Below are 54,485 nucleotides of genomic sequence, written 5' to 3'. Positions count from 1 at the left end.
CGACCGCGGTGACGTGGACGGGGATGGGGTCGGCGCCGCACTGCCCGCTGCCGCGGCCGGCGATCGGGCCGGGCACCTACAACCTCGTCGTCCAGCTGGGCAACCTGCGTTCCCAGCCGGTTCCGTTCATCCTGAACCAGCCGCCACCGCCGCCGGGACCGGTGCCCGGGCCGGGCCAGCCGGCCGCCGCGCCCCCGCCGGAGGCGCCGCCGGCCCCGGTTCCTGCGGGTTAGCTCAGCGGGTCGGCGATAGTCGACTCCGCCAGTTGCGAGAGCCCCTCCCGCACGTGGCGGGCCCACATCGCGCCGATGCCCTCGACCGATTGCAGGTCGCCTGCGCTGGCCGCCAGCAGGCCCTGCAGCGTCCCGAAGGACCGGACCAGTAGGTCGGAGTGCGCGAACTGCAGCCTCGGGATGCTGGCCAGCGCGCGGTAACCGCGCGGGCTGACCGCCGAATCCTGCGCCTCCGCCGTCGTCGGGTAGCCGAAAACCTTTGCCAGCGCGGTCAATTCGAGTAGCTCGGTGTCCGAGAGGGCGTCCAGCTCGTCGAGGGTGGCGGTCATCTGCGCCTTCGACAGCGGCTCCGGGCTGGCGTGATAGTCCCGCACGGTCAGTTCCCGCGCGATGTCGTTGCCGCCCAGCAGCTCGTCGAGCTGCAACCGCAGCTGGCGCCCGTCGGTTCCCAGCTCGACGACGTCGTCGTCGATCACCAGGCCGATCCGCCGGACCAGCTCGAGCCGCTGCACCACCGTCATCACGTCGCGCAGCGTCACGAAGTCCTCGATCTCGGCGAGGGACAGTTGCCTGCTGACCTCGTCGAGCCTGGTCTTGTAGCGCTCCAGGGTCGCGATCGCCTGGTTGGCCCGGGACAGGATGGTCGCGGAATCGGCCACCACGTGGCGGTCCCCGCCGACGTAGACGGTCACGATGTTCATCGAGTGGCTCACCGAGATCACCGGGTAACCCGTCTGGATCGCCGCCCGCTCGGCCGAGCGGTGGCGGGTGCCCGATTCGTCGGTGGGGATCGACGGGTCCGGCACCAGCTGGACGTTGGCCCGCACGATGCGGCTGCCGTCGGTGGACAGCACCACGGCGCCGTCCATCTTCGCCAGCTCGCGCAGCCGGGTCGGCGCGTAGCGGACGTCGAGGGCGAAGCCGCCGTCGCAGATGGCCTCGACGTTCTCGTCGTTGCCCAGGACGATCAGCGCGCCGGTGCGGCCGCGCAGGATGCGCTCCAAACCGTCGCGCAGCCCGGTGCCAGGCGCCAGGCGGGCGATGGTCTCACGCAGTGTCGGACGGGTCACAGCGTGTCATTGTGCGGCCCCACCACGTTTTGCGTCCAGCCGTTGCGGGGACCGGCGATCGCTTTCATGTGTTGCAGCGCCGCGCCAATGGTGGGCGCCCGCAGCGCCCGCATCCCGCTCGGCACGATCTCGCGCCGAGGATCGTCGCCGTCGGGGATGAGGGCGATGGTGAATCCCTGGCGCGCAGCCTCGCCCAGCCGCCGTTCCATGCCGCTGACCCGGCGCAGGTCACCGGCCAGCCCGACCTCGCCGATCATCACCGCCGTCGTCGGCAACGGCAGGTCGGAGTACGCCGACGCCAGCGCCATCGCGACGGCCAGATCCGAGGACGGATCGGTCAACCGCATGCCGCCCACGGTGGACAGGTAGATGTCGTGGACACCGACGGTCAGCTTGCCGTGCTTTTCCAGCACGGCGCTGATCATCGCGGCCCGGGAGTGGTCGATGCCGCTGACCGCGCGGCGCGGCGACCCGCCGCCGGGCATGGCCAGCAGCGCCTGGACCTCGCCGATCAGCGGCCGCTTGCCGTCCAGGGTCACCGTGATCGCGGTGCCCGCGACCGGCGCGGGCCGCTGATCCAGAAAGAGGTTCGACGGGTCGGACACGTCCTCGATTCCGTTGTCGTGCAACAGGAAACAACCGACCTCGTCGGCCGCGCCGAACCGGTTCTTGACCCCGCGAACCATCCGCAGCGACCCGTTGCGGTCGCCCTCGAAATGCAAGACCACGTCCACCAGGTGCTCGAGCGACCTCGGCCCCGCGATGGCGCCGTCCTTGGTGACGTGGCCGACCAGGATCAGCGCGACGCCGCTGGCCTTGGCGGCCGCCGTCAGCGCCGCGGTGACCGCGCGCACCTGCGTCACCCCACCGGCGACGCCGTCGGCCTCCGTCGTGGACATGGTTTGCACCGAATCGACGATCACCAGCGCGGGCCGCACGGTCGCGATGTGGTCCAGCACCGTGTGCACGTCGGATTCGGCGGCCAGGTACACCTCGTCGGAGCCGCAGCCGATGCGGTCCGCGCGCAGCCGGATCTGCCCGGCGGACTCCTCGCCGGAGATGTACAGCGCGCGCCGGCCCGAAAGCGCCCAGCGATGGGCCACCTTGAGCAGCAGCGTCGACTTGCCCACGCCCGGATCGCCCGCCAGCAGCGTGACCGAACCGGGTACCACACCGCCCCCGAGCACCCGGTCGAGCTCCCCGACGCCCGTCGAGCGGTGCTGGCTGGCGTTGGGCTCGACGGACGTGATCGGGACGGGGCGCGAAGCCGTGGCCGACGCCGGCCCCGCACGCCGGCCGCCGACCGCGCTCAGCACCGGCGCCTGGTCGACGGTGCCCCAGGTGCCGCACTCCAGGCAGCGGCCCACCCACTTGGCGGTGACGTGCTGGCATTCGGAGCAGCGGTACTGGGAGCGCGGACTTGCCACGCCATGACGGTATCGAGCCGGTACGACAAAACCCGGCTATGACACAGGCGGTTACGCCCCGCTAGCTTTGCTGCGGCTGGTCCAGCCCGGCCGAAACCGGCACCAGCACGGTCGCCTGACCGGCTTTCTCGAAGTTGAAGGTGAAGTTGTACAGCAGCCCGTTGCTGATCGGCTTTGCCAGGTTGACGGTCGCCCTGGCCGCGTTGCTGGAGCCCATCGGCCCGGGCGCCACCTTCTGGCCTTCCGGTGTCCCGATCAACAACATGCCGCCGGCGGGCAGCCGACCGTCTCCGCTCACGGTCACCGAGCCGACGTCGCTGGTGATGCTCACCAACCTGTCCGGCACGCTCGGCGACTGGTTGACGGCCACCAGCACCAGCTCCACCGCCTGTCCGGGCTGGATGGCGGCACCGGTCTGCTGGGCCTGCATGCGGATGTCGCGCAGCGCCACGTTGTTGAACGTGACCTTGTTGCCGTTGATCGCGGGCTCCTGGACGGCCATCTGCGAGACCTGGCCGGCCCCGCAGCCGCTGAGCACGAGCGCGAGCAACAGGCCGGCGAGCACGGTCAGCGCGGGGCGGACGGGGAGGCTCATCTCGAAGCGGTTCACTCAATGCCTCCTGCTGGGCCGGTTCGACGGATGCAACTATGCACAGTAGTACAGTCGTCGTATGAACGAAAAAACAGTGCGTGACCTGCGGGAATACAGGAAAAATCACGCGCATAATGTTGAAGTTGCGAACTATGGCGGAGAGCCGCGTTTGCTGAAAACCGGCATCGTCGAACCTCTGCTCGACCTGGAAGAGTTACTCACCTCCTGGCTGGTGCAGCTACGCGCTCAGAACAAGTCGCCGTACACGATCAGGATCTACCGCGCCGCGGTGCGTTCGTTCCTCGACTTCTGCGACGAGCACGATCTACCGCGGGTGCTGTCAAAGGCGAACGTAGTCGGCTATCTCGCGTCACGCACCGGCGAGACATCCACGGCGGTGCTGAATCTGCGGTGTCTGAAAATTTTCGCCCGCTGGCTCAACGACGAGGAGGGCTTCGACCCGACCGGTGTGCTGAGCGTGAAAAGCCCGCACTGCGACGAGCCGACCGTGCCGGATTTGAGCGACGACGAGATACAGCGCCTGTTGCGCGCCTGTGACGGCACAAGCCTGCGCGATCGCAGGGATAAGGCGATGCTCGCCATGTTCGTGGAGACCGGCATGCGCGCCGCCGAGATGATGGCGCTCAACGTCGAGGACATCAACATCAGCGAATGCACTGTGCACGTCGTGCGCGGCAAAGGCGGCAGAGGCCGGGTCTGCAAGTACTCAGCCTCGACGGCTGCGCTGCTCGACCGGTATCTGCGGTCGCGTCGTCAGACGGGCCAGCCTGGGCGTGAAGGCCCGCTGTGGCTCTCTTTCTACGGCGCCCGCTTGGGCTACGCCGGAGCGGTGCAAAGCCTCAAAGAACGCGCCCGCGCCGCCGATGTGCCCGGTTTCCATTTGCACCGTCTGCGGCACACGGCTGCGACGCGCTGGCTCGAACACGGCGGCGGCCAGGTCGGCTTGATGGCCCAAGCCGGTTGGAGCTCCCCGACGATGGTCGGCCGCTACGTGCGCGCCGCATCGGAGCGGCTCGCGCACGCCGAGTTCGACCGCCTCGGGTTGGCGGTCTCCGACTAGTCGGAACGTAGTGCCTCACCCGCTGAGCAGGTGTAGCATTCTGCGCAGGACATGCTTCCGTGAATTAAGGGCTATCGCCCTGCCCGACGAGACGCGTTCTAGCGACTCGTACCGGCCTTCTCGCCGGGGGTAGACAGACAAACGGCAGCCAGGGCTTCAGATAAGCGCTGGCTGCTTCGCGCTGTCCGCCACCCCTTGTGCGTTGAAGGAGATCAAGCCGATGGCGCCCCTCACCCCAGCCCAGCGCAAGACGCTAGCGCGTCTCGCCGCGAATGCGCGTTGGGCGAACCTACCGACAGCCGAAGAGCGCAGAGCCGCAACAGAGGCGTTCCGGCAAGGCCACCTCGACAAGCTCGCCGATCAGATCGACCCCAATCATCTGCTGAGCGACGCCGACCGGATGGAGGCCGCGAAACGTAAACGGCGCGAACACATGGCGCGCATCACCGCGAAAAGCCTTGCCAGTAGGCAACGTAAAGCCGCGGCTCGTAAGGCCGGTGTCGCTGATGACGGTGCAGCCTGAGCCTGAAGAGGCCGACACCTCGTGGGTTGAAGTGCCGGCCCCTTCTGCTGAATTTCCGCTCTCTGACATCAGCGCTTCCGATTCTATCGCTGACGCCGACAGTGTGTTGTCTGCTGATGAGGCGCGTCGACTCACCGACCGGATAGCCGCCCACCTAGCACAGTCGTGGGATGAGCTAGTGCAGTTCTGCGAACACCGCGGCTGGCTCGCGCTGCCGTACAGGACGTTCCGTGCGTATTGCGCAGCTGAGTTTCACACCGACGGGCTGCGGATACCCCGTCAGCAGCGCGACGCGATCGTGCTGTCGCTGACCGACGCTGGCGAGAGCATCCGTGATATCGCGGCGGCGTTGACGATCGACAAGAACACCGTGCTGGCGATTCAGAAGCGAGCGCGGCAGGTGTCTGAAATTCAGACACCGAACCCGAAGCCAGCGCCGAGCAGGAAACCTCCGCCGTACATCCGTGACTTCGAGAAAGCCGCGGCGCGGATCCAAGACGGCGCGATGGCGCTGCAACACCTGATCGACGACCCGATACGTTTCGCCGCCCACAAGGAACGCCTGGTGCGTGAGCACCGCGAAACGATCCTTTTCGCGCACCAACTCATCGGCAAGCTGCTGCCGGTGTTCGACACCGAGCAGATGGATCTACTCGTCGAAGGCGGTGCGTGAATGGCGCGTCGTCAATACTCCCGCCGCCCACTCAGCTACGCCGAATGGGAGCCGTTCACCAGCTTGCCCGACACTGCGCAGAACCTTTACGGCTGGCTCGTCACCATGCGAAACATCAGCCAAGCAGGAATACTGCCGATCCAGTTGAGACGCTGGGCGCAGCTAAGCAGCAACGGCACACCCGAGCGGGTCGTCGAAAATCTGAAAATCCTTGAGGCCGGCGGCCTCATCGTCGTCGACTGGGACGCCGAGGAGCTACTCGTCACTACGTTCATCGCCGACGACAAAGTCGGCAACATCAAAGCCGAACGTGGCGCCCTCGACGAATGCATGAACAGCCCGCCGTTCTTCGCCCCTCATCTCGCGCGTGAGATACGCGCGATCCGCCGCCTCCTGCACCCCGACAATGACGCGCACGCCGACGTGGTGCTCGACTACCTCGACCGCCGGACGAGACGCACACAGGAAACGGAAAATCCTGCGGCGCAACAAGAACCAGAACGAGAACGTGAACATCGAACATGAACAAGAACACGAACTTGTCCGATCGATCGACGATGAATCGACGATCGATCGTCGATCCGCAAGGCGCCCGCTTCTGCTTTCACCGGCTTCCGAAAAAGCCTTGACACGAAGGAAAACCACGCAAATGAGCGACGACACGAAGCCACGAAAATGGAGCGTCCCCTACTGGAACACCATCGCTGTATGCCCCCTACCGCCTGGCTGGATCAACGTCTACCGCCTCGGCTGCAACGTCGTCGCTTATGACGCGCCGGCGCTGCTGCTGCAAGAGTGCACACAAACCGCACGCTGTTGGGAAGAGCCGAACGGCGACGGCACGTTCACACCCCGCGACCGAATCGAAAAACACGAGCGTGAAACCCGCGTCGTGTTCGCCGACGTTGACGGCGGTGAACTCTGCGAGGCGAACGGCGCCAACAATTTCGTCGCCAGCATCCCTGAAACGAGACTAGCCGAGCTGCTGGAACGCGAAGCGGCGGAGGGAAACCCGCAACGATGACCCGCCGCCGTTGCGTTCACTGCGGCGATCCACTGAAACCCCGCGAGTCACCCGGCCATTCCTTGTGCGGCCGCTGCTACACAGACCGCCTCAAGGCGATCGCCGAGAAGCTCGACGAGCTCAACAACCCGAAAGAAAGGAAACCGCAATGACAAACCCCCACGACATCGCCAAGCTGGAAGAAGCGGAAAAAATCATCCTCGGTCTGCTGCAGGAGCTAGGCACGCCGACGTGCGACCTTCCCGAGGATGATGACGATTTGTTCGAGCGCAAGCAAGCCGCGCGTAACGAGTATTTGTTAGAGAACGTTCACGGCGGTCTGCTCGAAATCCTCGACTGTGTGCAGAACGCGTTACACCGGCCATACATATGGATGGCGTCAAGGTATCTCCGCCGAGACCCTGCAAAATGAACGGCTCTGCGCGAATCTCGGCGCACTGCAGCCCTTCTCAAGCACTGACACGATCCACGCGGCTTCGCCGCCGAGAAGCCGACACAGCCGCGTTGCGTGTCGTGTAAGCGGTTGCGCCGCACCACATCTACGCTCCTGCGCATGACTGTGGTCGCGTGCGCGGTGTGCTTCGCATATCCGGCTCTGGATTATCCGCACCGCCTCAAGTGCCGCAACTGTGACGCGACAGCACCCAAACAGCCTGCGCGACGACACAACACAGCGCAGGTGAGCAGCGAAGAACCGACGGTGCTCGTCGCATCATGGCAAAGCGAACTCAACACCTACGACCCAAACCTTGTCTAGAACGGGTTTGCTGACCAACCAGCCGCAAACCTCAGCAAACGCCTCCGCAGCGAGCCAACCCCCGACAGCGACGGGAAATTAGCCAGCGACACGCACAACCCCGCAGCTCACCGCTATCTATACAAAGATAGATCCAATCATTGCAATGATGCCGCAGCAACATCACATCAATACACAAACAGGAGCGCGCTGAGCAGCACAAACCTCCTTCGACAACCAGAATTGTCCAAAACCCCTGCATCCCAACGCATCACGACAAAACGACACGCGCGAGATACCGCCGAAACGTTCACTAACCGCCGACGCGTGTTTGCTGACCGCACGGTTTGCGCACGTCAGAGACGTGCAGGGGGGGAGCTAACTTCGCTGAGACACGCCAGGCGGGCGACTGGACGGCACCTAATTTCCATCAAGGCGGGGGTTTGGAATAAATTTCTTCCGGGTTCCTGGCGGACGGGGGTCCAGGCGGTGTTTGCTGAGAGAATCGACTTATGGCTAGGAAGCCGGTGGTGGTCGAGGAGCATGGTTTGCGCGGGTTTCGGCGTGGTTGCCGGTGTGAGGCGTGTCGTGCGGCGAATCGGCTGTATCAGCGTGATTATCAAGCGCGTCGGCGCGGGTTGACGGCGGTCGACCAGCCGGACTTACAGCCGGGTGAGGACGTGGATGCTCGTGCCGCCGCAGGCGCTTTCATGCCTGGTCGGGTGGAGGCGGCGGTGCTGCGCGAGGTGGGCGGCTTGTCGGCCGCCGTTAAGCGTGAGGGTTTGGTGGAGTCGGTGTTGAGCATGGCGCGGGTGCTCGACAATCCGCTGTGCGTCACGACGCATCCTTCTGCCGCACGGCAACTCAGTCTTGGTCTCGACAAGTTGCACGCCGCCTCGTTGCCGGCGAAGGGGCGGTTGGCGTCGGTTGCCGCGATGAGTGCGAGGCGGCCGAAGTGAGTGTGTCGCAGGAGATTCAGGATTTGGTGGTGTTCCTCGCCGGTGTGGATCGACCCGTGTTGATCATGTACGGCGGCGACGAGGAGGAGGACCATGGTGGCTGATCGCCAGAACCTGGCTGCCCTGATGGGTTGGTCGTGCGAACTGGTGAATGGCACGTTCGGTGACTTCGACTTGTCGGCTGCGGAGAAGGTGGCGAGGATTTGCGCCGGTGTGCGGCATGCGACGCGGGATGCGCGTGACGTGGAGGACTTGGTTTTGCATCGGTTGGCGGTCACCACCGAGAATCTTCTGGTCAGCCTCATGTGTCATGGCCGTGATGTCGACGACGCATTGAAGGGTGACGTGCGAGCTGATTTGGAGCAATGGAAGTCGGCGATGCGCGAGTTCCAGGAGCTCCGCGACTCGCTGTGACCAAAGCCAGCAGTTCTGCCTAGCTTTCAGGCCAATTCTGCTTTCGGTTGCGTTATGTATTTGCGGCGCAACACCTTTACACTCCGTGTGTAGCGATCCTGTAAGGGGTTCGCGCAGATCCACAAGTTAATCGGGTGTTGTCGCCGCCGTTAGGTTCCGCCGCCGCCGACTGAGAGGTCCGCCGCCGCCGAACAGGCCGCCGCGCATAGCGCCTGATTTGTTTCGCCGAATAACGCGTGTTCGGCTCATCCGTTTTCTTTGTTGCGCCCTGAAAAGGCTGCGCGCACACGATTTTTTGAAGGGTTGGCTCGCGCATGAGCACGAATCGACAAAATCTGGAAACCCTCGCCAATGCCCTGTATGCAGAGTATGAGAGCCGGCGGATCACGCCGGAGCAGTATCACCGCGAGATGGATCGCCTGGAGGATCAGCAAGCCCGCCTGAAGTCAGTCCGTAGGGCGAAGATGTTGGCGGCTGACACTGCGCCTGAGTCCCGCTTTATGCCGCGTCCGCGCGGCGGTGTGGTGTCGAAAAACCTGTCCCCCATGGACATCCCCGGTGATGAGTTGGCGGGCATGTTCGAGGCGGCGAAACGCCGCCAGCCTTACAGGGTTGAGATCACCACGAAGGCGCTCGACGGCGGCTCGTCAGGCGTCGGTATGAAGACGCCAGGTGCGCCAATCGCGGAAGGTGCGCCGTGGCCGTCAGGCTTGTTTCCGCCTGTGCTGCGACCTGAACTCTCGCAGGAGCTCCGCTACGAGCCGGATCGGATGGCGGACCACATTCCGACGATCGCGCTCGACGCGCCGAGCATCGAGTACCTCGTGCACACCGGGAACACCAACCCGGCAGCCGTGGTCGCTGAACTCGACCCGAAGCCGGACATCGGAATGCAATTGGACACCGCGACTGCGGTGCCGGTCAAGATCGCAGCGCTGGCGTCGGTGTCGATGGAGGCCCTGCAGGATTTCAGCTACTTCTCCAGCTGGGTTCCGCAAGCCCTCACCCGCGCGGTCATCAACACCGAGACGCAGCAGCTGGTGCTGGGGACAGGCTCAGGTGGCCTCTATCCAGGCATGACCGGATTCATCCAAACCGCAGGCGTGCAAACCCGCTCCTACAACGGCGGCGAGGACACCACCGGCCTCGACACGCTGATCCGCGCGTGTAACGACATTCGCGTGGAGTCGACGGTGTACGGCGAAGCGAACCTGATCGCGACGCACCCCACCACGTGGGACAAGCTCAAGCGCAGTAAGACCACCACCGACGCGTTCGTCCTCGCACCAACGGATCCGACATCCATCGGCGCGCTCGACAACCTGTTCGGTGTGCCGGTGATCGTCAACACCATGATCCCTGAAGGCACGGCGGTGGTGCTCGACACCCAGTTAGCGGCACGCTACTTCGTGCGTCAAGCGCTCACATTGGATTTGAATCCATACGGCGATACGCAGTGGACGACGAACCAAATTTCGTTCCGTGCTGAGCAGCGGTCTGTCTTGGCTGTGACGCGTCCGAAGGCGGTCGTCATCGTCACCGGCCTCGACGGAATGGGTAGCTGACAAATGTTACGGACTGGGGTGTTCGAGGCTGCGTCGGATGCGGTGCACGGTGGCTTTCGAGCATCCCAGTTCGTTGGCAATCGCTGTCGGTGTTTTACCGGCGGCGCGCAGCTCCCGCACCTTCTGTTTTATCTGGTCGCTCTTGTAGCGAGAGGGTGGGCGTCGGGCTGGTCGCTGGTTGAGTTTTTGTTGACGAGGGCTGGCCCACTGGCAGTTCTCCGGCGAGTATGGCCCATCGTTGTCGACGCGATCAATCGTGCAACCTGGCGGTTTTGCACCCATGTCGGCGACGAAGTTCCAGAAGCCTTGCGGCCCTCGCCATCTGTCGCAGACGGTGATACCGCGGCCGCCATAATCAGCGCGGGGATTCGGGCCGTGACAGCGTTGCATCATCCCCCGGTACGTGGTGATAAGAGGATGACTTGCTTTGCCTCCCCGCCAGTTCGGATTGTTACTGCCGAGCATTTGCCGTTTGTGGGCTGCTGCTCTCGCTGCACATCTGCCGTCGCAGTAGAACTTTCGTATCGACGGCCACTTCACAGCGAACGGGTTTCCGCACCAGGCGCATGTTCTCGTTATCACGTCTGGGACCGTAGATGTGAACCAAGGAGAGTGAAGAGATATGACCCTACCCAGTCGCCTGCCGCCAGGTACACCGTTGCCTGGCGGCGGCGTCGCCGGACGAATCCTCTACACGTGGACTGATCCGCCGCAGATCGTCTGGCAAGGCTGGCTCACTGATGACGAATCATGGACAGCGACAGAAGGGTTCGCGAATGTGCAGTTTCAGGCTTACCACCCCACACCGCCGTCTGATGCGCCGCCTCAGCCTGACGGCGCACGGTGGACGGTGATGCGGGTGATGCCTCCAGGAGGGTGGTGCAGCCAACTGTGGTGAGACAGCATCTGCCGCACGAAGCCGCGAAAGTCTTGTACTGCTTGGTGTGCAAGACGCGCGGCAGCAAGGTGGCGGCGACGTGGACCGTTGGCGACGGTGATCTGCCGTGCTGCGATATGCACGCCGGATTGCTGGAACGCCACGGCGTCAAAGCGTTAAAACCGAACAGCGGCAAACGATAATGAAAGACGTGGATGCTCGGGTCGGGTTCTTTCGCGATCCGCCTGGCCGGCGTCCGCCGTGGGTGAGCCGAGCGGGGCTTCCTTTCCCCCAACCTTCGTCAGGCTCGGCTCACCCACACCCCTCACAAGAGAGGATGATCATGTCCTTGACGTTTTTCACGGTCACGCAAACCCATCCTGTCGTCGAAGTGGAAACCGACACTTCGTCCTCCGGCGGCGGCGAGCCTGCTGTCGTCCCCCTCACCGGCACGGTCAGTTTCATTCCGTCGCCGAGCTTGATTGAATCCCCCACGCTCGGCACGATCAAGCTCGCCGCGATTCAAGGCTTCATTGACAGCAACGGAGTGTTGCGCGCGCACGACGGCGCGATCGGCGTCGGCCTCGTGGACAACGTTGATCTTGGGCTCGCGTCAGGCGGTCTGACGTATCGGGTGGATTACGGCCTCGGGCATCCTGCGTCGTTCACGTTCGCGGCGCCAGGCGACGGTTCAACCGTCGTCGACTTGAACGCGGTGCCACATCTGGAGGGATGACGGTGTTTCCGCAGCAAGGTTGCCCGCACTGCCACCATCCGCTTTGGCGGCACACATCTGCGACTGACGGCTGGTGCTGCATGATCGTCGGCTGCACCTGTTGCGATAATCCGTTCACAGCCTCGCCAGCCTCGACCGAGCCTTCCAAAAAGCTCTGACCAGCAGGAATACCTTAAGTGTTGTAAGATTATTGATACAACACTTAAGGGCGGAGGTGTCGATGTCCAAAGGGCACGGAAGCCGCCAGCGCGACATCCTCGCGAAGCTGCAGCAGCATCGCGACCACCCACGCGACTACAACGCATGGCTAGCGAAAACGCGGCCGTGGTTTAGGGGTGCCGACGCAGACGAGCGGCACGCCTACTACGTCAAGTGGTACACCGACCACAATCCTGAGTGGGTGACGCTGCGTGAACTCGCCGGCTGCGACCCGCGCTCGCGGTCGTTCAACGACCGCCCGAACTGGAGCGATGTCGAGTCGATACGTCGCGCGGTGCGCAAGCTTGAATCCGAAGGCCTGGTCGAAACGAAAATGATCTGGCGTAACCAGCACGGCCAGAAACAACTAGGCGTCCGACTAGCGCGCTGAGACGGTCATTGAGCGACTTTTGGCCCTACCCGCGTGTACTCGCCCTCACCAAGGATCAGGAGGACGGCCGCTAACCGGATAGGGGGCCCTCATGTTTCGAACGCTAGCTATCGCGGCGACGGTCATCGCCGCGGCGGGCTGCGCAACAGCGCACGCCGATGCGAACGGTTACCTCCGCTGTGTGAATGCCAGCATCGGCGGGTATGTCCCCGCCGACCAGGCGCTGGCCCTGGGTCGCACCATCAGTCAAGGGCTGGCGATCCCGAATGGTTCGCGAACGGGTCTCATCAACCGGATTTACGCCAATGGGACCAACGGGTTCAGCTTGACCGAGGTGGAGAGCATCGTCGAGTGCGTCGAGCACAACCAGCCGCTGTAGGCCGCTTCGTCGGTCATCGGTCGCAGCAAGATTGAACGTCATTACCCCGGCTGCCGCGCGCGCCCGGCGACACGCCGAACACAAGTGGTTGTGTTGCGCGTTTCTGCGGGACCCCGGGGGTAGTGTTGGGCCGCGGACGCGTTTCGTTTATGGGGTCCGGGTGGTGATAAACCTCCCGGACTTCGCACGTGGGCGTAGCAGGTTCGCCAGAGTCTCCTGATAAGTCGCTCTCGGTGGGTTCAACTCCCACTACGTCCACGTGCGAGGTCCGGGAGGTCGGTAGACCTAGGAACCTACAGGAAATGTTGTAGCCAGCGCACTGGCAACTGTAGCGTCCTGTGGCCACAACGTCACGTAGGCGCGAATCACAGTTTTCACACTGACCACATCTGACGGTTTGGGCGGTGCGTAGCTGGGTTCAGAACTATGAGTTGCACATAGTTGAATGGTCCGCGCTGTTCGCGCAGCTCACGCACAATGCTTGCGCGCGAGTAATGCACAGTAGTAGGAAGGTTTCCCGCGCGATAGCGCGGGGCGTAAGACCAGCCCGGAAGCCCTTCGGCGGGGTCCGTCGGGGCCGCCCTCGGGGCCGAATGACGACGTTGGTAATGTGCGTCACTGCACGTTCTGCTCGCCCTGTCAACCCCTAATCTGCGCGTGTTGTGCCCCTGACCTGCATCGTTGCTCCGCACGCGATTGGGCGGCCGTGTTAGGATTGACGTAACGAAAGGGGCTCGAATCAGATGATCTTCAAGGTCGGCGACACCGTTGTTTACCCGCATCACGGTGCTGCGTTAGTCGAGGCGATTGAAACCCGCACCATCAAAGGGGAACAAAAGGAATATCTCGTCTTGAAGGTGGCGCAGGGAGACCTGACCGTTCGAGTGCCCGCTGACAACGCCGAATACGTCGGTGTCCGCGACGTCGTGGGCCAGGAAGGCCTCGACAAGGTGTTCCAGGTGTTGCGGGCCCCGCACACCGAAGAGCCGACGAACTGGTCGCGCCGCTACAAGGCCAACCTGGAAAAGCTGGCCTCCGGCGACGTCAACAAGGTGGCCGAGGTAGTGCGCGACCTGTGGCGTCGCGACCAGGAACGCGGTTTGTCCGCCGGTGAGAAGCGCATGCTGGCCAAGGCCCGCCAGATCCTGGTCGGAGAATTGGCCCTGGCCGAGAGCACCGACGACGCCAAAGCGGAAACCATCCTCGACGAGGTTCTCGCCGCCGCTTCCTGAAGGCCCTGACGCTCCGGTGGTCACGGGCACGGTCGTCGCAGTGGTCCCGGCCGCAGGGTCGGGGGAGCGATTGGGCGCCGGCATTCCCAAGGCATTCTGCGAGGTCGATGGGCGCACCCTGCTGGACCGCGCCGTCGCCGGTTTGCTGGATTCTTCCGTCGTCGACCACGTGGTGGTCGCCGTTCCGGCGGCCCGGGTCGACGAGGCCAAGCGGGCCCTGGGCGGGCGGGCGACCGTCGTCGCCGGCGGGGCCGACCGCACCACATCCGTGAGCCTGGCGCTGGCGGCGCTGCCCGGTGACCCCGAGTTCGTGCTCGTCCACGATGCCGCCCGCGCCCTGACGCCCCCCGCGCTGATCGTGCGGGTGGTGGAGGCGCTGCGGGCCGGGCACGGCGCGGTCGTGCCCGCGCTGCCCCTGCATGACACCATCAAGGCCGTGGACGCCAACGGAGTGGTCCTGGGCACGCCCGAGCGGGCCGGCCTGCGCGCCGTGCAGACCCCGCAAGGGTTCGCCCGCGAGCTGCTGCTGCGGGCCTACCAGCGCGCCGGCACCGCCGAATTCACCGACGACGCATCGCTAGTCGAGCACGTCGGGGGCCAGGTTCAGGTGGTCGACGGCGACCCGCTGGCCTTCAAGATCACCACCCGGCTCGATCTCCTGCTGGCCGAAGCGATCGTGCGCGGGTGAGCGAGCTGCCGCGGGTCGGCCTCGGCGTCGACGTGCATCCGATCGAGCCCGGGCGGCCGTGCTGGCTGGTGGGGTTGCTGTTCGACGGGGCCGACGGCTGCGCCGGCCACTCCGACGGCGACGTGGGGGCGCACGCGCTGTGCGACGCGCTGTTGTCGGCCGCAGGGCTGGGCGATCTCGGCGCCGTCTTCGGGGTCGACGACCCGCGCTGGCGGGGCGTCAGCGGCGCCGACATGCTGCGTCACGTCGCCGACCTGGTGGCGCGCGCGGGCTTTCGACTCGGAAACGCCGCGGTGCAGCTGATCGGCAACCAGCCCAGGGTCGGTCCCCGCCGTGACGAGGCGCAGCGGGTGCTCACCGAGTTGCTGGGCGCGCCGGTGTCGGTTTCGGCGACGACGACCGACGGTTTGGGGCTGACCGGCCGCGGCGAGGGACGTGCCGCCATCGCCACCGCACTGGTGGTTCCCGCCGGCTGAGGCGCGCTCGCCCGAGCGTCACGCCAGCGTGGCGTCGGGCGCCGACAGCCGCGCTGGCGCGACACTCGAGGGGCGCCGCCGGGATCGCGGTCGCCGGTCACGACAATTGGCCCGGTAAGCTGGCACGTCGTGACCGATCGCGCCCGTCTGCGGCTACACGACACGGCGGCCGGTGCCGTGCGTGACTTCGTCCCGCTGCGCGAGGGCCACGTCTCCATCTACCTGTGTGGCGCCACCGTGCAGGGCCTGCCGCACATCGGGCATGTCCGCAGCGGCGTGGCCTTCGACATCCTGCGCCGGTGGCTGATGGCGCGCGGTTGCGACGTCGCGTTCATCCGCAACGTCACCGACATCGAGGACAAGATCCTGGCGAAGGCCGCCGCGGCCGGCCGCCCGTGGTGGGAGTGGGCGGCCACCTACGAGCGCGCCTTCAGCGCCGCCTACGACGCTTTGGACGTCATGCCGCCATCGGCCGAACCGCGAGCCACCGGGCACATCACTCAGATGGTCGAATTGATGGACCGCCTGATCGAAACCGGCCACGCCTACGCGGCCGCCGGCGACGTCTACTTCGACGTGCGCAGCTACCCGGACTACGGCCAGCTGTCCGGGCACAAGATCGACGACGTCCATCAGGGCGAGGGCGTGGCCACCGGCAAGCGCGACCAGCGCGACTTCACGCTGTGGAAGGGCGAAAAGCCCGGGGAACCGTCGTGGCCCTCGCCGTGGGGCCGCGGCCGTCCGGGCTGGCACCTGGAGTGCTCGGCGATGGCCCGCACCTACCTGGGACCAGAATTCGACATCCATTGCGGCGGAATGGATTTGGTGTTCCCGCACCACGAGAACGAGATCGCGCAGAGCCGCGCCGCCGGCGACGGGTTCGCCCGCTACTGGCTGCACAACGGCTGGGTCACCATGGGCGGCGAGAAGATGAGCAAGTCGCTGGGCAACGTGCTGGCCATCCCGGCGCTGTTGGAGAGGGTGCGACCGGCGGAGCTGCGCTACTACCTGGGCAGCGCGCATTACCGGTCGATGCTGGAATTCTCCGACACCGCCCTGCAGGACGCGGTGAAAGCTTATGTGGGCGTTGAGGAATTCCTGCACCGCGTCCGCGTTCGCGTCGGCGCCGTCGAGCCCGGCGAATGGACCCCGCACTTCGCCGAGGCGCTCGACGACGACTTGGCCGTCCCGGCCGCGCTGGCCGAGGTGCACCACGCCCGCGCGGAGGGCAACCGGGCCCTCGACAGCGGCGATCACGAGGGCGCGCTGCGGCATGCCCGCGCGATCCGCGCCATGATGGGCATCCTGGGCTGCGACCCACTCGACGAGCGCTGGGAGACCCGCGACGAGACGTCGGCCGCCCTGGCCGCCGTCGAGGTGCTGGTGCGGGCCGAGTTGGAAAACCGGGAAAAGGCGCGCGAGCAACGCAATTGGGCACTCGCCGACGAGATCCGGGACCGGCTGAAGATCGCCGGCATCGAGGTCACCGACACCGCCGACGGGCCGCAGTGGTCGCTACAGGCCGGCGAAGAAAAGCGCGCCGACTAGATGGCCGGCAATTCGCGGCGCCGCGGGGCGATCCGCAAAGCGGGCAGCAAGAAGGGGCCCACCGTCGGCTCGGGCGGCCAGCGCCGCCGGGGCCTGGAGGGCCGCGGACCCACCCCGCCGGCGCACCTGCGCCCCAACCACCCCGCCGCCAAGCGCGCCCAGTCCCAGTCGCGCCGGCCCGCCAAGCGGCCGACCGACGAGACGGAAACCGTGCTCGGCCGCAACCCGGTGCTGGAATGCCTGCGTGCCGGTGTTCCGGCGACCGCCCTGTACGTGGCCGTGGGCATCGACGCCGACGAACGGGTCACCGAAAGCGTTGCCCGCGCCGCGGATTCGGGCATCTCGATCCTCGAGGTGCCGCGCACCGACCTGGACCGGATGACCAGCAACCACCTGCATCAGGGCATCGCCCTGCAGGTGCCTCCGTACAACTACGCCCACCCCGACGATCTGTTGACGGCCGCGCTCAACACCCCGCCCGCGCTGTTGGTCGCGTTGGACAACATCTCCGATCCCCGCAACCTGGGCGCGATCGTGCGGTCGGTCGCGGCGTTCGGCGGTCACGGCGTGCTGATCCCGCAGCGGCGTTCGGCGTCGGTGACCGCGGTGGCCTGGCGCACCAGCGCCGGCGCCGCGGCCCGCGTCCCGGTGGCCCGGGCCACCAATCTCACCAGGACGCTTAAGGATTGGGCCGACCGCGGCATCCGGGTGATCGGCCTGGACGCCGACGGCGACACCATGGTCGACGACGTGGACGGCGCCGACCCGCTGGTGGTGGTCGTCGGGTCGGAAGGCAAAGGGCTGTCGCGACTGGTGCGGCAGAACTGCGACGAGGTGGTGTCCATCCCGATGGCCGGGCAGGCCGAATCGCTGAACGCCTCGGTGGCCGCCGGGGTGGTGCTCGCCGAAATCGCCCGTCAGCGCAGGCATTAATTGTTAGCACGCCTCGTCGCCGCGCTGCTGGGGCTGGGCCTGCTCTGTGCGTCGAACGCCTCGGCGCAACCAGCCGGCTTCGACCTGCAGGCCCACCGCGGCGGGCGCGGGGAGACCACCGAGGAATCGTTGCGCGCGTTTGCGAAGGCGCTCGAATTGGGCGTCGACACACTCGAACTCGACGTCAACATCACCAGGGATGGGCAACCGCTGGTGTGGCACGACCCGACGATCGACGCCGAGAAATGCGCCGACACCGGACCCGCGTTCACCGGCGACCCGCAGTACCCCTACGTCGGCAAGCTGGTCCACGAGCTGACCGTGGCCCAGATCCGCACGCTCGACTGCGGGCGGCGGCTGGCCGAGTTCCCCGACGCCGAAGTGGTGCGGGGCAACAAAATAGCCGTCCTGCCGGAGGTGTTCGCGCTCGCCGACTCCTACCACGCCGCCGTGCGCTACGACATCGAGACCAAGGTGGCGGCCGACCGGCCCGGCACGTCGGCCGACCCCCAGCAGTTCGTCGACGTGATCCTGGCGGCGGTCAGATCGGCGGGCAAGCTCGACCGGGTGGAGATCGAAAGCTTCGACTGGCGGACGCTGCCGCTGGTTCACCGTGCCGAGCCGTCGATTCCGTTGGTCGCCTTGTACAACGAGCAGACGTGGTCCCCGGGCTCACCGTGGCTGGCCGGCGTCGACGCCGGCGCCGTAGGCGATCCGATGCTCGGCGCGCTGCTGGTGGGCGCCAACGTCGTCTCGCCCCGTTATGCGCTGGTCGCCGGGGCGGCCTATGTCGACCACGCGCACGCGTTGGGGCTCAAGGTCATTGCATGGACCGTCAACGACGCCGGCGCCATGCGCGAGCAGATCGGTTACGGCGTCGACGGCATCATCACCGACTTCCCGACCCTGCTGCGCGGCGTGCTGGGCGAACTCGGGATGCCGCTGCCGCCGGCCTACCACCGGTAGGTCAGGGCACCGCCTTCACCAGAACGTCGGCGGGCGCGTCAGGTTGCTCGACACCGTGCCGGCGCCCGCGGGCGGCGCGCCAGATCATGTTCGGGCGCAACAGTTTCGTCGCGGGGTCGACGAGCGAGGTCACCCTGATGAACTGATTGAACGCGACGGTGTCGCTTTCGGCCGCCGCGAGCACGCGATCGACGTACTTGTTGAACAATCGCGCGACCAGCGGTGCGGTGCCCTCGATTTCGGGCAGGGCAAGGTCGGGGTTGGTCGACAGCTGCCACGCCTGGCGAATCGGCGCCGCCGCGGCGCGGAAGAAGCGCCGCGCCAGGTCGTCGCCGCCGGCGGAGAGGCAGTCGCGCAGCGCCAACGCCTCGAGCGCGGCCACCGTCATGCCCTGGCCATAGATCGGGTTGAAGCTGCAGATCGCGTCGCCGGTGACCAGCAGGCCCTCGGGGAAGCGCCGCATCCTGTCGTAGCGCCGCCACCGGCTGCACGGCACCCGGTGCCGCACCGGCTCCCCGATGGGTTCGGCCGCGCGCACCGCGGCCAGCAGATGGGCCGGCGCGCAGTCCGCCACGAAATCACACAACGTCGCAAGATCGAGCGTCTTCGGCTCCTCGCCGGCCACCCCCATCACCGTGAGCAGCCAGGTGTCGTTCTCGCAGTGCAACAGGCCGCAACCCCTCGGCCGGCCCGGCACGATCCCGACGAGGAAGCCGAGCTCCCGCGGCGCGTCCGACGTGATCCGCAGCGCCTGGCTGGCGTACGTCAGCTGGACTACGACGCGATCCTCGCGCGGGCGGTCGTATCCCAGGCTTTCCAGCCACGTGGGGGTGCGGGCGGCGCGCCCGGTGGCGTCGACGACCAGGTCCGCGTGCAGCGTGACGGGTTCGCCGCTGTGTTGACCGACGACCCGCACCCCGGTGACGCGGTGCCGGTCCGCCGTTGAGATCAGGCCCAAGATGCTGTGGTCGTCGAGCAGCGTGACGTTGGGGATCTCACGCAGCCGGATGCGGACGTGGTCCTCGAGGAAGGGCCGGGTCGCGCTGTAGGCGGTCAACCCGGTGGCGCTGCCGCGCCGCGCCATCAGGTGGCCGCCCACGTCGTAGTACAGCCCGGACAGGTCCTGGCCGTCGAAGTACTGTGCGCCGTCGAGGATCATCTCGTCGAGGACGCCGGGGAACATCCCCTCGATCACCTGGGCGCCCCGGGCCAACAGCGCGTGCAGGTGCCGGCCCTGCGGCACGCCCCGGCGGGCGGTGTCGGCGTCGGGGAGCGGGTCGCGCTCCACGACGGTGACCGTGTCGAAGAAGTCGGCGAGCGACCGCGCGGCCAGCAAACCGGCCATGCTCGCTCCCAACACCACCGCGTGATTACCGATCCTGGCCCTCATGTCGGACATGACCCGCCGCCTTTCTGACCCGCAAGCTGACGAAAGCCATGCTCACAGCGCGCGCTGGGGGCCGATAGCGTAGTCCGCTACGCGACTTGGGTGAGCGGACCGGGCACGGCGCGCCGAAACGCCGACAATCGGCCACGCCGCTGCCGCCGCGCGGTTATAGTCGCCGCGTGATCAGCGGTGATCTGCTGATTGGGCGCGACAACGAGTTAGCAACCATTCGACGCGCCCTGAGCGGGGCTGACCAGCACTCCGGGGTGCTGATCGCGGGCGCCGCCGGGGTGGGCAAGACCCGGCTGGCCCGCGAAGCGCTGCGGCGCGCCGGGGCGTCGGGTGAGCGCATCAAATGGATTGTCGGCACCCAGTCGGCCCGCGCGCTGCCGCTCGGAGCCTTCATCGGCCTCCTCGGCGACGCGATGTCCGATCCGCTGACCAACGTTCGACGCGTGATCGAGTCGTTCGTGGCGCGCCAGCATCGGGGCCGCGTGGTGATCGGGGTCGACGACGCGCACCTGCTGGATGGGTTGTCGGCGCTGGTGATTCACCAGCTGGCACAGTCCGGCGGGGCCCGGCTGGTGGTCACGGTGCGCACCGGCGGCGAAGAGCCCGACGCGGTGACGGCGTTGTGGAAGGACGGCCTGCTGAGTCGCCTCGACCTGGAGCCGCTCTCCGCCGCGGCGACGCGCGAGGTGATCGAGCGGACGCTGGGCGGTCCGGTCGACGCGCGATGCGCGGCCCGGTTCCGGCGGCTCACCGGCGGCAACACCCTGTTTCTTCGGCAGCTGCTGAGCGATCAGATGGCGGCCGGACGGGTCCGGCAGGTGGCCGGGGTGTGGATGTGGGACGGCGACGTCGCGGTTTCGGCCAGCCTGTCCGAAACGGTGGGGCGCCAGCTCGGCCGCCTGACCCCGCCGCTCGCGCTGGTGGTCGACACCCTGTCGCAGTGCGAGCCGCTGCCGGTGGACCTGTTGTGCGACTTGGTTTCTCGCGAGGACTTGGTGGCCGCCGAAGCGATGGGCCTGGTGAACGTCGAACGCACCGCCGGCGGTTTGGTGGCCAGGCTCGCGCACCCGCTGTACGGGGAGCTTCGCCGCGCCGGCGCCGGCGAGATGTATCTGTCGAAGATCCGGGGCAGGCTGGCGACGCGGCTGGCGCAGGACGGCGACGCCGACATGCAGGCCACGGTGCGCCGGGCGCTGCTGAGCCTGGAGTCGGATCTGGACCCGCAACCGGAGCTGTATCTGGAATCGGCCCGGCACGCGATGTCGCTGTTGGACCTGGAGCTGGCCGACCGGCTTGCCAACGCCGCCGCGCAGGCCGGGGCGCCTGGGGCGGCGGGGGTGCGCGCGACGAACCTGGTGCTGCTCGGTCGCGGCGAGCAGGCCGAGGAGGCGTTGCGGGCGATCACCGGCGGCCCCGGCGGCGATGCGCCGGACGCGCACTACTGGGCGACCCTGCGTGCGGCCAACCTGGTGTGGATGCTAGGCAGGCCGGCGGACGCCGCGGTGATCCTCGACGGCCTTGCCGAGGCGGCCGAGACGCCGGCCCAGGTGGCCGCGCGGTTGGCGGTGCAGGCGTGCCTGGATGCGGTGGCCGCGCGCTGTCAGCTCGCGGCCGAAAGGGCCAGGGCCGCGCTGGATTCGGATGGGCTGCCGGATTTCCACGCGATGATGGCGTCGTTGGCCTTGATCATGGCGATGGGGGCGTTGGGACGGGTCGACGGCCTGGCCGCCGAGGCCGAGCAGGCGCTGCGCCGGGCGACCACATCCTTCGAGGCCTCGCACATGCGGTTCTGGTTCGGCGCCGTCTACGGGCGGGCTTGCCGGTTGACGGGCCGCATCGACGAATTCGTCAGTCTGGCAAAGACAATGGCCGACGCGGCGCGCGACGTCCCGGGTCTGGCCTACGCGAACCTGGCCCTGCTGCTCGGCAACGCCGACCTGGCCCGCGGGGCAGTCGCCGAAGCGGCCCGGCTGGTCCACGAAGCCCTCGCCGGTGCGCAAATACACGCCACCACAAGCGGTCTGCGACCGGCGAGCTATTTCGCCCTGGCCGAGGCGCACGGCAAGCTCGGGCACCCGGCCGAAGCGAACGACGCGGTCGCCGGGGCGCGGTCCTGCGTGCCGGCCGACTACTTGTTCATGCACACGGGCCTTTCGCTGGCCAACGGGTGGGCGCTCGCGGCAAGCGGTCGCCTCGGCGAGGCGGTGGCGACCGCGCAGAGCGCCGCGCTGCTCGCGCGCGAGCGCGGGCAGCCGACCCACGAACTGGCCTGCATTCAGGCCTCGGCGCAATGGGGGGACGCGTCGGGGGCGCCGCGGGCCCGGGAGCTGGCCGGGGCGTTGTCGCTGCCGCTGGCCGACGCCATCGCGTCGCACGCGGAGGCCCTGCTGGCCGGGAATGGCGAGGGCCTGCTGGCGGTTTCGGCGGCCTATCGGGCGATCGGTGACCGGGCCGCGGCCGCCGACGCGGCCGCGCAGGCATCCGCGGCGTTCATCGACGGCCAACAGCACAAGCGCGGCCTTTACGCCGCGGCGCTGGCCGGCGAGTTGGCCGAGGAATGTGGCGGCCTGTGCACACCGGCGTTGCGGACGCCCGCGGGCCTCAAGCTGTCGGGTCGCCAGCGCGACGTCATCGAACTCGCCGTGGCCGGTCTGTCCAACCGCCAGATCGCCGAGAAGTTGGTGATGTCGGTGCGCACGGTGGAGGGCCACATCTACCGGGCCTGCCAGCGGGTGGGCGCCCAGTCACGCGAGGAACTGGCGACTATCATCCGGTCGGGGCCGGGCGCCGGGTCCGGTTGACCCCGTTTCGAGTAGGCGGCTACTCGTGCGCCGAACGTAATCCGGCCCTAGCGTTGCGATCCCGACGAGAAAAGGAGATCGCGATGAAATACGTGGTGGCTTGGACATATCGCCTGAACGGAACGGCGGCCGAGAACGACGAAAGCTTGCGCCGCGGCCTGGCCGCGTACTCGAAGTGGTCGCAACCACAGACCACGACGTATCACCAGTTCGTCGGCCGCATCGACGGCGGCGGTGGATTCGCGGTGCTGGAATCCGACAATCCGGCCGATTTGGTCGAGACCACAAGCCAATTCGCCACCGTCCTGGATTACCGGATCTATCCCGTCGTCGACATCGCCGAAGCGGCGCGGGCGCTGCAGCAGGGGGTGGAATTCCGGGAGGCGATCGGCTAGGCGCCGAGCAGCCGCACCGAAGCCCACAGGGCGAGCACCGCGATCACCAGGGAGACGGGCACGGTGCACAATCCGAGGCGGCTGTATTCGCCGACGCCGGCGTCGACGTCGTGCTGGCGAAGCACGCGCCGCCACAACAGGTTCGACAGCGATCCGACGTAGGTCAGGTTGGGGCCGATGTTGACGCCGAGCAGGACGGCCAGGATGGCGACCGGTCCGCTCGGCGCGACCAATGGCAGCAACACCAGGGTGGCGGGCAGGTTGTTCACGACGTTCGCCAGCACGGCGGCCACCGCGGCGATGGCCAGCAGGGCGGGCAGCGTCGAGCCGGAGGGCAGCACCGCCGACATCGCCCTGTCCATGCCGTTGACCATGACCGCCCGCACCACCACGCCGAGGGCGAGCACGAACACCAGGAACGACACGTGCACCGAACGGGCGATGTCGACCACCGAGGTGTGTCCCCTGCTCAGGCTGCGCACGGCCAGCACGACCGCCCCGGCGAGCGCCACCCAGGCCGGCGCCACCCCGATGGACTGTGCCACCGCGAACCCCGCGAGCGTGAGCCCCACCACCACCAACACGAACACCGGCGGCCGCGGCGCCGGTCCCGGCTGCTCCGGCCGCGGCTGCACCCGCAGGTCGCGCGCGAAGAACCAACGGAACACCGCGTACAGCGTGACCACCACGCCCACCCACGGCAACGCCATCAGCAGGGTGAACCGCGTGAACGAAAGGTGGGCGGCGTGGAACGCCAGCAGGTTGGTCAGATTCGACACCGGCAGCAGCAGGGAGGCGCCGTTGGCCAGGTGTGCGGTGGCATAGGCGTACGGCCGCACCGGGGTTCGCAGCCGGCGGACGGCCGCCAGCACCACCGGGGTCAGCAACACCACGGCGGTGTCCAGGCTCAGCACGGCGGTGATCAGGGAGGCGATGACGAACACCCGGCGCAACAGGCCGCCCGATCCGACGCGCCCGCGGGTGATCGCCGCACCCGCCGCCTCGAACAGGCCCTCGTCGTCGCACAGCTTGGCCAGCACCAGCACTGCACCGAGGAACCCGACCACCCCCGCAAGCCCGGCCACCTCCTCGACCGCCTGATGCACCGAAATCGCGCCGACCGCGATCAGGATCAGGGCCGCCGGAACCGCCGCCACCGCCTCGGGCCAGCCCCGCGGACGCACCACGGCGAAGGCCAGCACGGCAGCGAGCAGCACCAGCGCAAGGGTCAGGGTCAATGTAACCGCTTCAGGCCCAAGGATTCTCGCGTCGCCACACCGTAGGCAGGTGCAGCGAGACGCCGTCGGACATGGCCAACTCGTCGAGGACTTCGATCGAGGTGTCCAGGTCGTCACCCGCATACGGCAAGGCCCGCAGCGGTTTTGACAGCGGCCGGAAGAAGTCGTCCCAGTGGATGAGGATCACCCGGCGCGCGCCCACCGCGCGGACGGTCTCGTTCCAGTAGTCGGCCAGGTAGGACCGCGGTTGCAGCCCGAGCTGCCCCACGGACAGGTAGACGGCGTCGGCGCGCCGGCCGGCAAGCGCGCCCTCGACGAACCCGGCGCTGCCCTGGATCAACAGCCGGCGGCCCGAGGGCCGGTGGTGCACCAGCGTCGACCATGACTCGCCGCAACGGTAGGCCGACGCCTTGACCGGCGGCGTCAGCGGCTCGTCGATCGTGCCGGGGAACCGGTCCGGGGGGCAGTGATGGGACTCCACGAGCGTCACGTCGTAGGCCCCCAACGCGATCGGCTCTCCGCTGGCGGCGATCACGATGCGGTCCTCGGGCAGCCCGTATCCGCGCCCGACGTTGGCCGCCGACCGGCCGCCCACCAGCCGCGCGCCGGTGCGGTCGGCCACCAGCGCGGAGTCCAGCGCGTGATCGATGTGGGTGTGCACCGGGATCACGGCCTGCAGCCGGGACACCTTGGCCCGGGCCAGGCAACCGTCCACGCGGGCCGGTGACGGCGCCACTTTGCCGGCGGCCACCCGCGCCAGGCCCGGCCGGGAGAAGTAGCCGTCGGTGAGCAGCGCCGACGAGCCGTCGTCGACGAGCAGCGTCGCCACGCCCATCCACGTCACCGACAGGGATCCGGGTTCGGCGGCGGGCGCGTCGAACCGGTCCGCGTACCGCGCGATGTCGGGTCGACCGGGCTTGAGCCGCATCAGCGAAACGCCCCGATCTCGACGCCGGCCGCCGTGAGCCGGTCCCGCACGGCGGTCGCGATCTGCACCGCACCGGGCGAATCGCCATGCACGCAAACCGATTCCGCCGTAACCGTGACCGATGTGGCGTCGACGGCGGTGACCCGGCCGCTGGTCACCATGCCCAGCACGCGGTCGGCGATCGCGGCCGCGTCGTGCAGCACGGCGCCGGGCTCCCGGCGGGACACCAGCCGGCCGTCCGGCCGGTAGGCGCGATCGGCGAAGGCTTCGGCCACCGTGCGCAAGCCACGGGTCGAGGCCTCGTCGAAGAACACCGAACCCGCCATGCCCAGCACCGGCAGCCCCGGGTCCACCATCCGCACCGCCTCCGCGACCGCGGCCGCCTGATCGCGGTTGGTGATGATCGAGTTATACAGCGCCCCATGGGGTTTGACGTAGGAAACCGCGGAGCCGGATGCGCGCGCGATCGCCTGCAGCGCGCCGATCTGATAGACGACGTCGGCGGCGAGGTCGTCGGCGGAGACGTCGATGAAGCGCCTGCCGAACCCGGCCAGGTCTCGATAGCTCACCTGCGCGCCGATGCGGACGCCGCGCTCGGCGGCCGACCGGCAGACGCGCAGGAGGCCGGCCGGGTCCCCGGCATGGAATCCGCACGCGACGTTGGCGCTGGTGACGATCCGCAGCATGGCGTCGTCATCGCCCAGGCGCCAGACGCCGAAGCCCTCGCCGAGGTCGGCGTTGAGGTCGATGCGGGCCACCCGCCCAGCTTATGGGGCGGCCGTCGCTACCGGGTGACGACCGCCGCCGCGACTTGTTGGGCGATGTCCACCGCGGACCCACCCGGCAGGAACGAGCCGCAGGTGGCCACGTCGATGACGACGTTATTGCGCGCGGTCAGCGCGCGCTGGCACCGCCAGCCGTCTTCGCTGCCTTGCTGCTCTTCGGACGTGCTGAGCGTGCCGCCGACCGCGTGGGAATCGGCCACCGCCCACGCGACCTCGGGCTGCCCCGGCGGATGGTCGACGAACCGGCGGTTGGCGCAGGCGGACCACCTGCGCGCCGATGCCTCGTAGAACGCGTTGGCTTGCCGGGCGGTGGGGTAGGCGATCACGGCCTGGTCGACGGAATAGTTGCGCACCATGGGGTTGTCGTAGCTGTCGTCCAGTCGCTCGCCGCGCACCGCGGTCCAGCCGGTGTCCGCGTACACGGCCTGCTGGGCGGGCCCGGCCATGGCCAGGCAGCTCTTGTCGCTGAACGTGCCGCTGGAGTCCCACATGTCCTGCGTGCGGTACCGGATCCGCAGTGCCGCACCCAGGATGTCGTAGATCTTCCTGTCGTCGAGCAGCAGCCCGTCCAGGGCGGTGACGGCCACTGGAGCCTGAGAGAGCGGACCGTGGTTGTCCGCGGGCGCGGCGCTGCCGCCGACGGTGGTGGTGCAGCCCGCCGTCAGGGCACACACCGCCGCCTGCAGGACGCTCGCGAATTGCCTACGCACCAGAGCCTTTCGGACGCGGGCTTATCGGTGTCGACAAGCTTAGGCCGCGAACTCCTGCCGGCGCCCCAGCAACCAACAGGCCAGGTAGATCAGGAACGAAATGCCCGCCACGAACACCGACACCGGGACGCCCGGCGCCAGCGACAGCACGATGCCCCCGACCGCGGAAACCTCGGCGAAGATCACCGAGGCCACCAGCGCGGCCGCCGGGGAGGCCACCACCCGGGCGGCCGCGGCCGCCGGCGTGATCAGCAGCGACATCACCAGCAGGGCCCCGACCACCTGGACGGCCTGAGCGGCCACCACGCCTACCAGCGCGGCGAACACGATGCCGAGCGCGCGAACGGGCACGCCGCGGGCCGCGGCGACGTCGGGATCGACGGTCGCGAACAGCAGCGGGCGATAGCACGTCGCGATGACGGCGATCACGAGCAGGCACACCAGCGCCAGCATGGCCAGTCCCGTGTAGCCGACGCCGACGATCTGTCCGGTGAGCAACGCGAAGCTGGTCGCGGTCCGGCCCGGGTAGAGGTAGAGGAACAGCACCGCCAGGCCCAGCCCGAAGGCCAGCACCACGCCGATGACCGAATCACGCTCGCGGGCCCGCCGGCCCAGGACGCCGAACAGCGCCGCCGCCAGGGCACTGCCGACCAGGGCGCCCACCCCCACTTCGATGCCCACCAGTAACGCGAAAGCCGCTCCGGTCAAGGACAATTCGCTGGAACCGTGCACGGCGAACGACATCTGGCGCATGACGATGAACGGCCCGATCAGCCCGGCCACCAGCCCCAGCAGCGCGGCCGCGATCAGCGCCTGCTGGACGAAGTCGTGGCCGAGCAGATGGGCGGTGATGTCGAAGTCGAGCAGGTGGGCCAGGACGTCGGTGAGCCGGTGATTCACGGGTGGGCCTCGTCGGTCGTATCGCCCACCACCACGTAGCGGTCCTTGACCTTGACCACCTGGATGTCGGCCCGATACAGCATCGACAGCGTCTGGGTGGTCATCACTTCCTCCACCGTGCCGATCCGGAACCGCCCGTCGACCAGGTAGATCAGCCGGTCGACGTACGGCAGGATCGCGTTGACGTCGTGGGTGACGACGATGACGGTGGTCGCGGCGTCCCGGCGGCGCCGGTCGATCAGGGCGGACACCAGCTTCGCGTTCGCCGGGTCAAGCGCCAGCAGCGGCTCGTCGCACAGCAGCAGCATCGGGTCGCTGACCAGCGCCTGCGCGACGCGCATCCGCTGCAGCTCGCCACCCGACATCACGCCCACCCGGACATCCGCCAGGTGTTCGGCGTTGACCTGCCGCAGCGCCGCGGCCACGGCCGCCCGCCGGCGGGCCCGGTCGGCGGATCGCAGGGGCATGGCGCCCCAGCGATGCCCGTCGACACCCAGCCGCACCAGGTCGCGACCCCGCAGCATCACCTCGTGGTCCATCGGTCGGTGCTGCGGCACGTAGCCGACGCGCCCGCTGCCCGAGGTCATCGGCTTCCCGTCCACCAGCGCGGTTCCCGCGGACAGCGGCAGCTGACCGAGCAGCACCTTGAGCAACGACGTTTTGCCGCTGCCGTTCGGGCCGAGGACGGCGATGAACTCGCCGCGCGACACCGTCAGGTCGAGATGGTCCCACAGCACCCGGTCACCGAAAGCCAGACGGGCGCCGCGCAGCGAGACGGTGTCCGGGTGGCGGTCGACGGCGTGGACCGCGTCGAGCGTCACGGCTGCACTGACCGGCGTGATTGCAGCGCGGCCAGCAACTGGTTGACCGTATTGCGTTGCCACGTCAGGTAATCCGTGCCCTCGGGGAGGGTCTCGCTGACCTCGGTCACCGGCACGCCCGCGCGCCGCGCGGCGTCGCGCACGCCGTTGATCGCGGCGGTGGATGTCTGCGGGTTGACCAGAAGCGCCGCCACCTGACGGTGGTTGATCAGGTCGAGGACGAACGCCATGTCGGACGGCGAGGGATCCGTCTCGTTCTCGTTGGCCGCGGTGAAGGCGGGCGGCGTGCGGTTGATCAAGCCGGACGCCGAAAGCAGGTAGTACCCGACGGGTTCGGTCGCGATGACCGCGGTGCCCGGGTAGGCGCTGGCGATGGCGTGTTCGGAGATGGCGATCGCGTCCGCGCCGCGGCAGAACTCGGCCGCGTTGGCACGGTAGTCGGCGGCGTGCGCCGGGTCGATGGCGGCCACGCGGTCCGCGATGGCGAACGCCACCGATTTGGCGACGTCGAGGTCGTAGAAGACGTGCTCGTTGGCCGGTTGCTCCCCGGTGGCGGTTGCCTTCAGGAACGAGTAGGCGCCGATGGACTTCACGCCGGGGTGACTGGCCAGCACCTGCTCCACCCAGGGGTCGTAGCCGCCGCCGTTGTAGACGATCAGGGTGGCGTCGGTGATGGCGGCCGCGTCCGAAGGGCTGGCTTGGTAGGAGTGCGGGTCGGTGTCGCCCCCGGTCAGGATCGACCTGACCGCGATGTGACGGCCGGTGACGGCGCTGGCCACGCTGCCCCATACGCCGGTGGAGGCGACGACGGTGGCCGCCCGCGGGTGCGCGACGCCGCCACAGCCGACGGCGGCCAGCAAGGCCAGCGCGGCGGGCAGCCAACGCAGCCCGGCCATCGCGATCCGCCCCCGCCTCAGCGCCATGCGCACGTTCGATGTCCTCTCGCCGGCCGGTCGGCCGACCCACAATACTAATGAAAATCGTTTCCATTACAAAGTGACTGGTGTACGCCGCGCACGCGCGCATGCGGATTCGCTGTAGCGTCACCGACTGTGAGTCCCGCATCGCGCCGGCGTGCGACGCTGGCGTCGTTGGCGGACGAACTGAAGGTTTCACGCACCACGATCTCGAATGCCTTCAACCGGCCGGATCAGCTCTCCGCCGATCTCCGTGAACGGGTGCTCGCGACGGCCAAGCGGTTGGGTTACCCGGGTCCCGACCCGGTGGCGCGGTCGTTGCGCACCCGCAAGGCCGGCGCGGTCGGGCTGGTGATGGCCGAGCCGCTGACCTACTTCTTCAGCGACCCGGCGGCGCGGGATTTCGTCGCCGGGGTCGCGCAGTCCTGCGAGGAGCTGGGGCAGGGCCTGCTGTTGGTGGCCGTCGGCCCCGGCCGCAGCATCGAAGACGGGACGGGCGCGGTGCTCGGCGCCGGGGTGGACGGCTTCGTGGTGTATTCGGTCTGCGAAGAGGACCCGTACCTCCAGGTCGTCTTGCAGCGCCGGTTGCCGGTGGTGGTCGTCGACCAACCGAAGGGGCTCGCCGGTGTGTCCCGGGTCGCCATCGACGACCGGGCGGCGATGCGTGGGCTGGCGGAGTACGTGCTGGGGCTGGGGCATCGCGAGATCGGGCTGCTGACCATGCGGCTGGGCCGCGACCGCCGGCAGGGACTGGTGGACGCCGACCGGTTGCGATCGCCGGCCTTCGACGTGCAGCGCGAACGCATCGTCGGCGTGTGGGAGGCGATGACGGCCGCCGGCATCGACCCCGACGCGCTGACCGTGGTGGAGAGCTACGAGCACGAGCCGGACTCCGGCGGCACCGCCGCCAAGGCCGCGCTGGAGGCCAATCCGCGGATCACCGCGCTGATGTGCACGGCGGACATCCTGGCTCTGTCGGCCATGGATTACCTACGCGCACATGGCATTTACGTGCCGGGGCAGATGACCGTGACCGGTTTCGACGGCGTACCGGACGCGATCGGCCGCGGGTTGACCACGGTGGCGCAGCCGAGCCTGCAGAAGGGCCGCCGGGCGGGCGAGTTGTTGTTGCGTCCGCCGCGGTCGGGCCTGCCGGTCGTCGAGGTGTTGGGCACCGAGCTCATCCGGGGCCGCACGGCGGGGCCGCCCGCGTGACAATCGCCGGCTAGCTGCTTTCGGTGTCCCCGATCAACAGCCGTACCGCCAGATCCAGTCGCTTGCTGACGTCGGTCGCCGAGGCGCGCCGGGTGAGCCAGGCGAGCAGGTTGGACAGCCAGACGTCGGAGATGACCCGGGCGATGTGGTACTGGTCCTCGGTCGGTTCGCCGTCGGCCATCGCGCGGGCGAACATCGAATCGATGAGCTTCTCGACCTGGTCGACCTCGCTGGCCGCGGAGGCGTCGGCGAAAACGTAGGCGCGCGTCATGGCCTCGGTGAGCAGGGGGTTGCGCTGCATCGCCCGGTTGAGCTTGCCGACCATGAAGTTCAGCCGCTGGAACGGCGTGCCCCCGGTCATCGAGGAGCGGTCGGTCTTGGCGTCGATGCGGCTGAATTCCCGGCCCAGCGCCGACACCAGCAGGTGCACCTTGGACGGGAAGTACCGGTACAGCGTGCCCACCGCCACGTCGGCGCGATCGGCGACGGCGCGCATCTGCACCGCCTCGTAGCCGCCCTTCGACGCGATGGCCATGGTGGCGTCCAGGATTCGCTTGCGGCGTTCCCGCTGGGCCTCCGAGCCCAGTTCGGACTCTGCCAATACCGCCACGTTCATCACCTCGCGCGGCTGCGAGTCGGAAGCGCGGCTCGAGTTGGCACTGGCTGGCATGTGACGGGTTGCTCCTGTTCCTGGCGGCTCGCTTGCAAACGATACGCATGCTGAGTGTGAATTTCCCACCTCCGTACCGCCGGGACAGCGGCGTGTGCTGCTGTGATGGCGTTCGACTTGACGGTCGATCGCTGGCACTATTAGAACACGTTCTAGTCTGCGAAGAGGAGGGTTGCGCAGCGACCCGATGCACGCAGGAGAATCGAGGAGCTAGGGGTCGTAGGCCCCACGTCACGTCGACGCGAAGGACGCGGAGGTCCCAACGGTGGTAGCGACCGTCACAGACGAGCAGTTCGCCGCGCGCGCCCTGGTGCGCGACTGGGCCCGCAATTCGGCGTCGGGCCCCGGCGGGACCACGGCGATCCGCGAGGTCGAGCAGGGCGATGCCGACGCGTGGCGCCCGGTGTTCGCAGGCCTGGCCGAGCTGGGCATCTTCGGCGTGGCAATCCCCGAGGAGCATGGTGGCGCGGGCGGCAGCGTCGAGGACCTGTGCGCGATGGTCGAGGAGGCGGCCAAGGCGCTGGTTCCCGGGCCGGTCGCCACCACCGCGCTGGCGACGCTCGTCGTCACCGATCCCGATCTGTTGGCGCAGTTGGCGGCGGGCGAGCGCTTCGCCGGGCTGGCGCTCGAGGGTGACGCCCAGTTCGACGGCGAGAACTCGCGGGCGTCGGGAGTCCTGCCGTTGGTCCTGGGCGCCGCCGACGGCGGCGTCCTGTTGCTCCCGGCCGGCGACGAGTGGCTGCTGGTGGACACCGACAGCGACGGCGTGCAGGTCGAGGCGCTGGAGGCCACCGACTTCTCCCGGCCGTTGGCCCGGGTGGTGCTGACGTCCGCGCCGGCCACCGCGATCACGGCGTCGCGCCGGCGCGTCGAGGAATTGACGGCGACCGTGCTCGCGGCCGAGGCGGCCGGGGTGACCCGGTGGTCGCTGGACACCGCCGTCGACTACGCGAAGGTCCGTGAGCAGTTCGGCAAGCCGATCGGCAGCTTCCAGGCCGTCAAGCACCTCTGCGCGGAGATGCTGTGCCGCGCCGAGCAGGCCGAGGTGGCCGCCGCCGACGCCGCGCGCGCCGCCGCGGACAGCGACGCCGACCAGTTTTCGATCGCGGCCGCGTTGGCGGCCAGCGCCGGCATCGCCGCAGTGAAGGCCAACGTAAAGGACTGCATCCAGGTCCTCGGCGGCATCGGCTGCACCTGGGAACACGACGCCCACCTGTACCTGCGCCGGGCGCACGCCATCGGCCGGTTCCTGGGCGGCGCCGAACGCTGGTTGCGCCGGGTCACCGAACTGACCCAGGGCGGGGTGCGGCGGCGCCTGGGGATCGACCTCACCGAGGTCGAGGGCCAGCGCGCGGAGATCGCCGCGGCCGTCGCCGAGATCGCCGCGCTGCCCGCCGAGAAGCGGCAGGCGGCGCTCGCCGAGGCGGGGTTGCAGGCGCCGCACTGGCCGGCGCCGCACGGGCGGGGCGCGTCACCGGCCGAGCAGCTGCTGATCGATCAGGAGCTCGCGGCCGCCGGCGTGGCTCGTCCGGACCTGGTGATCGGCTGGTGGGCGGCGCCGACGATCCTCGAACACGGCACGCCCGAACAGATCGAGCGCTTCGTCCCGGGCACGCTGCGCGGCGAATTCCTCTGGTGCCAGCTGTTTTCCGAGCCGGGAGCCGGGTCGGACCTGGCGTCGCTGCGCACAAAAGCCGTGCGCGGTGAGGGCGGCTGGCTGCTCACCGGGCAAAAGGTGTGGACGTCGGCCGCGCACAAAGCGCGCTGGGGCGTGTGCCTGGCGCGGACCGACCCCGACGCGCCGAAGCACAAGGGCATCACCTACTTCCTGGTGGACATGCGCTCGCCGGGCATCGAGATCCGCCCGCTGCGCGAGATCACCGGTGACTCGCTGTTCAACGAGGTCTTCCTGGACAACGTGTTCGTCCCCGACGAGCTGGTGGTCGGGCACGTCAACGACGGCTGGCGGCTGGCGCGCACCACGCTGGCCAACGAGCGGGTCGCGATGGCCACCGGCACCGCGCTGGGCAACCCGATGGAGGAGCTGCTCAAGGTGCTTCAGAAGCTCGACCTCGACGCCGCGCAGCAGGACCGGCTCGGCCGGTTGATCGTCATCGCGCAAACCGGCGCGCTGCTGGACCAGCGGATCGCCCAGCTCGCCGTGGGCGGGCAGGACCCCGGGGCGCAGTCCAGCGTCCGCAAGCTCATCGGGGTGCGCTACCGGCAGGCGCTGGCCGAATACATGATGGACGTCGCCGACGGCGGCGGGCTGGTTCGCAACCACGCGGTGTACGACTTCCTGAACACCCGCTGCCTCACCATCGCCGGCGGCACCGAGCAGATCCTGCTCACCGTGGCCGCCGAGCGGCTCCTCGGCCTCCCGCGCTGACGGGATCTGCGTCGAGATTGCTGCCACGGTCGTGGATTTCGCGGAATCACAACCCCGGGTGCAATCTCGGCGCGCCACAAGGGCTTACGAGAACGTCGTGACCGCGCAGGTGCTGGGCGAGGTGATGTTGACCCCGGGGTAGACCACCTGGATGTGTGTGCAGACGATGACGTTGTTGTCCGTCTTGGGCTGACCAGTCTGCCAATCGGTGGAGTCGATGCGCCCGGTCGTCTGGTACTTGTCCGGCGGCCCCTCGCCGAAGTAGACCGTGGTGATCTCGTCGGATCCCATCGACTTCATCACCCGCTCGTACTGACCGGTGGCGTGCGCGTCGAGATAGGCCAGCCGGTTCGACGACCGGATCTCGGTGGTCTGCCGGGCCCAAAGCTCGTGCGGGAAGCCGGTCACCCCGTCGGGCGTCAGCATGTCGGCCCCGGCGGTGAAGTCACAGTGCCCGTCGGCCTTGAAGCAATTGAGGACGGTGCGCGTCTCCAGCTGGTTGGGTCCGTCCAGCGGGAACAACGTGGTGGCGGTGTTGCTGGCCGCGCCGGCGGCCGGTCCGGGCAGCAACGCCAAGGCCGTTGTGGCCACCGCAAACCCGGTGATCAGCCGCTTCATGCCGCTCCCCTCTCGGTTCGCCAACCCTAAGGGTGAACCTAACCCCGCGACTACTCGTCGTAGGTGACTTCTACCGAATCAGATTCCGGGTGAGATTGACAGGCCAGGATGAGGCCGTCGTCGAGGTCTTGCTGCTCGAGCACGTCGTTGACCTCCATGCTCACCTTGCCGCCCTTCAGGGTGCAGGCGCACGCGCCGCAGTGGCCCTCGCGGCACGAGAACGGCGCATCCAAACCTTTCGCGAGCAACACGTCGAGCAACTTGGCGTGACGCGGCCACGACACCGTGTGGGTTTCGCCGTCCAGCTCCACCACCGCGGTGGCCGGCGGCTGGTCGCCCGCGGCGGTGTCGTCGATCTTGACCGCCGCGAACGGGTCGGAGTCCAGCGACTTGAACACCTCGATATGCACTTGCGGCGCAGGCACTTTCAGCGAGTCCAGCGCTTCGCGGGCCGCATCCATGAAGGGGCCGGGCCCGCAGATGTACACGGGCCGATCGGTGAAGGGGGCGGCGAGCTTCGCCAGCGCGGGCACGCTCGGCATCCCCTGCAGCGATTCCAACCAGTGCACCACCGTCAGCCGGTCGGGATACTTGGCCGACAGCTCGCGCAGCGCTTCGGCGAAGATCACCGAGCGGTCGTCGCGGTTGGCGTACAGCAGCGTCACCTGGCCGCTGCCCTCGGCGAGCGCCGACTTGGCGATCGACATGATCGGGGTGATCCCGCTGCCCGCGGCCATCAGCAGGAAGTCGTCGTCGAGCGTCTTGGGCACGAAGTTGCCCGACGGCGCCAGCACGTGGATCCGCATGCCCGCCCGCGCGTGCTCACACAGCCAGTTCGACGCGTATCCGTCCGGGGTCCGCTTGACCGTGACCGTCAGCGCGTCGTCCGTGAACGGCGAGCTGCACAGCGAGTAGCAGCGGGCCACCGAGCCGGTGCGTTCGCTGGGAACGCGCAGCGTCAGGAATTGGCCGGGCGCGTAGCGCAGCCGTTCGGGCGGGATCTCTGGGTCGCCCGGCTCTTCGGGCACCGCGAACACCAGGGATCGCGCGTCGTCGGTTTCCGCGACTACCTCGGCGATCTGCAGCTCCAGGACGTGGTCACCGAGCGGCTCGTCGAGATTGGCCTCGGCCACGACCCATCCTCCCTCTCGTCACAACTAGAACATGTTACAGAAAAGCCGATTCCTATCGCTACCAGCCGCAGGAATACCCTGCTCGACACAAATCGGAACGTGTTCTAGTCTCTGGTGTAAGTCCACTGATTAAGTTTGGCCCAGGAGGCAAACCTAGTGACGTCCATTCAACAGCGCGACGCGCAGTCGGTTTTAGCCGGTATCGATGACCTGCTGCCGCGGATTCGCGAGCGCGCACAGGCGACGGAGGATTTGCGCCGGCTGCCCGACGAGACCGTTCAGGACCTGCAGGACATCGGCTTCTTCACCCTGCTGCAGCCCGAACAGTGGGGTGGATTGCAATGCGATCCGACCCTGTTCTACGAGGCGGTGCGGCGGCTGGCCAGCGCGTGCGGTTCCACCGGCTGGGTCAGCTCCATCATCGGGGTGCACAACTGGCACCTGGCGTTGTTCGACCAGCAGGCCCAGGAAGAGGTCTGGGGCGACGACCCGAACGTGCGGGTGTCGTCGTCGTACGCGCCCATGGGCGCGGGCGTGGTGACCGACGGCGGGTATCTGGTCAACGGTTCTTGGAACTGGTCTTCGGGATGTGACCACGCCACGTGGGCCTTCCTCGGCGGTCCGGTGATCAAGGACGGCCGCCCGGTCGACTTCGGCAGCTTCCTGATCCCGCGCAGCGAATACCGCATCGACGACGTGTGGCACGTCGTCGGCCTGCGCGGCACCGGTAGTAACACCGTGGTCGTCAAGGACGTTTTCGTGCCCCGGCACCGCTTCCTGTCCTACAAGGCGATGAACGACGGCACCGCCGGCGGGTACGAGACCAACACCGCGCCGGTCTACAAGATGCCTTGGGGCACAATGCACCCCACCACCATCTCCGCCCCGATCGTCGGCATGGCCTACGGCGCGTACGACGCGCACGTGGAGCACCAGGGCAAGCGGGTGCGCGCGGCGTTCGCCGGGGAGAAGGCCAAGGACGACCCGTTCGCCAAGGTGCGCATCGCCGAGGCGGCCAGCGACATCGACGCGGCGTGGCGCCAGCTGAGCGGCAACGTCGCCGACGAGTACGCGTTGTTGAGTGCCGGCAAGGAGATCCCGTTCGAGCTGCGCGCCCGCGCCCGCCGCGACCAGGTGCGCGCCACCGGCCGCGCGATCGCTTCCATCGACCGGCTGTTCGAGGCCTCCGGCGCCACCGCGTTGGGCAACGACCAACCGGTGCAACGTTTTTGGCGCGATGCGCACGCCGGCCGGGTGCACGCGGCCAACGACCCCGAGCGGGCCTACCAGATCTTCGGTAACAACGAATTTGGGTTGCCGCCCGGCGACACAATGGTATGACCGCGACCGAACAGCTGACTTTCGAGTCCACCTCGCGGTTCGCGGAGGTCGACGTCGACGGACCGCTGAAGCTGCACTACCACGAGGCCGGCGTCGGCAACGACCAGACCGTGGTGCTGCTGCACGGTGGCGGTCCGGGCGCGGCCAGCTGGACGAACTTCTCGCGCAACATTCCTGTGCTGGCGCAGCGGTTTCACGTGTTGGCCGTCGACCAGCCCGGCTACGGGCTTTCCGACAAGCGCGCCGAGCACGGGCAGTTCAACCACTACGCCGCGCGGGCGCTCAACGGTCTGTTCGATCAGCTGGGGCTGGGACGCGTTCCGCTGGTGGGCAATTCGTTGGGCGGGGGCACCGCGGTCCGGTTCGCCCTGGACTACCCGGACCGAGCCGGCCGGCTGGTGTTGATGGGTCCCGGAGGGCTGAGCATCAACCTGTTCGCCCCCGACCCCACCGAGGGCGTCAAGCGGCTGGGCAAGTTCTCCGTCGAACCCACTCGGGAAAACCTCGAGGCGTTCCTGCGGGTCATGGTCTACGACCAGAAGCTGATCACCCCCGAGCTGATCGACGAGCGGTTCGCGCTGGCCAGCACGCCGGAATCCCTGACGGCGACCCGGGCGATGGGAATGTCGTTCGCGGGGGCCGATTTCGAGCTGGGCATGATGTGGCGCGAGGTGCACCGGCTGCGCCAGCCCGTGCTGCTGATCTGGGGACGCGAGGATCGGGTCAACCCGCTGGACGGCGCGCTGGTCGCGCTGAAGACCATCCCGCGTGCGCAGCTTCACGTTTTCGGGCAATGTGGACACTGGGCGCAGGTGGAGAAGTTCGACGAGTTCAACAAGTTGACCGTTGATTTCCTGGGAGGTGCGTGATGAGCATCCGGTCGCTGGGCTACCTGCGCATCGAGGCCACCGACATGGCGGCCTGGCGCGAGTACGGCCTCAAGGTGCTCGGCATGGTCGAGGGTAAGGGCAGCACCGAAGGCGCCCTGTATCTGCGGATGGACGATTTCCCGGCCCGCCTGGTGATCGTTCCGGGCGAGCAGGACCGGCTCATCGAAGCCGGCTGGGAATGCGCGAATGCCGCTGGCCTGCAAGAGATCCGGAACCGTCTCGACGTCGAGGGCACGCCTTACAAGGAAGCCACCGCGGCCGAACTGGCGGATCGACGGGTCGACGAGATGATCCGGTTCTCCGACCCGTCCGGCAACTGCCTGGAGGTCTTCCACGGCGCGGCCCTCGAACACCGTCGGGTGGTGAGCCCGTACGGACACAAGTTCGTCACGGAGGAACAGGGCCTGGGGCATGTGGTGCTGACCACCCGCGACGACGAAGAGACCCTGCACTTCTACCGGGACGTGCTGGGCTTCAAGCTGCGCGACTCGATGCGGCTGCCGCCCCAGGTGGTCGGCCGTCCCGCCGACGGACCGCCGGCCTGGCTGCGGTTCCTGGGCTGCAACCCGCGCCACCACAGCCTGGCCTTCATGCCCGGACAGACCCCCAGCGGGATCGTCCACCTGATGGTCGAGGTCGAGAATTCCGATGATGTCGGGCTGTGCCTGGACCGGGCGCTGCGCAAGAAGGTGCCGATGTCGGCGACCCTGGGGCGCCACGTCAACGACCTGATGCTGTCCTTCTACATGAAGACACCGAGTGGATTCGACGTCGAATTCGGTTGCGAGGGAAGGCAAGTCGAAGACGACGACTGGATCGCTCGGGAGAGCACCGCGATCAGCCTGTGGGGCCACGACTTCAGCGTCGGCTTCAAGGGCTGATGACTGCCGCGCCGATCGATCCGCGCGCCTTTCGACAGGTGCTGGGCCAGTTCTGCACCGGCATCACGATCATCACCACCGTGCACGACGAGGTCCCGATCGGCTTCGCCTGCCAGTCCTTCGCGGCGCTTTCGCTGGACCCGCCGTTGGTGTTGTTCTGCCCGACCAAGGTCTCGCGGTCCTGGCAGGCCATCGAGGCCAGCGGCCGGTTCTGCGTCAACGTGCTGACCGAGAAGCAGAAGCACGTGTCCGCGCGATTCGGATCGAAGGAGCCCGATAAGTTCGCCGGAATCGACTGGCACGCCTCCGAACTCGGCTCGCCGATCATCGACGGATCGCTGGCCTACATCGACTGCACGGTCGCGTCCGTCCACGACGGCGGCGACCACTTCGTGGTATTCGGCGCGGTCCAATCATTGTCGGAGGCACCGAAGATCAAGCCGCGACCGCTGCTGTTCTATCGCGGCGAGTACACCGGGATCGAACCGGACAAGACCACCCCGGCGCAGTGGCGCGACGACCTGGAAGCGTTCCTCACCGCCACCACCCAGGACACCTGGCTCTAGCGCGTCCCGCGGGACGTCTCGTGCCGGACGCCCTCGCCCTCGGGCGTGGGATCGTGCGACTCCGCGGATTGCGCCATGCCGGGATCGTCGTGCTCGCCCGCCGGCTTTTCGGCGGCTCGTGGGTGCAGTTCGTCGGCGCGCTTGAGCTGCTCCTCGAGTTGTTCGCGCGAAGCCGCGACCTCGCTCTGGTGGTTGGCGGCCCGCTCCTGCAGCCGCGCGGCTTCGGCCGCTTTGGCCTCCGCCTCGGCCTGGGCGGCGCGGGCCTTAGCGGCGGTTTCCTGGGCGAGGGCCTCGCGCCGTTCGACCTTGGCGGTCTCCAGCTTGGCCTGCTCCCGAATCTCCTCCGCCTGGCGTTGCCGCTGCCGGCTTCTCGTCTTGTTGACTGCCAGCAGCAGCAGGGCGATCACCAGAACTGCCGCGATGACGGCGACCACGATCCAGATCGTGTTGGTGCTCATATCAGGCTCCCGTCTCAGTGGTGCATGGTGCTGCAGCCGTGTCTGGATCGGGTCCCCATATTTGACAGGGATAAAACAAAGTCGTGCTTTGGCCGTGGCTGGGGCCCACGGGCCTACATGAAGTCCAGCGCCTCGACCGTCGCGATCGGGCCCTCGTGGGTCGGCCGGTTCGCACCGCCGATGCAGTAGACGGTGTTGCCGACCGTCGCCACCACTTCGGCGTGGCGCGCGGTGGGCATCGGCGCCAACGTGCTCCACTTCGCGTCGGCGATGTCGTACATCTCGACCACGTTCAGCACCATCGTCGGTTCCTCGCCGCCGACCACCACGATGCGGCCGTCGATGTAGGTCGCCCCGTAAGACCCGCGCGGGGTGGGCATGCCGACCAGCTTGGTCCAGGCGCCCGATTGCGGGTCGAAGCGTTCGTTCGCGGCGGAGTTCTTGTCGGCGGAAAGGAACCGACCGCCGATCGCGTACACGTAGGTCCCGTCCGACACCGCGGCCAGATGCTCGCGCGGGGTGGGCATGTCGGCTGCGTCGGTCCACGAATTGCCGTCGAAGACCTCGGTCTGCGGAACGAGCTGTTTGGCGTTCTGCCCGCCCACCACGACGAGCTTGTCACCCACCACGGCCGCGGCCGGCGCCGCACGGGCGTGCGTGAGATGCGGCAGCTCAACCCAATTGCCACCACGCAGCGCGAACACCTTGTCCGACGCGTCGGCAAGTTGATCGCTCGCACCGCCGAGCACCACCACTTCGTCGCGGTAGGTCGCCGCCGCGGCGTGATGCAGCGGGATGGGCAACGGCGGACCGGTCTGCCAGACGCCGGTGTGCGGGTCGTAGCTCTCGACGGTCTGCAGCGCGACCCCGTTGCGCAGGCCGCCCAGAACCCAGATCTTGTCGCCCTGGACGGCCCACGCCATCATCAGTCGGGGGGTCGGTGCGTCCGGGAGCGAGCGCCACTGCGACGCCGGCTGGATCCGGCGGGCCGGCAGCTTCAGCGCTTCGGCCGACGAGGTGAGCTGGCCGTCGCCGGGGGCGGTCGACCCGCCGATCGCGTACACGGACTTCTCCACCGCGTCGACGGCCATGCCGTGCCGTGGGGTCGCCATGTCGGGCAGGGCGGACCAGACCTTCGTCATCAGGTCGAATGCGGCGACGCTCTTGAGCGGTTGGCCCGCGGACATGCCCCCGACCGCGACCAGCCGCCCGTCGACGATCGCCACGCCGAGGTCGCTGCGCGGCTGGCTCAGCGCGGGCAGCGGCGTCCAGGTCTTCGCGGCCGGATCGTAGGCCTCGACCGCCGCCAGGTCCGCGCTGCCGTTGGTGCCGCCCACCGCGTACACCAGCTTGCCGTCCGACGCCGCGCCCAGCAGCTGGCGCGGGGTCGGAATGGGCGCGCCGAGGGTCCAGGTGTTGCCGTCGAACACCTCGGTGGTGTTCAGCAGCGCGCCGTTGGCGTCGACGCCGCCGGTGACGATAAGGCGGTCGCCCACCACGGCGGCCGCCGCGGCGGCCCGGGGCTGCAGCAGGTGCGGCAGCTCCACCCAACGACTGTTGACGACGCGCCAAACTTGGTCGGTGGCAACGTTTTTGCCGCCTTCGGATTTCCAGCCACCGAGCACGACGGGGTTTCCCTGCCAGGTGACCGCCATCGCGTGGGAGACGGCGACCGGTAGATCGTCACCGCCCTTCCAGCTGTCGATGACGGGGTCGTAGCCCTCCTGCAGTCCGGTGTGGGCGCCGTCGTTGCGGATTCCGCCGAAGATCCAGATGGTCCCGTCGGCCTGCGTGGTGGCCGCGGCGTCGCGCGAGATGCGCGCGTTCGTGATCGGCTTCCACTGCATGGGGGGCTGCGCCGTCGGCTGCCCGGACCCGCCCTTCGAACCGCGCTTGTTGTCGGGCGAAAGCGCGAAGAAGACGCCGCCGATGACCAACAGCAGGACCGCGGCGAGGGCACCGGCCACCAACGCGATGCGGTTCCGCTTCTTGCCCGGCTCGGCGAACCATGCGGCCGCCCGGGCCCGGGGACCCTGCGGCGGGCCCTGGGCGCCGCCCCGGCCCGGCGGCGCGGCGGCTTGCGGGGGCCGCGCCGTGGGCTGCGTCGACGACGCTTGTGCGGCGCGCAGCAGGCTGGCCGCGTCCGGCACCTCGGCCGGCCCGGCATGCGGAAATGGCGCGGTCTCCCGCGCGTGTTGCTGGTCGATCTGGGCGCTGATCGCCGACGTCGGGTCGTCGTGCCCGGTCGGCAACCGCGGTGGGGGCGGCATGCTCGACGTGTTGAGGCCCGTTGGGCGCGCCACCTCGCTGTGCGGCCCGGGCGGGACCGCGGCGGCGTGCGGTACCTCGGTCGCCACGGCAGAGGCGCGCCCCGTGATGGCCATCGCGTCGGGTTTCAGACCGTTGCGGCGCTGGGCGGCCTGCAACTCGCGGCCGAACTCCTCGGCCGAGGCGGGCCGCTCGGCCGGGTCGATCGACATCGCCTTCTCGATCGCCGAGCACACCGCGTCCGGGATGCCGTCGGGACGCATATCCGGGATCCCGGCGGTACTGATCCGCAGGTATTGCGCGATCAGGTCCTCGCCCTTCTTGCGCTCGTGCGCGGCATTGCCCGCGATGAGGGCGTAGAGCGTGGCGCCCAGCGAGTACATGTCGGAGGCCACCGTGGCGGGATTGCCCGTCATCACCTCGGGCGCGGTGAAGTCGATGGTGCCGGAGAAGAATCCGGTCGCCGTCTCGTACCCGCCTTCGATGTGGGCGATTCCGAAATCACTCAATTGCGGCTCGCCGTAATCGTTGACGAGTATGTTCGCGGGCTTGATGTCGCGGTGCAAGGTCCCGGTCCGGTGCGCGGTTTCCAGTGCGCCGCAAAGCTTTACGCCGATGTGCAAGGCTTCGGGCCAGGGCACCGGCCCCTCCCGGCGCAGCCGGACCGCCAGCGAATCCGCCGAGTGGTAGGGCATCACGATGTACGGCTTGCCGCTCCCGGTGACGCCCACCCGCAGGATGTTGACGATGTTGGGATGCCCGGAGAGCCCGCCCATCGCGTAGCCCTCGCGGAGGAAGCGTTCGCGGCTGTCGTCGTCGATGTGCGACGGCAGCACCTTCACCGCGACGTTTCGCCCGAGGGCGGTCTCGTAGCAGCAGTAGATGACGCCCGCCCCGCCCCGAGCTACCTGTCGCGCGTCTTCGAACCCGGCGGCCGCCAGCTCCGCGGCGATGCCAGCCGGTACCGGTGCGACACTGTCGGGCCGTGGCTCTTCAGGCATTTGCTGGCGCTCAACCCTCCGCGAAGTGTGTGATTGGCGAGGTCAAGAGTAGCGCCCAGAACCTCACGGATGTGCTTTTCCGGCAACCTTCGTTCGCCCGGTCGGGATCCGAGTAGGCGGCCGCGCTCAGGCGTCGATGGTCGGCGGACCCTGATACGGCCGTTGCAGCGCGGCGAATTCGGGAGCGCCGGCCATCGTCAGCACGGCCTCCAGCAACCGAACCCCGTCCTGCGCCTTCGGTGTGCGGGTCAGCACCGGTCCGGAGAACGCCCGGCCGTCGACCGCGATGATCGGGCTGCCGGCCTCGTCGCCGAGCGCGTCCTGGCTGGCTTGGTGCGCCTGCTTGACCGGTTGGTCGTAGCCGCTGTCGTCGAGCGCTTCGGCAAGGCGTTCCCCGAGGCCGTTTTCGGCCAGGGCTGCGCGGATCGTGGCCGCGGTCAAGTCTTCCTGTCGCACATGAATGCGGCGGCCGATGGAGTCATAGAGGCCGGCGAACGCGTCGGGTCCGCGCTCGCCGACGGCCGCGGCGAACAACCGGCCCAGTCGCGTCGACCGCTCCATCATCCGCCGGTGTTTTTCGTCGGTATCCTCACCCTCGTTGAGGATGGCCAGGTTCATTTGCCGCAGGGTGACCCGGGTGTGCGTCGATGGCGCGGCGTCCAGCAGCCAGCGCGCCGTCACCCAGGAGAAAGGACAGACGGGGTCGAGGTAGAGGTCGACGTCGGCCACGGGATCCTCCTTCGCGTCGGGGACCGAACTATTGCGACGCATACCCGCTACCGGCCGGCGCACGCCTGCCGATCGCCTTGGCAGCAGAATGGCGTCATGACGCTGAACCTGGGCGAGTACTTCGATCGGATCGGCTATGGCGGCGCGACGGCGCCCAACCTCGAGGTCCTGCGCGCGTTGGTGAGCGCCCACACCAGGGCGATTCCCTTCGAGAACCTCGATCCGGTGATGGGCGTGCCGGTCGACGACCTGAGCCCCGAGGCGCTCGCCGGCAAGCTCGTTCGTCGGCGCCGCGGGGGCTATTGCTACGAGAACAACGGCTTGATGGGCTACGTGCTGGCCGATCTCGGCTTTCGGGTGCGCCGCCTGGCCGGCCGGGTGGTGTGGATGCGGCCGCCCGACGCCCCCTCGCCGCCGCCGCAGACGCACACCGTGCTGGCGGTTACGTTTCCCGGCTCGCACGGTTCCTACCTCGTCGATGTCGGCTTCGGCGGGCAGACCCCGACGTCGCCCCTGCGCATCGAGACCGGCACCGTGCAGCAGACGACGCACGAGCCGTACCGGCTCGACGACCGCGGCGACGGCCTGATCCTGCAAGCGCAGGTGCGCGGCGAGTGGCAACCCCTCTACGAATTCGGCACCCGGACCGCACCGGACATCGACTTGGTGGTGGGCAGCTGGTTCGTTTCGACGCACCCGTCGTCGCACTTCGTGACCGGGCTGATGGCCGCGTGCGTCACCGACGACGCCCGGCTGAACCTGGCCGGGCGGAACCTGTCCATCCACCGCGCCGACGCCAGCGAGAAGATCCGCCTCGACGACGCGGCGGCGGTGGTCGACACGCTCAGAGACCGGTTCGGCATCGACGTGTCCGACGTCGGCGACCGCGGCGCGCTCGAGGCGCGCCTGGACAAGGTCCTGGACGCCTAGAGCCAGGCGCCGATCCGTCGCAGGGCCTCTTCGATGTCGCCCGTCGGTCCGGCGAACGACAGCCGGACGAACGAATTGCCGTGCGTGGTGTCGAAGTCGATTCCGGGTGCGATCGCAACTCCGGTGTCGTTCAACAGCTTTGAACAGAACGCCATCGAGTCGTTGGTGTGCTGCGACACGTCCGCGTAGACGTAGAACGCGCCGTCGGTGGGGGCCAGCCGGTCGATGCCGATGCCGCGCAGGCCGTCCAGCAGCAGCGTGCGGTTGGTGGCGTAGTGGTGCAGGTTGCCCTCGGCTTCGGCGGTCGCCTCCGGGGTGAAGGCCGCAACCCCGGCGAGCTGCGAGAGCACCGGTGGACAGATGGTGAAGTTGCCGGTCAGGCGGTCCACCGCCCGCAGCAGCACGGGCGGCACCAGCATCCAGCCCAGCCGCCAGCCCGTCATCGCGTAATACTTCGAAAAGCTGTTGACCACCACGGCATCTCGTGATGTCTGCCAGGCACAGCTGGTCCGCGGCGCCCCCTCGTACACCAGGCCGTGGTAGACCTCGTCGCTGATCAGCCGGACCCCGGAGGTCTCGCACCACGACGCGATCGCCGCCAATTCGGCCGGAGCGATCACGGTTCCGGTGGGGTTGGCCGGGCTGGCGACGATCACGCCGTGGGGCGGCGGGTCGAGTTCGGCGAGCATCTGCACGGTGGGCTGGAAGCGGGTGTCCGGCCCGCACGGCAGCTCAACCACCTCACATCCCAACGCGGACAATATGTTTCGGTAGCAGGGATATCCGGGACTGGCCAGCGCCACCCGGTCCCCGGCGTCGAAGCAGGCCAGGAACGCGAGCAGGAACCCGCCCGAGGAGCCCGTGGTGATCACCACGTCGTCGAGTTCGACGCGCAGCCCTTGGCGTTGGTAATCGGCCGCGATCGCCGCGCGCAGCTCGGGGGTGCCGAGGGTCACGGTGTAACCCAGCTCGTTGTGGTGCAGGGCGGCGGCCGCGGCGGCGCGCACCGGCTCGGGCGCCCCGACGCTGGGCTGGCCGGCGGACAGGTTCACCAGGTCGCCGTGGCTGCGCTGGCGCTCGGCGGCCGCCAGCCACACGTCCATCACATGGAACGGCGGGATGGCGCCACGCAGCGCGACATGGTCGTTCACGACGTCTCGAGTACCTCGGATTCCAGGCGGCCAAGCAGCTCTCGCGGCGGGCTGAGCAGGTGCGCGCTGCCGTGGGCGCGCTTGAAATACAGATGCATGTCGTGTTCCCAGGTGATCGCGATCCCGCCGTGCAATTGGATGCCCTCGGCGGCCGCGGCGCACAGCGCCTCGGTGGCCGCCAGCCGTGCGGTGGCCGCGTTGGTCGGGGTGGGCTCGTCGCAGGCCTCGGCCACCACGGCCTTCGCGGCGGCGATCGCCACGTACAGGTCGGCCATTCGGTGTTTGAGTGCCTGGAAGCTGCCGATGGGCCGGCCGAATTGCACTCTGTTCTTGGCGTATTCGACCGTCAGCTCCAGGCAGCGTTCGGCCGCGCCGATCTGCTCGGCGGCCAGCAGGATGGCCGCGGCGTCGGCCATGCCGGGGTCGGCGCCGATCGTCTCGGTCTCCTCGGGCGCGACCGCGGCAAGCCGCCGGGTCGGGTCCATGGTCACGACGGGTTGAGTGCTGAAGCGCGTCCAGCGTGCGAGCTGGCCGTCGGTGGCGGCGACGACAACGTCGGCGGTGTCGCCGTTGACCACGTAGTCGGCGTCGAAGACCAGCGCGCCGATCGAGGCGCCCTCCGCGAGCGCTGCGAGCGTCTCGGCGTCGGGCTCGGCGGCGGCCAGCAGGGCCAGCTCCGCCAGGGTGGTGCCGAGCAGCGGGGAGGGGACCAGGCCCCGCCCTAGCTCCTGCAAAACGGTTGCGGCGTCGGCCAATTCGCCGCCGGCCCCGCCCAGCTCCTCGGGGACGACCAGCGCGGCGGCGCCCACCTGCTCGCACAGCAGCTGCCACAGCGACTCGTCGTAGCCGCGCTCGGACTCGATCGCCGCGCGCACCGCCGCCGGGTTCGCGTGCTTGGCCACCAGGGCCGCGACGGTATCCCGCAGCATCTCCCGTTCTTCGGTCATGAGCACAGCGCCTCCAGCACCCGCCGCCGATGCGCCTCGGGGGTACCCCAGGCCGAACGCAATGCTTGCACCCGCAGCAGCCACAGCGACAGGTCGTGTTCCTGGGTGTACCCGATCGCCCCGTGGGTCTGCAGCGCCGACCGCGCCGCCAGCAGGCCCGCCTCGGACGCGGCCGCCTTGGCGGCGCTGACATCCCGCGCGCTCTCGCTCGGGCGATCGGCCAGCGCCAGGGCCGCGCCGTACAGCAGCGGGCGGGCCAGCTCGATAGCGATGTGCACGTCGGCGAGCCTGTGCTTGATCGCCTGATACGAACCGATCACCCGGCCGAACTGCGACCGCTGCTTGGCGTAGTCGACGGTGTCCCGCAGCAGCGCCTCGGACGCGCCGACCAGCTGCGCCGCGGTGGCCAGCGCCCCGAACTCGTAGGCGCGCTGCAGGTCCGCCCGCCAGGCTGGTCCGGTGGGGGTTACGTCGTAGAGGGGCCGGCTCGGATCCACCGACTCGTGCCTCTCACCGACCTCCGCTTGGCTGACGCCGTCGTCGGCGGCCACCAGCACCAGCCCGGCGGTGTCGGCGTCGACCGCGCGCGGGGCGTGCGGCGGCAGTGCGACGGTGGCGATCAGCTCGCCGGAGGCCAGGGCGGCGCAGCGCTCATCGTCGGCGAGCAAAACCGGTGCCACGGCAACGGATTCGGCCACCGGGCCGGGAACACACCAGCGTCCGAGGCGTTCCAGCGCCACCACCAGGTCGACCGGGTGCGCCTCGATGCCGTCGAACTTCTCCGGGACCGCCAGCGCGGTGACGCCGAGGTCGGCCAGCTGCCCCCACACCTTGCGGCCGGGTGCGGTGTCGCCCGCGGACCACGCCCGGACGGCGCCGGGCAGGTCGGCCGCGCCGAGCGCGGCGTCGATGCTGGCCGCAAAGTCCCGCTGCTGTTCGTCTAGTGCGAAGTCCATTACCGCTTCTCCCGGGGAAGGCCCAACAGCCGTTCGGAGATGATGTTGCGCTGAATCTCATTGGTGCCGGCGTAGATCGGGCCACCGAGCGCGAAGAGCAGGCCTTCGGTCCAGCCGCCCGCGAGCTCGCCGTCCGCGGCGAGGATGTCGAGCGCGGTCTGGTGCAGGTCCACGTCGAGGTCGGACCAGAACACCTTGGTCACCGACGATTCAGCGCCCAACTCACCGCCGGCGGCCAGCCTGGTCACGGTGCCGAAGGTCTGCAGCCGGTAGGCCTGCGCCTTGATCCAGCCGTCCGCCACCCGGTCGGCGAACGCCGGCGGCGACCCGTTTTCTTTCCACAGCCGCACCAGCCGCTCGGCGGTCGCCAGGAAGCGGGCCGGGCTGCGCAGCGACATGCCGCGCTCGTTGCTCGACGTGCTCATGGCCGCGCGCCAGCCGTCGTTCGGGGTGCCGATCACGTCCTCGTCGGGAACGAAGACGTCGTCGAGGAAGATCTCCCCGAAGCCGGTGTCGCCGCCCAGCTGGACGATGGGGCGCACGGTGACGCCGCCGGCCTTGAGATCGAACATGAAGTACGTCAGGCCGTGGTGCCGCTCGGCCTCGGGGTCGGACCGGAACAGCCCGAAACCCATTTCGGCGAACGGCGCGCGCGAACTCCAGATCTTCTGCCCGTTGAGCAGCCAGCCACCGTCGGTCTTGGTCGCGGTGGATCGCAGCGAGGCCAGGTCGCTGCCGGATTCCGGCTCGGACCACGCTTGCGCCCAGATCTGTTCTCCGCTGGCCATTTTCGGCAGGATGCGGTCGAGCTGCTCGGAGGTGCCGTGCGCGAACAGCGTCGGCGCCAGCATCGAGGTGCCGTTGGCGCTGGCCCGGCCCGGCGCGCCGGCGCGGAAGTACTCCTCCTCGAACACCACCCAGTGCAGCAGCGGCGCGTCGCGGCCCCCGTACTTCTTCGGCCAGGTGATCACCGACAGCCCGGCGTCGTACAGCACGCGGTCCCATCGCCGGTGCTGCGCGAAACCTTCGGCATTGTCGTAAGACTGCGTCGGGATCGCATCGGCGTTGGCCGACAGGAAGTCTCGCACCTCGGCCTGGAAGGCGAGGGTCTCTTCGTCTAGGTCCAGATCCATCAGGCCAGCTCTCGCAGTTGTGGTTTGACCACCTTGCCGCCCGGATTGCGCGGCAACGCGTCGACGAACCGCACCGACCGGGGTGCCTTGAAGTTCGCCAGATGTTCACGGGTGTAAGCGATCACGGATTGCTCGTCGAGCTCGGCTCCGGGCCGGGCCACCACGAACGCCCGGCCCACCTCGCCGAGCCGTTCGTCGGGGACGCCGATCACCGCGGCGTCGGCCACCCCGTCCATGCGGGCCAGCACCTGCTCGACCTCGGCGGGGTACACGTTGAATCCGCCGCAGATGTACATGTCCTTGAGGCGGTCGGTGATGCGCAGGTTGCCGGCCGCGTCGACGGCGCCGATGTCGCCGGTGTGCAGCCAGCCGTCGGCGTCGATCGCCGCGGCCGTCGCGTCCGGGTCGTCGAGGTAACCGAGCATCACGTTCGGACCGCGCAGCAACACCTCGCCGGCCTCGCCGGGAGTGCTTGCGTCGATGCGCAATTCGAAGTCGGCGAATGGGCGCCCGCAGGTGGTCGCGACGGTGACCGCGTCGTCCTCGGCGCGGCACATGGTGCCCATCCCGTTGGCCTCGGTGAGCCCGTAGGCGGTCAGCACGATGTCGATGTCGAGCTCGGATTGCATGCGTTCCACCAACACGACCGGCACGGTGGCCGCCCCGGTCACCGCGAACCGCAGCGAGCTCAGGTCGTAGTCCCCGCGCGCCGGGTGATCCAGCAGCGTCTGGTAAATCGTTGGCGGCCCGGGCAATACGGTGATGCGGTGTTGCTCGATCGCCTGCAGCGCGCGCAGGGGATCGAAGGTCAGGTGCGGGATCAGGGTCGCGCCGGTCTGCAGGCAGGCCAGGATGCCGGCCTTGTAGCCGAAGTTGTGGAAGAACGGGTTGATGCACAGGTAACGGTCGTCGCTGGTGATCTTGCCGTTCGCGGCCCACGACGCCGAGGCCGACAACGACTGCCGGTGCGCGCACAGCACGCCTTTGCTGCGACCGGTGGTGCCCGAGGTGAACAGGATGTCGCTGACGTCGTCGGGCGTCACGGCGGCGGCGCGGGCGGCGACCGGTGCTGTGTCGGTCCCGTTGGCGACGAACTCGTCCCAGCTACCGTCATCGGCGTCGACCGGGATTCGGACGACGTGCCGCAGGGCGGGCAGGGCACCAGGGCCCATGCGATCCAAGTCGGCGACGCGGTCGTTGCCCAGGAACTTGCCCATCGCGAACAGCACGGGCGCGCCGGTGCGGGCCAGGATGTCGCCCGCCTCGTCGGCGGTATAGCGGGTGTTCAGGGGCACCATCGCCGCGCCGGCGTGGTGGATCGCCAGGCACGCGATCACCCAGTGCCAGGTGTTCGGCGACCAGATCGCCACGCGGTCGCCCGGCTGCACGCCCAGCGCGATCAGCGCGGCGGCCGCGCGGTGAACTTCGTCGCGCAGCTCGGCGGCGGTGAACGAACGCTCGTCGGTGACCAACGCGGGCTGGTCGGGCGACTGGTGCACGAAACGATCCAGCGCCGCGGGCACGGTGCGCCGGTCGCCAGTCATCGGGATGCTCCTAACAAAGCAAGTGCTTGGTAGGTTAGCCTACAGGGCATGCAGGACGTCGAGGAGTTCCGGGCGGAGGTCCGCGGTTGGCTCGCCGACAATCTGGTCGGCGAATTCGCGGCCCTCAAGGGGCTCGGCGGGCCGGGGCGCGAGCACGAGGCCTTCGAAGAGCGCCGGGCCTGGAACCAGCATCTCGCCAAGGCCGGACTGACCTGCCTGGGCTGGCCGGTCGAGCACGGCGGTCGCGGGCTGTCGACCGCGCACCGGGTGGCCTTCTACGAGGAGTACGCCAAGGCCGACGCGCCCGACAAGGTCAACCACTTCGGCGAGGAGCTGCTGGGCCCGACGCTGATCGCCTTCGGGACGCCCGAGCAGCAGCGGCGTTTCCTGCCCAAGATCCTCGACGTCACCGAGCTGTGGTGCCAGGGGTATTCGGAGCCCGGCGCCGGCAGCGACCTGGCCAACGTGGCGACCACCGCCGAACTCGACAGCGACGAGTGGGTGATCAACGGCCAGAAGGTGTGGACGTCGCTGGCGCACTGGGCGCAGTGGTGCTTCGTGGTCGCGCGCACCGAGAAGGGCTCCAAGCGGCACGCCGGGCTGTCGTATCTGCTGGTGCCGCTGGACCAGCCGGGCGTGCAGATCCGCCCCATCATCCAGCTGACCGGCGACTCGGAATTCAACGAGGTCTTCTTCGACGACGCCCGCACCGAGGCCGCACTGGTGGTCGGCGAACCCGGCGACGGCTGGCGCGTCGCGATGGGCACGCTGACCTTCGAGCGCGGAGTCTCGACCCTGGGTCAGCAGATCCGCTACGCCCGTGAGCTTTCCAACCTCGCCGAGCTGGCGCAGCGCAACGGCGCCGCCGACGACCCGTTCATCCGGGAGCGGCTGACCCGGGCGTGGACCGGGCTGCGGGCCATGCGTTCGTACGCGCTGGCCACCATGGACGTCGAAGGAGGCGGCCAGGCCGCCGGGAAAGATAACGTGTCGAAGCTGTTGTGGGCCAACTGGCATCGCGCCCTGGGCGAGCTGGCGATGGACGTGATCGGCAAGCCGGGGCTGACCCTGTCCGATGGCGAGTTGGACGAATGGCAGCGGCTGTTCCTGTTCACCCGCGCGGACACCATCTACGGCGGATCCAACGAGATCCAGCGCAACATCATCGCCGAGCGGGTGCTCGGCCTGCCGCGGGAGGTAAAGGGATGAGCCTGTCCGAAGCTCCGAAAGAGGTTGCCGGGCACGGGCTTTTGCAAGGCAAGGTGGTCGTCGTGACGGCGGCGGCGGGCACCGGCATCGGTTCGGCGACCGCGAGGCGGGCCCTGGCCGAGGGCGCCGATGTGGTGGTGTCCGATCACCACGAGCGACGGCTGGGGGAGACCGCCGACGAGCTGTCCGCGCTGGGGTTGGGCCGGGTCGAAAGCGTGCTGTGCGACGTGACCTCCACCGCGCAGGTGGAGGCGCTGATCGCCTCGACCACCGCGCGGATGGGCCGGCTCGACGTGTTGGTGAACAACGCCGGGCTGGGCGGTCAGACGCCGGTGGTGGACATGACCGACGACGAGTGGGACCGCGTGCTGAACGTGACGCTGTCCTCGGTGTTCCGGGCGACCCGGGCGGCGCTGGGATACTTCCGCGAAGCGGACCACGGCGGGGTGATCGTCAACAACGCGAGCGTCCTGGGCTGGCGGGCGCAGCACTCCCAGGCGCACTATGCGGCCGCGAAGGCCGGGGTGATGGCGTTGACCCGTTGCAGCGCAATCGAAGCCGTCGAGTACGGGGTGCGCATCAACGCCGTGTCCCCGAGCATTGCGCGACACAAGTTCCTCGACAAGACCACCTCGGCCGACCTGCTTGACCGGCTCTCCGCGGGCGAAGCGTTCGGCCGCGCCGCCGAGCCCTGGGAGATCGCGGCCACCATCGCGTTCCTGGCCAGTGACTACTCCAGCTACCTCACCGGCGAGGTCATCTCGGTGTCCAGCCAGCATCCGTGACCGGCTAGCTGGCCAAGCAAGCGCTTGGTTGATATGGTGGCCGGGTGGACCGAGTGGCCGGTCAGGCGAACAGCCGACGCGACGAGTTGTTGGAACTCGCCGCGACGATGTTCGCCGAGCGCGGCCTGCGCGCCACCACCGTGCGCGATATCGCGGACAGCGCCGGGATTCTGTCCGGCAGCCTCTATCACCATTTCTCCTCCAAGGAGGAGATGGTCGACGAGGTGCTGCGCAGCTTCCTGGACTGGTTGTTCGCCCGCTACCGCGAGATCGTCGACAGCGAGGCCAACCCCCTGGAGCGGCTCAAGGGGCTGTTCATGGCGTCGTTCGAGGCGATCGAGCATCGGCACGCCCAGGTCGTGATCTATCAGGACGAAGCCCAACGGTTGTTGTCGCAGCCCCGGTTCTCCTACATCGAGGACATGAACCGGCAGCAACGCAAGATGTGGGTCGAGGTCATCAACCAGGGCATCGACGAGGGGTACTTCCGGCCCGACCTCAACGTCGACCTCGTCTACCGTTTCATTCGTGACACCACTTGGGTGTCGGTGCGCTGGTATCAACCCGGCGGTCCGCTGACCGCGAACCAGGTTGGCGAGCAATACCTCGCCATCGTTCTTGGCGGAATTACCAAGGAAGGGAACTGAACTATGGCTGAGGCGTACGTCATCGACGCTGTGCGCACCGCGGTCGGCAAGCGCGGTGGATCGCTCGCCGGGGTACATCCCGTCGACCTGGGCGCTTATGCGTGGCGCGGCCTGCTCGACCGGGTCGACGTCGATCCCGCCGCCGTCGACGACGTGATCGCCGGCTGCGTCGACGCCATCGGTGCCCAGGCGGGCAACATCGCGCGGCTTTCGTGGCTGGCCGCGGGTTACCCCGAAGAGGTGCCCGGCGTCACGGTGGACCGCCAGTGCGGTTCCAGCCAGCAGGCGATTTCCTTTGGCGCACAGGCGATCATGGCCGGCACGGCCGACCTCATCGTAGCCGGCGGGGTGCAGAACATGAGCCAGATCCCGATCTCCTCGGCCATGACCGTCGGCGAGCAATTCGGTTTCACCTCGCCGACCAACGAGTCCAAGCAGTGGCTGCACCGCTACGGCGACCAGGAGATCTCGCAGTTCCGCGGCTCGGAGCTGATCGCAGAGAAGTGGAACCTGTCGCGCGAGGAGATGGAGCGCTTCGCCCTGGCCAGCCACGAGCGCGCGTTCGCCGCGATCCGCAGCGGTCACTTCGACAACGAAATCATCACCGTGGAAACGGAATCCGGGCCGTTCCGGGTGGACGAGGGTCCCAGGGAGTCGTCGCTGGAAAAGATGGCCGGCCTCAAGACGCTGGTCGAGGGTGGCAAGCTGACGGCCGCGATGGCGAGCCAGATCTCCGACGGGGCGAGCGCGGTGCTGCTGGCCTCGGAGCAGGCCGTCAAGGACCACAAGCTCACGCCGCGGGCCCGCATCCACCACATCAGCGCCCGCGCGGCCGACCCGGTGTTCATGCTGACCGGCCCGATCCCGGCCACCCGCTACGCGCTGGAGAAGACGGGGCTGTCGATCGACGACATCGACACCGTCGAGATCAACGAGGCGTTCGCGCCGGTGGTGCTGGCCTGGCTCAAGGAGATCAAGGCCGACCCCGAGAAGGTCAACCCCAACGGCGGCGCGATCGCGCTCGGGCATCCGCTGGGCGCCACCGGCGCCAAGCTGTTCGCCACCATGCTCAACGAACTCGAGCGCGTCGGCGGTCGCTACGGCCTGCAGACGATGTGCGAGGGCGGCGGCACGGCGAACGTCACCATCATCGAGCGACTGTAAGTCCCTGCGCGTCTCGTGTTTCGGCGCGCGGCTTCCCCTCAAGGCGCGACACTGAAACCACGCACGCGACACGCCGTAGAACGTCTGCGTGGTTTCAGTCTCGTGGTCCTCAGTCGGGGATCGAACGGCGGCGCGACACTGAAACCTCGCACACGACACGCCGAAGAACGTGTGCGTGGTTTCAGTCTCGCGGTGGCCGAGACTCACGACGCGCTCAACTCGGCGGTGCGGCGTCCCGGACTTTG

55 protein-coding genes and 1 pseudogene are annotated in these 54,485 nt (G+C 68.4%); 33 read left to right on the top strand and 23 right to left on the bottom strand.

The annotated features are described in order from the left end of the window. Nucleotides 1-233 (top strand): annotated as a pseudogene (locus tag A5680_RS17520) (hypothetical protein); the annotation flags it as partial. Here A5680_RS17520 and disA read toward each other — a convergent pair. The 3 genes from disA to A5680_RS17505 all read right to left on the bottom strand — a co-directional run bounded on the left by disA (nt 230) and on the right by A5680_RS17505 (nt 3,340). Next, the gene (disA, locus tag A5680_RS17515) at nt 230-1,303 is read right to left on the bottom strand and encodes a DNA integrity scanning diadenylate cyclase DisA (protein ID WP_055399785.1); all 1,074 of its coding nucleotides are present in this window, start codon (nt 1,301-1,303) and stop codon (nt 230-232) included. The pseudogene A5680_RS17520 and the gene disA sit on opposite strands and share 4 nt — an antisense overlap. Further along, entirely contained in the window at nt 1,300-2,730 is a 1,431-nt protein-coding gene (radA, locus tag A5680_RS17510; protein ID WP_067821562.1) for a DNA repair protein RadA, read from the bottom strand. The genes disA and radA overlap by 4 nt, the downstream gene beginning before the upstream one ends. A 61-nt stretch (nt 2,731-2,791) precedes the next feature. After that, nucleotides 2,792-3,340 (bottom strand): hypothetical protein, encoded by a 549-nt coding sequence (locus tag A5680_RS17505; RefSeq protein ID WP_055399783.1) that lies wholly within the window; start codon nt 3,338-3,340, stop codon nt 2,792-2,794. Nucleotides 3,341-3,401: 61 nt separating this feature from the next. Here A5680_RS17505 and A5680_RS17500 point away from each other — a divergent pair, with 61 nt between their 5' ends. The 10 genes from A5680_RS17500 (at nt 3,402) to A5680_RS17465 (ending at nt 10,297) form a co-directional block, all read left to right on the top strand. Further along, nucleotides 3,402-4,403, top strand: a complete 1,002-nt coding sequence (locus A5680_RS17500) for a tyrosine-type recombinase/integrase (RefSeq protein ID WP_156675162.1) — start codon at nt 3,402-3,404, stop codon at nt 4,401-4,403. 202 nt (nt 4,404-4,605) lie between these two features. Continuing rightward, entirely contained in the window at nt 4,606-4,926 is a 321-nt protein-coding gene (locus A5680_RS25840; RefSeq protein ID WP_156675161.1) for a hypothetical protein, read from the top strand. Continuing rightward, complete coding sequence (locus tag A5680_RS17495) at nt 4,910-5,599, top strand: hypothetical protein (protein ID WP_156675160.1); 690 nt, start codon at nt 4,910-4,912, stop codon at nt 5,597-5,599. The genes A5680_RS25840 and A5680_RS17495 overlap by 17 nt, the downstream gene beginning before the upstream one ends. Then, entirely contained in the window at nt 5,600-6,124 is a 525-nt protein-coding gene (locus A5680_RS17490) for a hypothetical protein (protein WP_067821556.1), read from the top strand. Continuing rightward, nucleotides 6,108-6,623 (top strand): hypothetical protein, encoded by a 516-nt coding sequence (locus tag A5680_RS17485; protein ID WP_156675159.1) that lies wholly within the window; start codon nt 6,108-6,110, stop codon nt 6,621-6,623. Before A5680_RS17490 ends, A5680_RS17485 begins: the two co-directional genes overlap by 17 nt. Before the next feature lie 148 nt (nt 6,624-6,771). Further along, nucleotides 6,772-7,035, top strand: coding sequence for a hypothetical protein (locus tag A5680_RS17480; protein WP_067821549.1), 264 nt, complete (start codon nt 6,772-6,774; stop codon nt 7,033-7,035). 141 nt (nt 7,036-7,176) lie between these two features. Beyond that, a complete protein-coding gene (locus A5680_RS25835; RefSeq protein ID WP_156675158.1) occupies nt 7,177-7,380 on the top strand; it encodes a hypothetical protein in 204 nt (67 codons plus the stop codon). Between the two features lie 491 nt (nt 7,381-7,871). Next, a complete protein-coding gene (locus tag A5680_RS26325) occupies nt 7,872-8,318 on the top strand; it encodes a hypothetical protein (RefSeq protein WP_231977647.1) in 447 nt (148 codons plus the stop codon). A 93-nt stretch (nt 8,319-8,411) separates the two neighbouring features. Further along, nucleotides 8,412-8,732, top strand: a complete 321-nt coding sequence (locus A5680_RS17470; RefSeq protein WP_067821546.1) for a hypothetical protein — start codon at nt 8,412-8,414, stop codon at nt 8,730-8,732. A gap of 314 nt (nt 8,733-9,046) precedes the next feature. Further along, nucleotides 9,047-10,297 carry a phage major capsid protein gene (locus A5680_RS17465; RefSeq protein ID WP_082970406.1) on the top strand — a complete coding sequence of 417 codons (1,251 nt, stop codon included), beginning with the start codon at nt 9,047-9,049 and terminating at the stop codon, nt 10,295-10,297. Nucleotides 10,298-10,303: 6 nt separating this feature from the next. Here the strand turns inward: A5680_RS17465 and A5680_RS25830 are convergent, their stop codons facing one another. After that, on the bottom strand, nt 10,304-10,762 hold the full coding sequence (locus tag A5680_RS25830; RefSeq protein WP_156675157.1) for a hypothetical protein: 459 nt from the start codon (nt 10,760-10,762) through the stop codon (nt 10,304-10,306). A 761-nt stretch (nt 10,763-11,523) separates the two neighbouring features. Between A5680_RS25830 and A5680_RS17460 the strand changes: the two genes are divergently transcribed. The 9 genes from A5680_RS17460 to A5680_RS17420 all read left to right on the top strand — a co-directional run bounded on the left by A5680_RS17460 (nt 11,524) and on the right by A5680_RS17420 (nt 18,721). After that, nucleotides 11,524-11,910, top strand: a complete 387-nt coding sequence (locus A5680_RS17460) for a hypothetical protein (RefSeq protein ID WP_156675156.1) — start codon at nt 11,524-11,526, stop codon at nt 11,908-11,910. Nucleotides 11,911-12,130: 220 nt separating this feature from the next. Next, nucleotides 12,131-12,499: a hypothetical protein gene (locus A5680_RS17455; RefSeq protein WP_067821535.1), complete on the top strand. Its 369-nt coding sequence runs from the start codon at nt 12,131-12,133 to the stop codon at nt 12,497-12,499. 181 nt (nt 12,500-12,680) lie between these two features. Then, complete coding sequence (locus A5680_RS17450) at nt 12,681-12,878, top strand: hypothetical protein (protein ID WP_067821532.1); 198 nt, start codon at nt 12,681-12,683, stop codon at nt 12,876-12,878. Between the two features lie 743 nt (nt 12,879-13,621). Continuing rightward, nucleotides 13,622-14,110, top strand: a complete 489-nt coding sequence (gene carD / locus A5680_RS17445; protein ID WP_007166539.1) for an RNA polymerase-binding transcription factor CarD — start codon at nt 13,622-13,624, stop codon at nt 14,108-14,110. Nucleotides 14,111-14,126: 16 nt separating this feature from the next. Continuing rightward, on the top strand, nt 14,127-14,798 hold the full coding sequence (gene ispD / locus A5680_RS17440; protein ID WP_067821530.1) for a 2-C-methyl-D-erythritol 4-phosphate cytidylyltransferase: 672 nt from the start codon (nt 14,127-14,129) through the stop codon (nt 14,796-14,798). After that, complete coding sequence (gene ispF, locus A5680_RS17435) at nt 14,795-15,274, top strand: 2-C-methyl-D-erythritol 2,4-cyclodiphosphate synthase (protein WP_055399780.1); 480 nt, start codon at nt 14,795-14,797, stop codon at nt 15,272-15,274. Before ispD ends, ispF begins: the two co-directional genes overlap by 4 nt. A 129-nt stretch (nt 15,275-15,403) precedes the next feature. Next, entirely contained in the window at nt 15,404-16,822 is a 1,419-nt protein-coding gene (gene cysS / locus A5680_RS17430) for a cysteine--tRNA ligase (protein WP_055399775.1), read from the top strand. Next, nucleotides 16,823-17,755 carry a 23S rRNA (guanosine(2251)-2'-O)-methyltransferase RlmB gene (gene rlmB / locus A5680_RS17425; protein ID WP_067821527.1) on the top strand — a complete coding sequence of 311 codons (933 nt, stop codon included), beginning with the start codon at nt 16,823-16,825 and terminating at the stop codon, nt 17,753-17,755. Continuing rightward, the gene (locus tag A5680_RS17420; protein WP_067821524.1) at nt 17,756-18,721 is read left to right on the top strand and encodes a glycerophosphodiester phosphodiesterase; all 966 of its coding nucleotides are present in this window, start codon (nt 17,756-17,758) and stop codon (nt 18,719-18,721) included. A gap of 1 nt (nt 18,722) precedes the next feature. Here the strand turns inward: A5680_RS17420 and A5680_RS17415 are convergent, their stop codons facing one another. Further along, nucleotides 18,723-20,120, bottom strand: coding sequence for an NAD(P)/FAD-dependent oxidoreductase (locus A5680_RS17415; RefSeq protein ID WP_231977646.1), 1,398 nt, complete (start codon nt 20,118-20,120; stop codon nt 18,723-18,725). A 167-nt stretch (nt 20,121-20,287) separates the two neighbouring features. Between A5680_RS17415 and A5680_RS17410 the strand changes: the two genes are divergently transcribed. Beyond that, nucleotides 20,288-22,921 (top strand): AAA family ATPase, encoded by a 2,634-nt coding sequence (locus tag A5680_RS17410; RefSeq protein WP_067821521.1) that lies wholly within the window; start codon nt 20,288-20,290, stop codon nt 22,919-22,921. 83 nt (nt 22,922-23,004) lie between these two features. Further along, nucleotides 23,005-23,316, top strand: coding sequence for a DUF3303 domain-containing protein (locus A5680_RS17405; RefSeq protein ID WP_055399766.1), 312 nt, complete (start codon nt 23,005-23,007; stop codon nt 23,314-23,316). On the opposite strand, the gene A5680_RS17400 is transcribed toward A5680_RS17405, so the two are convergent. Genes A5680_RS17400 through A5680_RS17370 form a run of 7 tightly spaced genes read right to left on the bottom strand, consistent with a single transcriptional unit; the run spans nt 23,313 to nt 29,594 of the window. Further along, nucleotides 23,313-24,554 carry an SLC13 family permease gene (locus A5680_RS17400; RefSeq protein ID WP_067821518.1) on the bottom strand — a complete coding sequence of 414 codons (1,242 nt, stop codon included), beginning with the start codon at nt 24,552-24,554 and terminating at the stop codon, nt 23,313-23,315. The genes A5680_RS17405 and A5680_RS17400 overlap by 4 nt on opposite strands. 10 nt (nt 24,555-24,564) lie before the next feature. Continuing rightward, nucleotides 24,565-25,482 carry an MBL fold metallo-hydrolase gene (locus A5680_RS17395; RefSeq protein ID WP_067821515.1) on the bottom strand — a complete coding sequence of 306 codons (918 nt, stop codon included), beginning with the start codon at nt 25,480-25,482 and terminating at the stop codon, nt 24,565-24,567. Beyond that, nucleotides 25,482-26,240, bottom strand: a complete 759-nt coding sequence (locus tag A5680_RS17390) for a LamB/YcsF family protein (RefSeq protein WP_067821513.1) — start codon at nt 26,238-26,240, stop codon at nt 25,482-25,484. Before A5680_RS17390 ends, A5680_RS17395 begins: the two co-directional genes overlap by 1 nt. A gap of 26 nt (nt 26,241-26,266) precedes the next feature. Next, on the bottom strand, nt 26,267-26,980 hold the full coding sequence (locus tag A5680_RS17385; RefSeq protein WP_067821510.1) for a sensor domain-containing protein: 714 nt from the start codon (nt 26,978-26,980) through the stop codon (nt 26,267-26,269). Between the two features lie 36 nt (nt 26,981-27,016). After that, entirely contained in the window at nt 27,017-27,877 is an 861-nt protein-coding gene (locus tag A5680_RS17380) for a metal ABC transporter permease (RefSeq protein ID WP_067821507.1), read from the bottom strand. Beyond that, nucleotides 27,874-28,698 carry a metal ABC transporter ATP-binding protein gene (locus A5680_RS17375; RefSeq protein WP_067821504.1) on the bottom strand — a complete coding sequence of 275 codons (825 nt, stop codon included), beginning with the start codon at nt 28,696-28,698 and terminating at the stop codon, nt 27,874-27,876. Before A5680_RS17375 ends, A5680_RS17380 begins: the two co-directional genes overlap by 4 nt. Then, complete coding sequence (locus A5680_RS17370) at nt 28,695-29,594, bottom strand: metal ABC transporter solute-binding protein, Zn/Mn family (RefSeq protein ID WP_067821569.1); 900 nt, start codon at nt 29,592-29,594, stop codon at nt 28,695-28,697. The genes A5680_RS17375 and A5680_RS17370 overlap by 4 nt, the downstream gene beginning before the upstream one ends. A gap of 156 nt (nt 29,595-29,750) precedes the next feature. Here A5680_RS17370 and A5680_RS17365 point away from each other — a divergent pair, with 156 nt between their 5' ends. Beyond that, entirely contained in the window at nt 29,751-30,830 is a 1,080-nt protein-coding gene (locus A5680_RS17365) for a LacI family DNA-binding transcriptional regulator (protein WP_055399751.1), read from the top strand. Nucleotides 30,831-30,840: 10 nt separating this feature from the next. On the opposite strand, the gene kstR is transcribed toward A5680_RS17365, so the two are convergent. Beyond that, a complete protein-coding gene (gene kstR / locus A5680_RS17360; RefSeq protein ID WP_197281082.1) occupies nt 30,841-31,440 on the bottom strand; it encodes a cholesterol catabolism transcriptional regulator KstR in 600 nt (199 codons plus the stop codon). 325 nt (nt 31,441-31,765) lie between these two features. Here kstR and A5680_RS17355 point away from each other — a divergent pair, with 325 nt between their 5' ends. Next, a complete protein-coding gene (locus A5680_RS17355; RefSeq protein ID WP_067821501.1) occupies nt 31,766-33,889 on the top strand; it encodes an acyl-CoA dehydrogenase in 2,124 nt (707 codons plus the stop codon). A gap of 84 nt (nt 33,890-33,973) precedes the next feature. Here A5680_RS17355 and A5680_RS17350 read toward each other — a convergent pair whose 3' ends face one another. Together A5680_RS17350 and A5680_RS17345 are read right to left on the bottom strand one after the other, a co-directional pair. Further along, nucleotides 33,974-34,507 carry a hypothetical protein gene (locus A5680_RS17350; protein WP_055399747.1) on the bottom strand — a complete coding sequence of 178 codons (534 nt, stop codon included), beginning with the start codon at nt 34,505-34,507 and terminating at the stop codon, nt 33,974-33,976. Nucleotides 34,508-34,557: 50 nt separating this feature from the next. Next, the gene (locus A5680_RS17345) at nt 34,558-35,640 is read right to left on the bottom strand and encodes a ferredoxin--NADP reductase (protein WP_067821498.1); all 1,083 of its coding nucleotides are present in this window, start codon (nt 35,638-35,640) and stop codon (nt 34,558-34,560) included. 156 nt (nt 35,641-35,796) lie between these two features. On the opposite strand from A5680_RS17345, the gene hsaA reads away from it, so the two are divergent. The 4 genes from hsaA to hsaB are packed head-to-tail and all read left to right on the top strand — an operon-like array spanning nt 35,797 to nt 39,318. Beyond that, complete coding sequence (gene hsaA, locus A5680_RS17340) at nt 35,797-36,981, top strand: 3-hydroxy-9,10-secoandrosta-1,3,5(10)-triene-9,17-dione monooxygenase oxygenase subunit (RefSeq protein WP_067821495.1); 1,185 nt, start codon at nt 35,797-35,799, stop codon at nt 36,979-36,981. Next, on the top strand, nt 36,978-37,850 hold the full coding sequence (gene hsaD / locus A5680_RS17335; RefSeq protein ID WP_067821492.1) for a 4,5:9,10-diseco-3-hydroxy-5,9,17-trioxoandrosta-1(10),2-diene-4-oate hydrolase: 873 nt from the start codon (nt 36,978-36,980) through the stop codon (nt 37,848-37,850). Before hsaA ends, hsaD begins: the two co-directional genes overlap by 4 nt. Beyond that, the gene (gene hsaC, locus A5680_RS17330) at nt 37,850-38,752 is read left to right on the top strand and encodes an iron-dependent extradiol dioxygenase HsaC (protein WP_067821489.1); all 903 of its coding nucleotides are present in this window, start codon (nt 37,850-37,852) and stop codon (nt 38,750-38,752) included. The genes hsaD and hsaC overlap by 1 nt, the downstream gene beginning before the upstream one ends. Next, entirely contained in the window at nt 38,752-39,318 is a 567-nt protein-coding gene (gene hsaB / locus A5680_RS17325; protein ID WP_055399736.1) for a 3-hydroxy-9,10-secoandrosta-1,3,5(10)-triene-9,17-dione monooxygenase reductase subunit, read from the top strand. The genes hsaC and hsaB overlap by 1 nt, the downstream gene beginning before the upstream one ends. On the opposite strand, the gene A5680_RS17320 is transcribed toward hsaB, so the two are convergent. The 3 genes from A5680_RS17320 to A5680_RS17310 form a co-directional block, all read right to left on the bottom strand. Continuing rightward, nucleotides 39,315-39,776: a hypothetical protein gene (locus tag A5680_RS17320; protein ID WP_067821486.1), complete on the bottom strand. Its 462-nt coding sequence runs from the start codon at nt 39,774-39,776 to the stop codon at nt 39,315-39,317. The genes hsaB and A5680_RS17320 overlap by 4 nt on opposite strands. Before the next feature lie 113 nt (nt 39,777-39,889). Continuing rightward, nucleotides 39,890-43,045, bottom strand: coding sequence for a serine/threonine-protein kinase (locus A5680_RS17315; RefSeq protein WP_067821483.1), 3,156 nt, complete (start codon nt 43,043-43,045; stop codon nt 39,890-39,892). 126 nt (nt 43,046-43,171) lie between these two features. After that, the gene (locus A5680_RS17310; RefSeq protein WP_067821565.1) at nt 43,172-43,774 is read right to left on the bottom strand and encodes a DsbA family protein; all 603 of its coding nucleotides are present in this window, start codon (nt 43,772-43,774) and stop codon (nt 43,172-43,174) included. A gap of 96 nt (nt 43,775-43,870) precedes the next feature. Between A5680_RS17310 and A5680_RS17305 the strand changes: the two genes are divergently transcribed. Continuing rightward, the gene (locus tag A5680_RS17305; RefSeq protein ID WP_055399732.1) at nt 43,871-44,704 is read left to right on the top strand and encodes an arylamine N-acetyltransferase; all 834 of its coding nucleotides are present in this window, start codon (nt 43,871-43,873) and stop codon (nt 44,702-44,704) included. Here the strand turns inward: A5680_RS17305 and A5680_RS17300 are convergent. From A5680_RS17300 to fadD3, 5 genes are read right to left on the bottom strand one after another with little or no spacing between them, the layout of a single operon-like run. Continuing rightward, nucleotides 44,701-45,855 (bottom strand): pyridoxal phosphate-dependent aminotransferase, encoded by a 1,155-nt coding sequence (locus A5680_RS17300; protein WP_055399730.1) that lies wholly within the window; start codon nt 45,853-45,855, stop codon nt 44,701-44,703. The genes A5680_RS17305 and A5680_RS17300 overlap by 4 nt on opposite strands. Further along, entirely contained in the window at nt 45,852-46,802 is a 951-nt protein-coding gene (locus tag A5680_RS17295; protein ID WP_067821480.1) for an acyl-CoA dehydrogenase family protein, read from the bottom strand. Before A5680_RS17295 ends, A5680_RS17300 begins: the two co-directional genes overlap by 4 nt. After that, nucleotides 46,799-47,758, bottom strand: a complete 960-nt coding sequence (locus A5680_RS17290) for an acyl-CoA dehydrogenase family protein (RefSeq protein WP_067821477.1) — start codon at nt 47,756-47,758, stop codon at nt 46,799-46,801. The genes A5680_RS17295 and A5680_RS17290 overlap by 4 nt, the downstream gene beginning before the upstream one ends. Then, nucleotides 47,758-48,891, bottom strand: coding sequence for an acyl-CoA dehydrogenase family protein (locus tag A5680_RS17285; protein ID WP_067821474.1), 1,134 nt, complete (start codon nt 48,889-48,891; stop codon nt 47,758-47,760). The genes A5680_RS17290 and A5680_RS17285 overlap by 1 nt, the downstream gene beginning before the upstream one ends. Then, nucleotides 48,891-50,435: a 3-((3aS,4S,7aS)-7a-methyl-1,5-dioxo-octahydro-1H-inden-4-yl)propanoate--CoA ligase FadD3 gene (gene fadD3, locus A5680_RS17280; protein WP_067821471.1), complete on the bottom strand. Its 1,545-nt coding sequence runs from the start codon at nt 50,433-50,435 to the stop codon at nt 48,891-48,893. Before fadD3 ends, A5680_RS17285 begins: the two co-directional genes overlap by 1 nt. Before the next feature lie 48 nt (nt 50,436-50,483). On the opposite strand from fadD3, the gene ipdE1 reads away from it, so the two are divergent. Genes ipdE1 through fadA6 form a run of 4 tightly spaced genes read left to right on the top strand, consistent with a single transcriptional unit; the run spans nt 50,484 to nt 54,240 of the window. Beyond that, the gene (ipdE1, locus tag A5680_RS17275) at nt 50,484-51,644 is read left to right on the top strand and encodes an acyl-CoA dehydrogenase IpdE1 (RefSeq protein WP_067821468.1); all 1,161 of its coding nucleotides are present in this window, start codon (nt 50,484-50,486) and stop codon (nt 51,642-51,644) included. Next, nucleotides 51,641-52,429, top strand: coding sequence for a (5R,7aS)-5-hydroxy-7a-methyl-1-oxo-2,3,5,6,7,7a-hexahydro-1H-indene-carboxyl-CoA reductase (gene ipdF / locus A5680_RS17270; RefSeq protein ID WP_055399717.1), 789 nt, complete (start codon nt 51,641-51,643; stop codon nt 52,427-52,429). The genes ipdE1 and ipdF overlap by 4 nt, the downstream gene beginning before the upstream one ends. Before the next feature lie 44 nt (nt 52,430-52,473). After that, the gene (gene kstR2, locus A5680_RS17265; protein WP_156349418.1) at nt 52,474-53,076 is read left to right on the top strand and encodes a TetR family transcriptional regulator KstR2; all 603 of its coding nucleotides are present in this window, start codon (nt 52,474-52,476) and stop codon (nt 53,074-53,076) included. A 3-nt stretch (nt 53,077-53,079) separates the two neighbouring features. Next, nucleotides 53,080-54,240: a steroid 3-ketoacyl-CoA thiolase FadA6 gene (fadA6, locus tag A5680_RS17260; RefSeq protein WP_055399712.1), complete on the top strand. Its 1,161-nt coding sequence runs from the start codon at nt 53,080-53,082 to the stop codon at nt 54,238-54,240. The last annotated feature ends 245 nt before the right edge of the window (nt 54,241-54,485 follow it).

This window comes from Mycobacterium sp. E2989, from assembly GCF_001667595.1.
Lineage (GTDB): Bacteria > Actinomycetota > Actinomycetes > Mycobacteriales > Mycobacteriaceae > Mycobacterium.
Note: the sequence above shows the minus strand (reverse complement) of the source record. Positions and strands in the feature narration are given on the sequence as shown.

What these genes read in the sequence shown, in the direction of transcription:
- A5680_RS17500 (WP_156675162.1), top strand. Translation starts at nt 3,402, where the DNA reads ATGAACGAAAAAACAGTGCGTGACCTGCGGGAATACAGGAAAAATCAC.
- A5680_RS17285 (WP_067821474.1), bottom strand. Translation starts at nt 48,891, where the DNA reads ATGGATCTGGACCTAGACGAAGAGACCCTCGCCTTCCAGGCCGAGGTG.
- ipdF (WP_055399717.1), top strand. Translation starts at nt 51,641, where the DNA reads ATGAGCCTGTCCGAAGCTCCGAAAGAGGTTGCCGGGCACGGGCTTTTG.
- A5680_RS17480 (WP_067821549.1), top strand. Translation starts at nt 6,772, where the DNA reads ATGACAAACCCCCACGACATCGCCAAGCTGGAAGAAGCGGAAAAAATC.
- A5680_RS17405 (WP_055399766.1), top strand. Translation starts at nt 23,005, where the DNA reads ATGAAATACGTGGTGGCTTGGACATATCGCCTGAACGGAACGGCGGCC.
- A5680_RS17470 (WP_067821546.1), top strand. Translation starts at nt 8,412, where the DNA reads ATGGTGGCTGATCGCCAGAACCTGGCTGCCCTGATGGGTTGGTCGTGC.
- hsaD (WP_067821492.1), top strand. Translation starts at nt 36,978, where the DNA reads ATGACCGCGACCGAACAGCTGACTTTCGAGTCCACCTCGCGGTTCGCG.
- rlmB (WP_067821527.1), top strand. Translation starts at nt 16,823, where the DNA reads ATGGCCGGCAATTCGCGGCGCCGCGGGGCGATCCGCAAAGCGGGCAGC.
- carD (WP_007166539.1), top strand. Translation starts at nt 13,622, where the DNA reads ATGATCTTCAAGGTCGGCGACACCGTTGTTTACCCGCATCACGGTGCT.
- fadA6 (WP_055399712.1), top strand. Translation starts at nt 53,080, where the DNA reads ATGGCTGAGGCGTACGTCATCGACGCTGTGCGCACCGCGGTCGGCAAG.
- A5680_RS17320 (WP_067821486.1), bottom strand. Translation starts at nt 39,776, where the DNA reads ATGAGCACCAACACGATCTGGATCGTGGTCGCCGTCATCGCGGCAGTT.
- hsaB (WP_055399736.1), top strand. Translation starts at nt 38,752, where the DNA reads ATGACTGCCGCGCCGATCGATCCGCGCGCCTTTCGACAGGTGCTGGGC.
- A5680_RS17465 (WP_082970406.1), top strand. Translation starts at nt 9,047, where the DNA reads ATGAGCACGAATCGACAAAATCTGGAAACCCTCGCCAATGCCCTGTAT.
- A5680_RS17455 (WP_067821535.1), top strand. Translation starts at nt 12,131, where the DNA reads ATGTCCAAAGGGCACGGAAGCCGCCAGCGCGACATCCTCGCGAAGCTG.
- A5680_RS25835 (WP_156675158.1), top strand. Translation starts at nt 7,177, where the DNA reads ATGACTGTGGTCGCGTGCGCGGTGTGCTTCGCATATCCGGCTCTGGAT.
- fadD3 (WP_067821471.1), bottom strand. Translation starts at nt 50,435, where the DNA reads ATGACTGGCGACCGGCGCACCGTGCCCGCGGCGCTGGATCGTTTCGTG.
- A5680_RS17315 (WP_067821483.1), bottom strand. Translation starts at nt 43,045, where the DNA reads ATGCCTGAAGAGCCACGGCCCGACAGTGTCGCACCGGTACCGGCTGGC.
- ipdE1 (WP_067821468.1), top strand. Translation starts at nt 50,484, where the DNA reads ATGCAGGACGTCGAGGAGTTCCGGGCGGAGGTCCGCGGTTGGCTCGCC.
- A5680_RS17490 (WP_067821556.1), top strand. Translation starts at nt 5,600, where the DNA reads ATGGCGCGTCGTCAATACTCCCGCCGCCCACTCAGCTACGCCGAATGG.
- A5680_RS17370 (WP_067821569.1), bottom strand. Translation starts at nt 29,594, where the DNA reads ATGGCCGGGCTGCGTTGGCTGCCCGCCGCGCTGGCCTTGCTGGCCGCC.
- A5680_RS17290 (WP_067821477.1), bottom strand. Translation starts at nt 47,758, where the DNA reads ATGGACTTCGCACTAGACGAACAGCAGCGGGACTTTGCGGCCAGCATC.
- hsaC (WP_067821489.1), top strand. Translation starts at nt 37,850, where the DNA reads ATGAGCATCCGGTCGCTGGGCTACCTGCGCATCGAGGCCACCGACATG.
- A5680_RS17495 (WP_156675160.1), top strand. Translation starts at nt 4,910, where the DNA reads ATGACGGTGCAGCCTGAGCCTGAAGAGGCCGACACCTCGTGGGTTGAA.
- A5680_RS17295 (WP_067821480.1), bottom strand. Translation starts at nt 46,802, where the DNA reads ATGACCGAAGAACGGGAGATGCTGCGGGATACCGTCGCGGCCCTGGTG.
- A5680_RS17305 (WP_055399732.1), top strand. Translation starts at nt 43,871, where the DNA reads ATGACGCTGAACCTGGGCGAGTACTTCGATCGGATCGGCTATGGCGGC.
- A5680_RS17350 (WP_055399747.1), bottom strand. Translation starts at nt 34,507, where the DNA reads ATGAAGCGGCTGATCACCGGGTTTGCGGTGGCCACAACGGCCTTGGCG.
- A5680_RS17395 (WP_067821515.1), bottom strand. Translation starts at nt 25,482, where the DNA reads ATGCGGCTCAAGCCCGGTCGACCCGACATCGCGCGGTACGCGGACCGG.
- A5680_RS17415 (WP_231977646.1), bottom strand. Translation starts at nt 20,120, where the DNA reads ATGTCCGACATGAGGGCCAGGATCGGTAATCACGCGGTGGTGTTGGGA.
- A5680_RS25830 (WP_156675157.1), bottom strand. Translation starts at nt 10,762, where the DNA reads ATGCTCGGCAGTAACAATCCGAACTGGCGGGGAGGCAAAGCAAGTCAT.
- A5680_RS26325 (WP_231977647.1), top strand. Translation starts at nt 7,872, where the DNA reads ATGGCTAGGAAGCCGGTGGTGGTCGAGGAGCATGGTTTGCGCGGGTTT.